Genomic DNA, 54,737 nt, shown 5'->3' on the forward strand with positions numbered 1-54,737 from the left:
GTGCGCGCGCCGCGTTCACCGGGTCCGAAGGCAGCGTGACGGTGGCGCCGTCAGGCACCGCGTCGAGCGACTTGTGGCGCTGCGAATACAGGCCCATGGGCGGCGTCGGCACATGCACGATGGGCACCAGGTCGAAGCCCTGCTGCTTGTTGGTGGCGTTGAGGTACAGCGTGTGCTGGAAGATGTTGGCGTCGATCTGGCCGCGCATGAAGCCCACGCGCAGGTCGGCGGCCTGCGCCGATACGTGGATGAACAGGCCCAGCGCAAGGCTGCCGAGCAGCGAGGCGGACCAGCGTGCCAGCGAGGGCGCGCGCAACGGAAAACGCATGACAGGCAACTCCGGGGAGCAAACAAGAGAGCTGGGCACTCTAGGTCGCGCCGCCCGCCGTGCGAACGAAGATTCGCGCGCTTGGTTATCCGCTGGCCAAATATCCGTCAGCCGGGCTGGCCTTCGCGCTTGAGGAAATCCACGAAGGCCCGCAGCGGCGCGGGCATGTGCGTGCGGCTCGGGTAATACAGGAACGGCCCCGAGAAGCTCTGCCACCAGTCTTCGAGCACCGGCACCAGCGTGCCGCGGTCGATGGAGGGGCGCAGGTATTCGTCGAAGGTGTAGATCAGGCCCAGCCCGGCTTCGGCGGCGTGCAGTTCGAGGTCGGGCATCGACGCGACCAGCGGGCCGGTCGGCGTGATCTTCACCGCCTTGCCTTTGCGCACGAAGCCCCAGGCCGCGAGCACGCCGCTCTGGAAGCGGTGGGCGATGCAGGCGTGCTTCAGCAGGTCGGTCGGGTGCCTGGGCGTGCCGTGCTTCGCCAGGTAGCCGGGCGATGCGGCGGCCACGAAGCGCTGCGTGCGCGGGCCCAGCGGCACGGCGATCATGTCGCGGGCAATGCTCTCGTCATAGCGGATGCCGGCGTCGAAGCCCGCCGCGAGCACGTCGATGAAGGTGTCGTTGGTCGTCACTTCCAGCGTGATGCCTGGGTGCGCGTGCAGGAAGCTGCTGGCCAGCGGCGGCAGCACGCGCTGCGCCACGATGGTCGGTACGTTCAGCCGCAGCGTGCCGGTGGGGCTGTCGCGAAAGCTGTTGAGCGTGTCGAGCGCGCCGGCAATGTCATCGAGCGCGGGCGAGATGCGGTCGAGCAGGCGCTGGCCCGCTTCGGTCGGCGTGACGCTGCGCGTGGTGCGGTTCAGCAGCCGCACGCCGAGCTGCGCTTCCAGCCTGCGCATGGCCTCGCTGAGCGAGGAGGGCGACACGCCGCGCAAGGCCGCGGCACCGCGAAAGCCGCGCGCCCGCGTCACCGCCACGAAGGCGCCCAGGTCCGAGAGATCGGGTTCGGTCATGGCCGGATTGTGCTTTTTTCCGCACAACCCGTGCGGAGGCGGACGGATTATCGAACGGGGCGTTTCCTTCCAGACTACCTCCCATGCCGCTCGCAACCGTGTGCGGCCCCTCTGAAAGGATCGTCACCATGAACACACTCCAACTCGGTGCCACCGGCCCGCAAGTCTCCGCCTTCGGGCTCGGCTGCATGGGCATGTCGGGCATGTACGGCCCGTCCGACCGCGCGGAAAGCATCGCCACCATCCACGCCGCCATGGACGCGGGCATCACGCTGCTGGACACCGGCGACTTCTACGGCAGCGGCCACAACGAGATGCTGATCGGCGAAGCGCTGAAGGGCCTGAAGGGTTCGCAGCGCGACGCGGCGCTGCTGAGCGTGAAGTTCGGCGCCATGCGCGACCCGGCCGGCGGCTGGGTCGGCTACGACGCGCGGCCCGCGGCGGTGAAGAACTTCGCCACCTACTCGCTGCAGCGCCTGGGCGTGGACCACATCGACGTGTACCGCCCCGCGCGGCTCGATGCGAACGTGCCCATCGAAGACACCATCGGTGCCATCGCCGACCTGGTGAAAGCTGGCTACGTGCGCCACATCGGCCTCTCCGAAGTGGGCTCGCAGACGATTCGCAGGGCGGCGGCGGTGCACCCGATCTGCGATTTGCAGATCGAGTACTCGCTGATCTCGCGCGGCATCGAGGACGACATCCTCGCGACCTGCCGCGAGCTGGGCATTGCCATCACCGCCTACGGCGTGCTTTCGCGCGGACTGATCAGCGGGCACTGGACGAAGGACAGCGCGGGCGCGAAGGATTTCCGCGCGCACAGCCCGCGCTTCCAGGGCGAGAACGCGGACCGCAACCTGGCGCTGGTCGATGCGCTGCGCAAGATCGCCGATGCCAAGGGCGTGACGGTGGCGCAGATTGCCATCGCGTGGGTGGCGGCGCAGGGCGATGACATCGTGCCGCTGATCGGCGCGCGGCAGCGCACGCGGCTCGACGAAGCGCTGGGCGCGTCGAGCGTGCGGCTCACGGCCGACGATCTGGCGGCCATCGAGCGCGCGGTGCCCAAGGGTGCGGCCGCCGGCGACCGCTATGCGGCGGCGCAGATGGCAAGCCTGGACAGCGAGCCGCGCCGCGGTTGAGCAGCCGGCTCAGTCCGCCAGGAATTCCTCGATCATCCGCGCCACGCGCTGCGGCTGGTCGTGGTGCAGCATGTGGCCCGCGTCCTCCAGCCGCTCGATGCGAGAGACGGGAACGGACTTCAGCCGCTCATGGAATTCGTCGAGCGTGTAGCGGTTCTTCCACCAGCCGTGCAGGCTGTCGTCGGAGGCCTCGACCATGAGCAGCGGCGCGGTGATGCGGGCGTACAGCGCCAGCGTCTCGTCCACGCGGAAGATGTGCGCGTTGACGATCTTGTGCGCCGCCTCGCCCAGGATCTGCCAGCGCTCGCTGCCGTCAGGCTGCGCATGGTTCACCGACCAGTGGCTGGCGAGCCAGTTGGCCTTGTCGGGCGTGAGGCGCGGGTTGGTCTTCATGAGGCGTCGGGCCACGCCGTCCACCGCCGAATAGCCGGCCAGCGCCATCTCGCCGCGGTGCAGGCGCTTGAGTTCATCGATCCACTGGCCATAGCGCGCGGGCGCTTCCTCTGGCTTGCGCGCGGGCATGCCGAAGCCTTCGAGGTTGACCAGGCGGCGGATGCGCTGCGGCCGCACGCCCGCGTAGTGCATGACGACGTTGCCGCCCATGCTGTGGCCGACGAGGTCGACCTGCCTGGCACTTTCTCCTTCGCCGGCGTAGTGGTCCAGCAGCCATTCGAGGTCTGCCAGGTAGTCGGCGAGCCAGTAGTTGTCGACGCCGCCGCCGTCGGTCAGGCCGAAGCCGCGCCAGTCGGGCGCGATGATGAAGCGGTCTTGCTCCATGGCGTCGACCACGAACTGCCACGACGCCGCCACGTCCATCCAGCCGTGCACCAGCACCAACGGAGGGCGCGCGTCGGAGGGCTGGCCCCACAGGCGCACGTGGTAGCTGAGGTTGCGCACGGGCACGAATTCGCTGCGGGAGGGGCGGAGGGCTTGGTACATGGGCGTCGATGATAAAGAGGCCTTTGTGCTGACGCAGTCCGGCACAGGACAGCGGGCGGGTGCGCAACGCTCGGGTTTTGATGGGGCGGCCAGCAGGCCGTGGGTCGGGGCGGTAGCATCCCGCGCATGAAAAAGATCCAACTCGGTCAAAGCGACCTGCACGTCACCCCGATCTGCCTCGGCACGATGACTTTCGGCGAACAGGTCGACGAACCCACTTCGCACGCCATCCTGAGCCGCTCGCTCGAGCGCGGCGTCGACTTCATCGACACCGCCGAGATGTACTCCGTGCCCACGCGCAAGGAAACCTACAGCGCCACCGAAACCATCATCGGCAACTGGTTCGCCGCCAACCCCGGCGCGCGCGAGAAGCTGGTGGTGGCGACCAAGGTGGCCGGCCCGTCGCGCGGCATGCCCTGGGTGCGCGAAGGCACCGGCATGACGGCCGCGGACATCGAGGCTTCGTGCAACGCGAGCCTGAAGCGCCTGAAGACGGATGTCATCGACCTGTACCAGATCCATTGGCCGGAGCGCCACGTGCCGCTGTTCGGCAACATCTACTACGACCCGGCCAAGGAAAGCTCGAAGACGCCGATCCTCGAGCAGCTCGAAGCGCTGGGCAAGCTGGTGAAGGCCGGCAAGGTGCGCGCCATCGGCCTGTCGAACGAAACGCCCTACGGCGTGCACGAATTCGTGCGGCTGGCCGAGCAGCACGGGCTGCCGCGCGTGGCGACGGTGCAGAACGTGTACAGCCTCATCAGCCGCGGCCACGAGAACGCGCTGGACGAGACCATGCACCGGCTGAATGTGTCGCTGCTGGCTTATTCGCCGCTGGCCTTCGGCCTGCTGACGGGCAAGTACGACCAGAGCGGCATCGAGGGCCCCGACGCGCCCAAGGGCGCGCGCATCTCGAGCTACGAGTCGGTGCGCAAGCAGCGCTGGGGCCGGCCCGATTCGCTGCGCGCGGCCAAGCGCTACAACCAGCTGGCACGCGACAACGGCCTGACGCCGACGCAACTGGCGCTGGCCTTCTGCTACACCAAGTGGCAGGTGGCGAGCACGATCATCGGCGTGACGTCGGTGGCGCAACTGGACGAAGACCTGGACGCGTACGGCACCACGCTGTCGCCCGAGATCCTGGCCGAGATCGACAAGATCCGCTGGGAGATTCGCGACCCCGCGGCCTGACGCTGGGTTCAGCGGCCGCAGTCACCCTGGGCGGCGGCAAGCGCGAGGGCGGGCAGGCTCAAGAGGCCCATGCCGCTGCCCTTGAACTGGCCTTTCATGCAGTCGCCGCGCGCCGAGCCGGCGACGTCCGCGCCCAGCCGGGAATCGAAGGCGGAGCGTGGATTCCCGTTGAGCTCTTGCCCGGCGCGATCGGCGAAGGAGCGCTCGCGGCCGATGTCGCGCAGGGCGCGGCGGGTGCTTTCCGAATGAAGAATCAGCGGCCTGGCTGGTGCGGGGCTCGCGGCTTGGGCTGGCTCATCGGCCATGGCTGGCGTGGCGGGTGCCGTGATGGCATTGCCTCGTGCGGGCTGGGTTGCGCGCCTTGCGATTGCACGAGCTGTCCGAGCCGGGGGCGCGCGGCGCAGCTTCCTTTTGCGGCGCCGGCGGTTCGGCCTTCAAGACGGGCTGCGCGACCTGCACCGCTTCCATCACCACACGCCGTGCCGTCTCGGCCGCGCGCCTGTGCGGCTGCGTTGCGCCCAGCAGCAGCCAGAGCACCGCTGCGTGCATCGCCACCACGGCCAGCACGAGCGCAATCAGGGTGGGGCGGTGCATCAACGCCCGAGACGGAACGAAGCCTTGGGCACCGGGGCTGACGTATGCTGCATGGTTGGACCGGAATTCGATGCGACACGGCAAATTCTTGTCGTGGAACACCAAGTTTTCTGAAGCGATCCTGAACCCGCAATTGCCACCGAGATGGCCAAGAAAAGCACCCATACCTCCGAGACGCCCGCCACCCAGTTGCTGCGCGCGCACAAGATCGCCTTTACCGAGCACCCTTACGAATACGTCGAGCACGGCGGCGCGCAGCGGGGTGCCGAGATGCTCGGGCTCGACCCGTTCACCGTCATCAAGACGCTGGTCATGCAGGACCAGGACGCCAAGCCGCTGATCGTGCTGATGCACGGCAACCGCACGGTGTCGACCAAGAACCTCGCGCGGCAGATCGGCGCCAAGTCGGTCGAGCCCTGCAAGCCCGAGGTGGCGCAGCGGCACAGCGGCTACATGGTGGGCGGCACCTCGCCGTTCGGCACGCGGCGAGCGATGCCGGTGTATGTGGAGGCGGCCATCCTCGAGCTGCCAAGGATCGTGCTCAACGGCGGGCGGCGCGGCTACCTGATCGGCATCGATCCACAGGTGTGCGTGGCGTTGCTGGGCGCGAAGCCCGTGCAATGTGCGCTGGCAGAATAGCCGGCGCCGAACAGAACAACAATCCATCCCCCGCGGAGAGCCGTCTTGAGTTTCAACTTACCTTCCCTCATTGCCATCGTGGCGTCGTATCTCATCGGCTCGCTGTCCTTCGCGGTCATCGTGAGCAAGACGCTCGGCATGGCCGATCCGCGCAGCTACGGCAGCAAGAACCCCGGCGCCACCAACGTGCTGCGCTCGGGCAACAAGGGCGCGGCACTGGCCACGCTGCTGCTGGACGCGCTCAAGGGCTGGGTGCCGGTGTTCCTCATTCACCAGTTCGGCGCGCAATGGGGGCTCGGGGCGGGCGTTGCCGCGCTGGCCGGCCTCGCGGCCTTCCTGGGCCATCTCTACCCGGTGTTCTTCGGCTTCCAGGGCGGCAAGGGCGTGGCCACGGCGGCCGGCGTGCTGATGGGCGTCGCGCCCTGGCTGGGGCTGGCCACCGGCGCCACCTGGCTGATCATTGCGATCTTCTTCCGCTACTCGTCGCTGTCGTCGCTGGTGGCGGCGTTCTTCGCGCCGGCCTACTATCTGATCGGCGGAGGCATTGCCTGGCCGCTCGACCGCACGGTGCTGGTCGCCATCATCGTCATGAGCCTGCTGCTGATCTGGCGGCACCGCGAAAACATCCGCCGGCTCGCGGCCGGCACGGAGTCGAAGCTCGGCTCCGGGAAAAAGAAAGACTGAAAGAAAACCATGGCTTCCATCACCCGCTTCCACGTCGGCCCGCGTCTCTCCGAAACCGCCGTGCACAACGGCACCATCTACCTCGCGGGCCAGGTGCCCGACGACACCACCCAGGACATCCGCGGCCAGACCGCGCAGGTGCTGGGCATGGTCGACCGCCTGCTGGCCGAGGCCGGCAGCGACAAGTCCCGCATTCTCATGACGCAGATCTTCCTGGCCGACATCGGCGACATCACGGCCATGAACGAGGTGTGGGACGCCTGGATTCCGGCCGGCAACACGCCGCCGCGCGCGACCGTGCAGGCCAAGATGGCCAATGCGGCCTACAAGATCGAGATCGTCGTCACCGCCGCGCAAGCCTGATCGGGCCGGGTCTTCTCAAGGGGCCCGCCCCCGGTAGGGGGTTGGCGAAGCGACACAAAGTGCGCGCAGCCTGGGGGCGAGCAATCAGTACCGTTTTTCGAGGACCATCTGGTCCGCGTCGCGCCGCATGGAGAAGCGGTTCATGAAGCTGTTGCCCAGCAGCACGAAGGGCATCGACTGCTGCGAGACCACGGCGTCGATGTCGTACACCTCGACGTCGCCCACGCGCACCGACTGCAGCCGCAGCCGGTAGCCCGAAGTCGTGCCGTTGGCGGTGCCGATCTGCACCGGCTGTCCCTTGCTGTAGTCCAGCCCGATGCGTTGCGCATCGGCCGCCGACATGGCCACGTTGGTCGCGCCCGTGTCGAGCATGAATGTGACGGCCCGCCCGTTGATGGTGCCCTGCGTCATGAAGTGCCCGCGGCTGTCGGCCGACAGCACGACGCGGTTGCCGCCGCCCGAGCCACCGCCGCCGCCGCCGATGCTCACCGGCGTGTCCATGCGCAGGTTGACGCGCTTGCCGTCGAGTTCGACCACCGCCTGCTCGGACTGCAGCGACACGAGCTTCACGCCCTGGAAAGTCTCGCCGACCGCCACGGTCTTGGGCGGGGCGCCGTTCACGATCAGGATCGCGCGGCTGCCGATGGTGCCGGTCAGGGTGACCGAACCGGCGGCGTGCGCCACGGCGGCTGCAATGAACAGCTGCGCTGCAACGACGAGGTTTTTCATACGGGGCTTGCTGCTCCAGCGTCGGTTGTTCGACTTGAATAGACCAGGAATACCGCGGAACCGGCTTTGCCGGGCCGCCGGTATTGCCCCCGGCGAGGGGGGTGGCGGCCACACGAAGTGGGCAAGCCTGGGGGAGTACGTCAGTCCCTGAAGTTGTTGAACGTGAGCGGCATGTCGGGCACGTCCTTCTTGATGAGGGCCATGGCCGCCTGCAGGTCGTCGCGCTTGGCGCCGGTGATGCGCACCGCGTCGCCCTGGATCGCGGCCTGCACCTTGAGCTTGCTGTCCTTGACGATGCGGGTGATCTTCTTGGCCTGCTCGCTCTCGATGCCGCTCTTGACCTTGATGACCTGCTTGACCTTGTCGCCGCCCATCTTCTGGACGTCGCCCTTGTCGAGGAAACGCACGTCGACGCTGCGCTTGGTGAGCTTGCTGCGCAGGATGTCTTCCACCTGCACGAGCTGGAACTCGGCGTCGCCGATCATGGTGATCTCCTTGTCCTTGAGCTCGACCGCGGCGGCCGTGCCCTTGAAGTCGAAGCGCGTCGCGATCTCCTTGGCGGTGTTTTCGACCGCATTCTTCACTTCGGGCAGATTGGGCTCGCAGACGGTATCGAAGGACGGCATTGACTCTCTCCTGAATTCACTGATGCTGGATGCGACAATTCTCCCATGATCGTGGAGTCCAACGTCCCGCTGCAGCCCTACAACAGCTTTGGCATCGTCGCACGCGCGCAGCATCTTGCGCGCATCACCGGCGAGGCCGACCTGGCCGCGCTGCGCGCCGATGCGCAGTGGCGCGACGCGCCCCGTTTCGTGCTGGGCGGCGGCAGCAACATAGTGCTCACGGGCGACGTCAAGCCGCTGGTGCTGAAGGTCGAGATCAAGGGCCTGCGGCTGGTGGAAGAAACCCCGCGCGCCTGGATCGTCGAGGCCGGTGCGGGCGAAATCTGGCACGACGCGGTCGAGTGGATGGTGCGCAGCGGCTACCCGGGGCTCGAGAACCTGGCGCTGATTCCCGGCACCGTGGGCGGCTCGCCGGTGCAGAACATCGGCGCCTATGGCGTCGAATTGCAAGACCGCTTCGAGTCGCTCGATGCCTATGACCTCGAAACCGGCCGCAGCTTCACGCTGGACGCCGCCCAATGCGCCTTCGGCTACCGCGATTCGGTGTTCAAGCATGCGCGCAGCGGCCCCAACGACTTCGGGCTGGCGGGCAGGGCGGTGATCACCCGGGTGCGTTTTCGGCTGCCCAAGCCGTGGAAAGCAGTGGTCGGCTACCTCGACCTGGAGCGCAAGATGGAGGAAGCCGGCAATTTCACGCCGAGCGCGCTCGACATCTTCGAATGGATCTGCGCCATCCGCCGCGCCAAGCTGCCCGACTGGCGCGTGCTGGGCAACGCCGGCAGTTTCTTCAAGAACCCGACCGTCACGCCCGAGCAGTGCGCCGACATCATCGCGCGCGACCCCAAGATCGTTCACTACCCTATGGACGACGGCAGCATCAAGCTGGCGGCCGGCTGGCTCATCGACGCCTGCGGCTGGAAGGGCAAGTCGGTCGGCAATGCCGGCGTGTACGAGAAGCAGGCGCTGGTGCTGGTCAACCGCGGCGGTACCGAGAACCCGGTGACCGGCGGCGAGGTAATGACGCTCGCCAAGGCCATCCAGACCAGCGTGTACGAGCGATTCGGCATCCGGCTGGAGCCGGAGCCGGTGGTGGTCTGAGCCCGCGGGAATGGATCTCGACTTTCTTCAACTGAACTATCGGCGGCGCATTGCCGCGCTGGTGTGGGGCCGCCGGGCGGTGCCGTTCGTGGCGCTGCTCGCGATGTTCCTGGGCTCGCGCCGTTGGGGCTCGGTGGTGGCGGTGATCGTGGTGGCACTGCTGTTCGCGGCGGTGCTCAGGTTCCTCGAAACCAGCCTGCGGCGCCAGTTCATCCGCGAAGCGCGGCTGCCGCCCTTTCTCGTCGGCAAGCTGTGCCAGGCGCATCCGCAGCTCAGCCGGCGCGACGCCGAACTGGTGCTGCGAGGCCTGCGCCAGTTCTTCATGGCGCACCTTCGCAGCGATCGCAAGTTCGTGGCCATGCCTTCGAAGGTGGTCGATACGGCCTGGCACGAGTTCATCCTGCATACGCAGGGCTACCAGAACTGGTGCAACGCGGCCTTCGGCGGCATGCTGCATCACAGCCCGGCCGAGGTGCTGGGACGCGACGCCAAGCGCAACGACGGACTGCGCCGCACCTGGTATTGGGCCTGCAAGGAGGAGAGCATCGATCCGCGCAAGCCGGCGCGGCTGCCGCTGCTGTTTGCGCTGGACGTCAAGTTCGCCATCGACGGTGGTTTCCACTACGTGCCCGACTGCCGGGCGGTCGAGCGGCACATCGGCTCGGATGCCCATTGCGGCACGAGCTTCGGGGAATCGTCCTCGTCGGATGGCGGCAGCTCGGGCGATGCCGACGGCTTCGGCGGCAGCGAGTCGAGCAGCAGCGGCGATGGTGGCTCCAGCGATGGCGGGGGCTCGTCCGACGGCGGCGGGGGCTGTGGCGGCGGCTGCGGTGGAGGTGGCGGCGGGGATTGAATCCCTTGTCCCAATGAAAACGGGCCCCGAGGGGCCCGTCGTCGTTTCTGCCTCCCATCGAGGCGAGGCAGAGATTGGCGATCAGCTCGCGTCGCCGTCGTTGGCCAGCTTCGGCAGCGATGCGCCTTCGTTCGGCGACAGCAGGCCGACCCGCGTGTAGATGCCGAGCTTCTCGCGCGTGTCTGCGATGTCGAGGTTGCGCATCGTCAGCTGGCCGATGCGGTCCAGCGGCGTGAACGCGCCCTCGACCTTTTCCATGCTCAGGCGCTCGGGCTTGTACGTCAGGTTGGCCGACTCGGTGTTCATGATCGAGTAGTCGTTGCCGCGGCGCAGCTCGACGGTCACTTCGCCGGTGATGGCGCGAGCCACCCAGCGCTGTGCCGTCTCGCGCAGCATGATGGCCTGCGGGTCGAACCAGCGGCCCTGGTAGAGCAGGCGGCCCAGCTTGCGGCCGTTGTCGCGGTACTGCTCGATGGTGTCTTCGTTGTGGATGCCGGTGACGAGGCGCTCGTAGGCGATGAACAGCAGCGCCAGGCCGGGAGCCTCGTAGATGCCGCGGCTCTTGGCCTCGATGATGCGGTTCTCGATCTGGTCGCTCATGCCCAGCCCGTGGCGGCCGCCGATGCGGTTGGCTTCGAGGATGAGATCGACCAGGTTCGAATAGCGCACGCCGTTCAGCGCGACGGGCACGCCTTCTTCGAAGCGCACCGAGACGGTCTCGCGCTTGACCTCGACTTCGTCCTTCCAGAAGGCCACGCCCATGATGGGCTGCACGATCTGGATGCCGCTGTTCAGGTGCTCGAGGTCCTTGGCCTCGTGCGTGGCGCCGAGCATGTTGGAGTCGGTCGAGTAGGCCTTCTCGGCCGACATCTTGTAGGCGAAGCCGGCCTTCTGCATGAATGCCGACATTTCGGCGCGGCCGCCCAGCTCGTCGATGAACACCTGGTCGAGCCAGGGCTTGTAGATCTTGAGGTTGGGGTTGGTCAGCAGGCCGTAGCGGTAGAAGCGCTCGATGTCGTTGCCCTTGTAGGTGCTGCCGTCGCCCCAGATATTGACGTCGTCTTCCTTCATGGCCGACACCAGCATCGTGCCGGTGACGGCGCGGCCCAGCGGCGTGGTGTTGAAGTAGGTCACGCCGGCGGTGGTGACGTGGAAGGCGCCGGCCTGCAGGGCGGCGATGCCTTCGTTGGCCAGCTGCACGCGGCAGTCGATCAGGCGGGCGTTCTCGGCGCCGTAGAGCATCGCCTTGCGCGGGATTTCGTCGTAGTCGGGCTCGTCGGGCTGGCCGAGGTTGGCGGTGTAGGCGTAGGGAATGGCGCCCTTGTTGCGCATCCAGTGCAGCGCCGCGCTGGTGTCCAGGCCGCCCGAGAAGGCGATGCCGACCTTCTGGCCGGCGGGTACGTTTTGGAGAATGGTCGACATGTCGGGTCCCGGTTCAGCCGAAATGGCAGATGTAGCTGTAGGGCTCGCCAGTTACGCGGATCTGGAAGCTGGAGTTGCCGGGCACGCTGAACTTCTGGCCGGGGCCCGAGGCAATCCATTCGCTGGTGCCCGTGAGCTGGTATTCGCAGCTTCCGCCGGTGCCTTCCATGATTTCAGGCGCGCCGGTATTGAAGGTGAGGGTGGACGGCAGGATCACGCCGACCGACTTCTTGGTGCCGTCCGCCAGCGTGAGGTTGTGGCTCACGCATTTGCCGTCGAAGTACACATTGGCCTTGGTGGCCACTGCGGCGCTGTTGATTGTGTCGGTAGTCGTCGTCATTGGGTGGCGCCGGCGCGCAAGCGGTCGGCGAATCGAGGACGCACCGCACCAGCGGCGCACCCGTCAAGGGTTGGAAAAGTCCTCGATTTTAGGGGCTCGACGGGCCCCGCCCGCTCAGCGGTGCCAGCCGCCGCGGAAACCGCCCCAGCCGCCGCGGTGGTAGCCGCCGCCCCAGCCGCGCGAATAGCCGAGGTTCAGCGAGATGCCGACCGGCGGGTAGGCGTATGGATAGCCGTAGCCATAGAAGGGGTCGACATACACCGGTGCCGCGTAGACCGGCGCCGGCTGCACATACACGGGCGGCGGGCCGCCCGCGCCCACCACCACGCCGGGTTCGGGCACGACGTTGTCCCAGGGGGAGCCGCCGCTGCCATTGGCCTCGACCGGATAGGTCTGGACCTGCCCCTGAGGAGCCACCGGCGAGGTCACGACGCCATACGAGGACGCCTGGACCGCGATGGTCGCGCCGGGCCGGGTATTCATGCGGGTGGTGTACTGCTGGCCGTTGTACTCGTAGGTAACGTTGTAGCTGACATCGCTACCAGTAGTTTCGCGGATCGGCGTAGCGGAAATCACCCGTGCCTGGACGACCTGGCCTTGCTGTTGCTGGGCGTGCACGAGGCCCGTGCCAGCCGCCAGCGCGCCAGCCATCGAGATGCCGGCAAGGGTGCGAAAAACGTGTCTGTTCATGATGGTCTCTCCTGCGGATGCTGGTTGGACGACCCGCCGCGAGGCGGGTTCCGGCATTTACACGGCCTTCACAGCAGCCCAGGCATCAGCGTCGAAGCCTGTGGTGACGGGCTTTTTCGGGCCCCAGTCGACCACCGGCCGCTTGATGAGGCTGGGGTTGGCCAGCAGCACCGGGCGGGCGGAGGCGGCGTCGGTCACGCCTTCGCGCGTGGCTTCGTCCAGCTTGCGCCAGGTGGTGCCCTTGCGGTTGACCAGGGCCTCCCAGCCCGGCTTCTTCAGCCATTGGTCGAGTTCGGCTTCAGGCACGCCCTGTTTCTTGAAATCGTGGAAGGTGTAGGCCACGCCATGTTCGTCGAGCCAGGCGCGGGCGCGCTTGACGGTGTCGCAGTTCGGAATGCCGTATAGGGTTGTCATGGCCGCGATGATGCCCCGGCACGCGGGTCGGCGACAATCCCGGCCTCCATGGAAACCCTTAACGACTGGCTCGCCCGCGCCGAGCAACTGCATCCCAAGAACATCGAGCTCGGGCTCGAGCGCGCCAAAGAAATGGCGCAGCGCCTCGGCCTGCGCTTCGGTTGCCCCGTCATCACCGTGGCGGGCACCAACGGCAAGGGGTCGACCTGCGCGATGCTCGAGTCGATCCTCACGCACGCGGGTTACCGCACGGCGGTCTTCACATCGCCTCACCTGGTGCGCTTCGAAGAGCGCCTTCGGCTCAAGGGCGAGGCGGTCGATGCTTCCAAACTGATAGCAAGCTTCGAAGTGGTGGAAAAGGTGCGCGGCGACATGCCGCTGACTTACTTCGAGTTCACCACGCTGGGCATCCTGCATTGCATGATCGAGGAAAAGCCCGACGTGGCGATCCTCGAAGTCGGCCTGGGCGGGCGGCTCGACGCGGTCAACATCATCGACACCGACTGCGCGGTCATCACCAGCATCGACCTCGACCACATGGAATACCTCGGCCCCGACCGCGAGAGCATCGGCTTCGAGAAGGCCGGCATCATGCGCGCGGGCAAGCCTGTCATCGTGAGCGACCCGATGCCGCCGCAGAGCGTGATCGACCATGCCAATGCCATCGGTGCAGACCTATGGCGCTTCGGCACCGACTTCAACGTGTCCGGCGACAAGCAGCAGTGGGGCTGGTCGGGCCGCGGCCGGCGCTACAGCGGGCTGGCTTACCCGGCGTTGCGCGGCGCCAACCAGCTCATCAACGCCGCCGGGGTGCTCGCGGCGCTCGAGGCGCTGCGGCCGCAGCTGCCGATCACGGCGCAGGCGGTGCGCAACGGGCTGGCCATGGTCGAGCTGCCGGGCCGTTTCCAGATCGTGCCGGGCGAGCCCGCGCTGGTGCTCGACGTGGCCCACAACGCCCACGCAGTGGCCGCGCTGGCCGAGAACCTCGACGCGATGGGCTTCTATCCCACCACGCACGGCGTGTTCGGTGTCATGGCCGACAAGGACCTGGCGCCGATCCTCGCGCGCATCGGCCCGCTGATCGACCGCTGGTACTTCACTGACCTGCCCACGCCGCGCGCCGCCAAGGCGGCAGATCTTCTCGCTGCCTGGCAGGCGCAGAACACCCGTGCCGACGCCTCTGGCAGCGTGCACGCGGGCCCGATGGACGCGTTGCGCGCAGCCATCGAGCAGGCGGGGCCCGCTGATAGAATCGTCGTCTTCGGATCGTTCTTCACCGTGGGTGGCGTGCTCGAAAACGGCACCCCCCGGCTGCAAGCCAAACACCTGCTGCCAGGCGGCTGATCGCCGGGCTGTACACACACCCATCGGCACCTTCGGGCATCACCTCGCTGCACTCCTCCAGGGATCGAACTTCATGGCGTTTTTCAAGTTCCGCACGCGCGGCCCGCAAGGCAACGAAGGACGCAGCGCCCCCGCGGCCGCGCCGGCGGAAAGTGTCGAAACCATGCGTCGGCGTGCGCGCCACCGGCTGCTCGGCGCGGCAGTGCTGGTGCTGCTCGGCGTCATCGGTTTCCCGCTGCTTTTCGACACGCAGCCGCGGCCGGTGTCGGTAGACATCCCCATCGAGATTCCCGACCGCAACAAGGTCAAGCCGCTGCCCGTGCCCGCCACGCCGGCGCCGGCCGTCAGCACGGCCCCGGCCGCGCCCGACAGCGGCTCGTCGCGCGTTGCTTCGGCTTCTTCGGCCGGCGGCATGATCACCGAGACCGCCGACGGCACCGAAATCGATCCTGGCAAGCCGACCGCCAGCACGCCGCCGCCCGCAGCGGTTCCGGAGCGCAAGCCCGAACCCAAGCCGGAGCCCAAACCTGAACCCAAGCCGGCAGAGCACAAGCCGGAACCCAAACCCGAGCCGAAGCCGAAGCCGGAATCCAAGCCCGAAGCCAAGCCCAAGCCGGCAGCCACCGTCGACGACGGCGCCCGTGCCCGCGCGCTGCTCGAGGGCAAGCCGATCACGGCCGCCGCTGCCGCCACGTCCAAGCCCGCTGCTGCCGACGAGGCCGGTGGCCGCTTCGTGGTGCAGGTCGGCGCGTTCGCCGATGCCGACAAGGCGCGCGAAGTGCGCCAGAAGCTCGAGCGGGCCGGTCTCAAGACCTATGTGCACGTGGCGAAGACGGCCGACGGCGAACGCACGCGTGTGCGTGTCGGTCCCTTCGCCTCGCGTGCCGAGGCCGACCGCGCCGCCGAGAAGGTCAAGGGCTTGTCTTTGTCGGCCGCCATCCTCACGTTGTAAGAATCTTTCCCGGTTGCCGTGGCCTTGTTCGACTGGATCGCCGTTGCGCTCATCGGTGTGTCGATGCTGCTTGGCCTGATGCGCGGGCTGGTGTTCGAGGTGATATCGCTGATCGGCTGGGTGGCCGCCTTCATCGCCGCCCAGTGGCTGGCTTCAGGCGTGGCGGCATGGTTGCCGTTCGGAGACCCGCAGGCCGCCTGGCGCTATCCGCTGGCCTTCGTGCTGGTGTTCGTGGCGGTGGCGTTCGGCGTGGGCCTGGTGGCCTCGCTCACGCGCAAGCTGATCACGGTCGTGGGACTGCGGCCGGTGGACCGTATTTTGGGAGCAGCGTTCGGTGCGGCACGGGGGGTGGTGGCCCTGCTCGTGCTGGCGGTCGTTGTTCATTTGCTGGTGTTGAGCGACAGTGCCTGGTGGCACGAATCGCGCAGCGCCATTGTTCTCGATGCGGCATTGCAGGGCCTCAAGCCCTCGCTGCCTGAAAAGTTGGCAAGCTACCTGCCCTGAGAGGAATCGTTCATGTGTGGAATCGTCGGCGTTGTCAGCAACGCACCCGTCAACCAGTTGCTCTATGACGCACTGCTGCTCCTGCAGCATCGCGGCCAGGACGCGGCAGGCATCGTGACCTTGCTCGAACGCAAGTTCTTCATGCACAAGGCCAAGGGCATGGTGCGCGACGTGTTCCGCACGCGCAACATGCGCGCGCTGCCGGGCAACGTCGGCCTGGGCCAGGTGCGCTATCCGACCGCCGGCAACGCCTACAGCGAGGAAGAGGCCCAGCCCTTCTACGTGAATGCGCCCTTCGGCATCGTGCTGGTGCACAACGGCAACCTGACCAACGCGCACGCGCTGCGTTCGGAGCTGTTCTCCACCGACCACCGCCACACCAACACCGAGAGCGACTCCGAAGTGCTGCTCAACGTGCTGGCCCACGAGATCGAGCGTTCGTCGCGCGGCGTGCCGTTGCACCCGGCCGAAGTGTTCGCCGCGGTCAAGAACATGCACAAGCGCCTGCGTGGCTCGTACGCCGTGGTGTCGCTGATTGCCGGCCACGGCCTGCTCGCCTTTCGCGACCCCTACGGCATCCGCCCGCTGTGCATGGGCCGCAGCGCCGACGGCGCGGTGATGGTGGCCAGCGAATCGGTTGCACTGGAAGGCTCCGGCCATGTATTCGAGCGCGACATCGCGCCCGGCGAGGCCGTGTTCATCGACCTCGAAGGCAACGTGCATTCGATGCAGTGCGCCGAAACGCCCACGCTGAACCCCTGCATCTTCGAATTCGTGTACCTCGCGCGCCCTGACTCGGTGCTCGACGGCATCTCGGTCTACCAGGCTCGCCTGAACCTCGGCGAGACGCTGGCCAAGCGCGTGGTCTCGACCGTGCCGCCGAACCAGATCGACGTGATCATCCCGATCCCCGAATCGAGCCGCCCGAGCGCTACGCAACTCGCGCACCTGCTGGGCGTGCCATACCGCGAAGGCTTCGTGAAGAACCGCTACGTGGGCCGCACCTTCATCATGCCGGGGCAGGGCGTGCGCAAGAAGTCGGTGCGCCAGAAGCTCAACGTGATCGCCAGCGAGTTCAAGGGCCGCAACGTGCTGCTGGTCGACGACTCCATCGTGCGCGGCACCACCAGCCGCGAAATCGTGCAGATGGCCCGCGACGCCGGCGCCCGCAAGGTCTACCTGGCCAGCGCCGCGCCGCCGGTGCGCTACCCCAACGTCTACGGCATCGACATGCCGACCAAGGGCGAACTGGTGGCGCACGACCGCACCGTCGAAGAAATCCGCGAACTCATCGGCTGCGACGCGCTGATCTACCAGGACGTCGACGCCATGAAGCGCGCCATCGGTTCGCTCAACGGCAAGCTCGACGGCTTCGACGCCTCCTGCTTCGACGGCGTGTACGTGACCGGCGACATCGACACCGAAGCCATCTCGCGCATGAACGGCAACCGGCCGCGCATCGAAGAGACCGAAGAAGATTCTTCGCGCCTCGCGCTCCCCAACCACAGCGAATAAGAGTCGACGAAGTGACCGACGAAAGACCACTGCCGCCCGGCCTGCATCCCGACACGCTCGCGCTGCGCACCGGCCTCGCGCCGAGCCAGTACGGCGAGCATTCCGACGCGCTGTTCCTGACCAGCGGCTTCGTGCAGCCCGATGCCGAGACCTCGATGCGCCGCTTTGCGGGCACGGAGCCGGGCTTCACCTATTCGCGCACCTCGAACCCGACGGTGACCAGCTTCGAGCAGCGCATCGCGGCGCTCGAAGGCACCGAGGCGGCAATCGGCGCATCGACCGGCATGGGGGCGATCCTCATGATGTGCATGGGCCTGCTGAAGGCCGGCGACCATGTGATCTGCTCGCGCTCGGTGTTCGGCTCCACGCTGAACCTGTTCGGCAAGGAGTTCGCCAAGTTCGGCGTGGAGACCACCTTCGTCTCGCAGACCGACGTGGCTGAGTGGCGCGCGGCCGTCAAGCCCAGCACGAAGCTGCTGTTCGCCGAAACACCGACCAACCCGCTGACCGAGGTCTGCGACATCCGCGCGCTGGCCGACGTGGCGCACGCGGCAGGCGCGCTGCTGGCGGTCGACAACTGCTTCTGCACGCCGATCCTGCAGCGTCCGGCGGCACTGGGCGCCGACCTCGTCATCCATTCGGGGACCAAGCACCTCGACGGGCAGGGCCGCGTGATGGCGGGCGCGATCTGCGGTCCTTCGAAGCTCATGGTCGACGTGTTCGGTCCCGTGGTGCGCACCGCCGGCATGGCGCTTGCGCCGTTCAATGCGTGGGTCGTGCTCAAGGGCATCGAGACGCTTGGCGTGCGCATGAAGGCGCACTGCGCCAACGCGCTGGACATTGCGCAGTGGCTGGAGAAGCAGCCGGGCATCGCGCGCGTGTACTACCCGGGCCTGCCTTCGCATGCGCAGCATGAACTGGCCATGCGGCAGCAGTCGGGGCAGGGCGGGGCGGTGGTGTCGTTCGACGTGGTCGGCGACACGCCCGAGACCGCGCGCGCCAATGCGTTCCATGTCATCAACAGCACGCGCGTGGTGAGCGTCGCCACCAACCTGGGCGACGTGAAGACCATCATCACGCATCCCGGCACCACCTCGCACGGACGCCTGACCGAGGCGCAGCGCCAGGCTGCCGGCATCGGCCAGGGGCTGATCCGCCTTGCGGTCGGCCTCGAGCATGCCGAGGACATCAAGGCCGACCTCACACGCGGCCTGAGCACACTGAATCCACGATAACCAAATGACCGGCAAAGTACGCACCCGCATCGCACCGTCCCCCACGGGTTTTCTTCACCTGGGCACGGCCCGCACCGCGCTCTATTCGTGGGCCTATGCACGCCACTACGGCGGCGAGTTCGTGCTGCGCATCGAGGACACCGACGTGGCCCGCTCCACGCAGGACTCGACCGACCAGATCCTCGCGTCGATGCACTGGCTCGGCCTCGAATACGACGAAGGCCCGATCTACCAGATGCAGCGCCTGGAGCGCTACCGCGAAGTGATCGCGCAGATGCTTGCGGCCGGCACGGCCTACCACTGCTATTGCACGCCGGCCGAACTCGACGAAATGCGCGAGGCACAGCGCGCACGCGGCGAGAAGACGCTGTACGACCGCCGCTGGCGCCCCGAGCCAGGCAAGGTGCTGCCGCCCGTGCCCGAAGGCGTGCCGCCCGTGGTGCGCTTCTGCAACCCGCCCGAAGGCGACGTGACGTGGAACGACCTCGTCAAGGGCGAGATCACCATCAACAACCGCGAGATCGACGACCTGATCATCCTGCGGCCCGACGGTGTGCCCACCTACAACTTCGCGGTGGTGGTGGACGACTGGGACATGAACATCACGCACGTGTTCCGCGGTGACGAGCACATCAACAACACGCCGTGGCAGATCAACATCTTCCGTGCGCTCGGTGCACCGTTGCCACAGTTCGGCCATGTGCCGGTGATTCTGGGCGACGATGGGCAGAAGCTTTCAAAGCGCCGCGGCGCAGTGAGCGTCACTGCTTACGAAGACAACGGCTACCTGCCCGAGGCAATGCTCAACTACCTCGCGCGCCTCGGCTGGAGCCACGGCGACGACGAGCTCTTCACGCGCGAGCAAATGGTGAGCTGGTTCGACGGCTCGCACTTGTCGAAGAGCCCCGCGCAGTGGGATGCTGCCAAGCTCGCCTGGGTTGACGCTCAATACATCAAGGCCAAGACTGGCGAAGAGCTCGCACCGCTCGTCGCGGCGCAGCTGCAGAAGAAGGGCATCGTTGCCGACGAACGCCTGCCCGCCATCTGCGCTCTCTTCAAAGATCGTTGCGACACCACGGTGGCACTTGCCAACTGGGCTGCTGCCTTTTACACAGACATTTCGGTAACTGAAGAGGACCGTGCACAGCACATCACCGAGGCCGTTAAACCCGCGATTGCAGCACTCGCAGAAAAATTGATAACTGCGACCTGGGATAAGGCCTCAATCTCGGCTATGATCAAGGAAGTGCTCGCAGCACACAGCATGAAAATGCCAGTGTTAGCGATGCCAGTACGTGTGCTTGTGATGGGAACGTCGCAAACACCGTCCCTCGATTCAGTCCTAGAGATTTTTTCCAGAGAAAAAGTTATCGAAAGATTGAGAAAGGCCTAAAAAACGGGCTATAATTCGAGGCTCGACACCCACACGGGGGTATAGCTCAGCTGGGAGAGCGCTTGCATGGCATGCAAGAGGTCATCGGTTCGATCCCGTTTACCTCCACCATTAAGTGTCGAGAGAGTTGAAGATAAGTGCTGATCGCAGCACGGTTCCTAAGGTTTTGACCCTATCGTCTAGAGGCCTAGGACACCACCCTTTCACGGTGGCTACCGGGGTTCGAATCCCCGTAGGGTCGCCAGTTTCACGCAAGTGAAGCAGGCACAAGTGGCAACACTTGGCTCGGTAAAACGAGTGAACGTTGTCTACCAGGAGTGGTAGTTCAGTTGGTTAGAATACCGGCCTGTCACGCCGGGGGTCGCGGGTTCGAGTCCCGTCCACTCCGCCAGTTCCGACGAGGGTTAGCAGATGAGAGTCTGCTAACCCTTTTGTCTTTTCGGAACCTGCACTTCGTTGATCCATGCGATCAGCAACGGGTGCTTCCTCCAATTTCCCAGCAAGCTAATGATGCGCAAGCGCCTCGATCGATTACGTCAGTGGGCGACAAGGCATCGGCTTTCATCCCAACTTTGAATTGCGCCTTAACTCGGCATCGGCTTCGATGGACCGGGTGCGGTGGCGAAGGTGTTCTATCGAGGAGAAAACCCCTCGGGAACGAGGGCTCGTTCCCTCTGAGATGGGCGCTCCGGCACTACTTTATGCGGCTGAGTTACATAGGCCCTCTCGCAGTCGAATAAACTCCGCCCCGCTTGCAGCTTGTATTCGTTGCTGCGCCGCCATAGGCAACATGGCGAAATTAACTTACTAGGAACTCACTTGAACCGCATCGAACTCGTCGAAAAAATCGCTACCGCCCACAACCTCAGCAAGGCGGAAGCCGCGCGCGTCCTCGAGACCATCACCAGCACGATCGTTGCTGCCGTGAAGAAGGATGACGCCGTGCAGATCGTCGGCTTCGGCACTTTCAAGCAAGTGGCGCGCGCCGCACGCTCGGGCTTCAACCCCAGCGCCGGCACCAAGATCAAGATCGCCGCACAGAAGGTGCCGAAGTTCGTGCCGGGCGCCGCCTTCAAGGCCGCCGTGGACCCGAAGGCCGCGAAGCGCAAGGCCGACAGCAAGGCCGTGGCCGCCAAGCCGGCTGCGAAGGCTGCCAAGCCTGCTGCAAAGCCCGCTGCCAAGAAGGCTGCCGCCCCCGCCAAGAAGGCCGTGGCTGCCAAGAAGAAGTAATTGACGCATTGCTGCGGCTTCGCGGCCGCGGATGCAGAACAAGGCCCCTGGCAGTCTGTGTAGACAGCACCGCCAAGTGCCCGAACCGAAATGCCCCGCCCAGCGGGGCATTTTTCGTTGGTGCGAGAGCGAGCCACATGCCTGCGTCTGCGGCGGTTGCCTCCTACATCGCGCGGTACGGTGTGCGCTGTAGCTTGGCTTGTCCGAATTCAAGACAAGGGGATCAGAATGCAAAACATCAAGAACCTCGGTAGCGCCCTCCATGGCCGGCAATCCTTCGATCAAGGCGGTTGCCATGGATGAGATGCTCGAATTTCCACATGCGGGCTGGACCTTCCTGTGCAGCGCGGAAAAGCTTCCCTCCGGTTCCTTTCAGGCCGTGCTCCGCTACAGGGCGCCGCCAGACGACGACATCCGCATGCTGAAGATCGACCCGACCGCGGGGCACAGCGTGCTCGAGGCACTCGAGCGCGCGAAGGCCATGGCTGTCGAATGGGCCGCGAAGCGAGGCGACAACGGTAAAGGTGGCGGCTGAGGCGCCGCACGCACGCTGCCGCAAGGTTAGAGTCGAACTGATGCCAACGACGATCAAACCAGGCCGGCTAGCCCTTCAGGCGCTATTGCTCACGACAGCGGGTGCGTGCGCTGCGGGAACGATCACATGCGTTCCCGGGCCTGCCACTGCATCGGCGCCTTCGCACTGGATTCGCAGGATCGCCATCGACGAGCACTCTCGTACCGTCAACATGGACATCGTGCGTTCCAGGACGAAGGACACGGAGACGATGGGGAAGATGAGGGCCGAACTTCTGAGCATGGAGGAGACCCAGTCCGGCGAACCCGTTTATGTGTTCAACGCCATCCCCAGTGTCGGTACCGAAGTCACACATCTCTTCAGGCTCTTCAAGGCCGGAGAGTGGCGTCTGATTGGCGCTGGCGTGACCTTCGTGGGCAAGGTGCCTGCGCTGCGGGCTGTCGAGCCGGGCGCGGTGTTCGATTGCAAGCGCTCCGACCTGGGTTAGCGTCCGTTCTTCATTCCCCTGAACGAGCTAGGCACAATCGCGCTATGCCAAACATTGCATCCATCCTTAAAGCCGAAATCTCGCGCGTGGCCCGCAAAGAGGTTCGAGCGGAAATCGAGACGCTGAAGAAGGCTTCCGTACACCACAGGGCATTGATCGCCGCTTTGCGCCGCCAGGTGAATGGCTTGGAAAAGGAACTGCGCAACGTCGCCAACGGTTCCGGCAAGCGTGCCGCGGTTCGCGATGCTGACGAGACTGTCGAAGCGGGTCCCAAGCGGCGCTTCAGCCCGGGGCGCCTGGCTTCGCATCGCAGCAAGCTGGGACTGTCTGCAGCCTCGTACGGCAAGCTCGTCGGTGTGTCGGGCCAGACGATCTACCACTGGGAACAAGGCAAGGCCCGGCCGCGCGCAGCTCAACTGGAGCGCTTGGCCTCAGTTCGCGAGTTCGGCAGGCAACAGGTGGCGGAGCGCCTGCAGGCCGACTGACACGCCGGTGCTCGGTCAGGGATTACCCCGCCCACTTATCACGCAAGCGCAAACTATCTTCGGATTGACGAACGACCGGCGGCAGCGCACTCTTCGACAAGGGGAGCGTCCATGACGCGAGGGTCTTGATCAATGCTGAACAGCACTCGTCGTTTGCGCACGTTGGCGCTTTCCCGCCAGTTCGATCTTGCGGCCCTGATGACCATGCTCGCTGCTATCGGGAGCTGGCTGATGTTCTGGTTCGGCGAATGAACCAGATGGCGGCGGACTGATCGGCGAAGGCCGTCAGTTGCACTCGAACAAGACGCCCTGTTCTGCAGGTGCCTTGCCAAGCCAGCGCGGCGACTGCCCCTTGACGTCGCAGTAGTCCGATGCCTGCACGTAAGTCACGGCACGCAGCACGCCGGGGCGCACTTGCGTGACCTCGTTGGGAGGGGTCGAGCAGCCGGCGAGGACCAGGACAAGCGGAAGCAGTGTGCGCCAATTCATCGGGCCATTCTAAGACCCGGCGACAGCTGAGCTGGTGTTGCGATCCAGATGGAGGTGTCAGGAATGGCTGTCGGAGCGGTAGAAGGTTCGATGGTTGCTTCGGCTTCTGGCATGGTCGGCATTTCTCATTGAATGCTGTATTTACATACAGTAAACTGCTGGCATGCCAAACATGCCTGCCGCTCTTCAGATTGCCGCTCGCATGCGTCGGCCTCCACTTTCTCCTTGACGGGTAAACCGTCCCCGCCGGTCAACCTGCGCGGGGCCTTGATGCATGCCAGCAGATAGGCTTTTTCACGCCCAGCCCTCCGGCTGGGTTTTTTTTGCCCGGACCCGGGGCTATAGTCGTCGGCCGCTGCTACATCACAAGAATGCTCGTGTCGGATCCCCTGACCTCCACGCTGACCCGCTACTACGACGCGGTGCCTTATGACTCGCACCCGTTTCCTCAGTCGGCCATGGAGCATCTTGAAGCGCTGGCGTTCCTGTTCGGGCTCGACACCCCGCCGCCCGCCGAAGCCCGCGTGCTCGAGCTGGGCTGCGCTGCCGGCGGCAACCTGATTCCCTTCGCTGCGCGCCATCCGGGCGCGCGTGCGGTCGGCGTGGACCTGTCCACCGTGCAGGTGGCGCAGGGCGCGGCGGCCATCGCCCGGGCAGGGCTGTCGAACATCGAACTCAAGGCCTTCGACATCGCGGAGATCGACGCCTCGTTCGGCCAGTTCGACTACATCGTCTGCCACGGCGTCTACAGCTGGGTGCCGGGCCCGGTGCAGGACGCGATCCTGCGCATCTGCGCCGAGAACCTGGCGCCCAAGGGCGTGGCCTATGTCAGCTACAACGTGTACCCCGGCTGGAAGGCCCGCGAGATCGTGCGCGACGCAATGATCCTGCGCGGCGGCCCGCGCGACACGCCGGACGAAAAGCTCGCCTATGCGCGCGGCATGCTCGAATTCCTCGAAGAGTCGGCCCGCGCCGACAGCGTGCTCAGGAAAACGCTCGAAGAGACGATGCCTATCGTGCGCAGCGCCAACAGCTCTTACCTGCTGCACGAGTTCCTGGAGCCCTGCAACGCGCCATGCTACTTCAAGGAGTTCGTCGCGCGTGCCGAAGCTCGTGGGCTTGCCTATCTGTGCGACGCCGAGCCCTCGACCATGTTCGTGCAGAACTACGGCGACAAGGTGCGCGACCCGCTGCTGCGGGAATGCGGCGGCAGTCAGGTGCTGATGGAGCAGTATCTCGATTTCCTGGTCAACCGCACTTTCAGGCAGACCCTGCTGGTGGGGCAGGCGCGCGCCGGGGACATCCGCTACCGGCTGGACCCCGCGCGAATTCGCACCCTCGAAGTCGCCGGCCTGTTCACCGCCGAAGGCGGCGGCGAGTTCGTGCTCGATGCCGGCGAACAGCCCTGCAACGCGATTCGCGGCCTGAAGGTCACGCTGCGGCTGCCCGTTCACAAGGCCGTCGCCCGCTTGCTCGAGGCGGCGTACCCGGCGTCGATGCCGGTGGAGACGCTGATTGCCGACGCGGCCCGGCTCGTCGGTCAGCCTGCCGCAGCGGTCGATCACGCCGTCATGTCGATGCTCGAGGAACTGCTGATCCTCGGCGCGCTGCGCTTTCGCCTCACGCCGGTGCCTGCTGCTGCCTCGGTGCCCGGCCTGCCGAAGGCATTGCCCGCCGTGCGCAGCGCACCCGGCCTGGCCCCAGCGGCCGGCGCGAACGCCAATGCCTGCAACCAGTGGCATGAGCCCGTTGTGCTCACGCTGCTCGAACGCAGCCTGCTGCCGCTGCTCGACGGCACGAACTCGCACGACGCGCTGGCCGAGCATCTCGAAGCCGAGGTGCGCGGCGACCGCCTTCGCTTCGTCAAGGACGACAAGCCGCTGACCGATCCGTCGGCAGTCAAGGCGTTCGCCCGCCAGCAGGTCGCGCTGGCGCTCGATGCCTTGCGGCGCAAGGCTCTGCTTGCGGCTTGACCGGCACACCACCCCTTTTTTCAACACAGCACTTACAGAGGAGACTCCTACATGCAAAAAATCCACTGGACACCGAAGCTGCGTGCCGCCGTCACGGCGGTGCTCGCGCTGGCGGCTGCCGGCGCGTCGAATGCCGCATCGATGGCGCCTGTCGCGGCCGAGAACGGCATGGTCGTGAGTGCGCAGCACCTGGCAAGCAAGGTCGGCGTCGACGTGCTCAAGCGCGGCGGCAATGCCGTCGACGCGGCAGTGGCCGTGGGCTATGCGCTGGCCGTGGTGTACCCGGCCGCGGGCAATCTTGGCGGCGGCGGCTTCATGACCGTGCAACTGGCAGACGGCCGCAAGACCTTCCTCGACTTCCGCGAGAAGGCGCCGCTGGCCGCGACGCCCAACATGTACCTCGACAAGGACGGCAACGTCATCAAGGGCCTGAGCACCAAGGGCCACCTCGCCGTGGGCGTGCCGGGAAGCGTCTCGGGCATGGAATACGCGCGCGAGAAGTACGGCACCATGAAGCGCGGCGAACTGCTCGCCCCGTCGATCCAGCTGGCCGAGAAGGGCTTCGCGCTGGAGCAGGGCGACATCGACCTGCTCGGCACCGCCACGGCCGACTTCAAGGAAGACCCGGCTTCGGCCGCCATCTTCCTGAACAAGGGCGAGCCCTACAAGGTGGGCGACAAGCTGGTGCAGAAAGACCTGGCCAAGACGCTGCGCGAGATCAGCGCCAAGGGCGCCGACGGCTTCTACAAGGGCTGGGTCGGCAATGCCATCGTGGCGTCCAGCCAGGGCGGCAAGGGCCTGATCACGCAGGCCGACCTCGACCAATACAAGACGCGCGAACTCCCGCCGGTGGAGTGCGACTACCGCGGCTACCACGTCGTGTCGGCGCCCCCGCCGAGTTCGGGCGGCGTGATCATCTGCGAGATGCTCAACATCCTCGAGGGCTATCCGCTCAAGGACCTGGGCTACCACTCGGCACAGGCCGTGCACTACCAGATCGAAGCCATGCGCCACGCCTACGTGGACCGCAACAGCTACCTGGGCGACCCGGACTTCGTGAAGAACCCGCTCGAGCGCCTGCTCGACAAGGGCTACGCCGAGAAGATCCGCGCCGTCATCGACCCCAAGAAGGCCGGCATCTCGAAGGACATCAAGCCCGGGGTCGCGCCTCATGAAGGCAGCAACACCACCCACTACTCGATCGCCGACAAGTGGGGCAACGCGGTCTCGGTGACCTACACGCTGAACGACTGGTTCGGCGCCAAGATCACCGCCGCCAAGACCGGCGTGCTGCTGAACGACGAGATGGACGACTTCACCTCGAAGGTGGGCGTGCCCAACCTGTACGGCCTGGTGCAGGGGGAGGCCAACAAGATCGAGCCGGGCAAGCGCCCGCTGAGCTCGATGAGCCCGACCATCGTGACCAAGGACGGCAAGCCCGTGATGGTGGTCGGCACCCCGGGCGGCAGCCGCATCATCACGGCGGTGATGCTGACCATGATCAACGCCATCGACTACGGCATGACCGTGCAGGAAGCCGTCGATGCCCCGCGCTTCCACCAGCAGTGGCTGCCCGACGTCACCAACGTCGAAACCTATGCGCTGAGCCCCGACACCCGCAAGATCCTGACCGACATGGGCCACAACCTGGGCGTGCCGCAGCCGGCCAACCACCTTGCGGCCATCATCGTCGGCGCACCGTCCCTGGGCGGCAAGCCGGTCGGCAACAACCGCTTCTACGGCGCCAACGACCCCCGCCGCAACACCGGCCTGGCAGCGGGCTACTGATCCTGCGGCACACTTGAAGGCGGTCGCGCCCTTGTCGGCGCGGCCGCTTTTTTCATTTTTCATGCACCTGCAAGACATCCTCTACACCCAGGGCTTCGGCACGCGCCGCGTGTGCGCGGGGCTGGTCCAGCAAGGCCACGTGACCGTCGGCGGCCAGGCGGTGACCGACCCCTTCGCCGATCTCGACCCCGAGGGGCTTCTATACACGGTCCAGGGCACCGCCTGGGCCTACCACGAGAAGGCCTACCTGATGCTGCACAAGCCGGCCGGCACCGAGTGCTCGCAGAAGCCCTCCACCTACCCGAGCATCTACACGCTGCTGCCGTCGCCGCTGCGCCTGCGCCCCAACAAGGGGGCGGTGCAGGGCGTGCAGGCCATCGGCCGCCTCGACCAGGACACCACCGGCTTGCTGCTCCTGACCGACGACGGCCAGTTCATCCACAAGATGGGCTCGCCCAAGCACCACGTGCCCAAGGTCTACGAGGTCACGGCCAAGCATCCCGTGGACGAGGCGCAGATCGCGAAGCTGCTGGCCGGCGTGGTGCTCGACGACGACCCGAAGCCCGTGCGCGCCGCCGCCTGCGAGTCCGACAGCCCGCTGCACCTGCGCCTCACCCTCACCGAGGGCAAGTACCACCAGGTCAAGCGCATGCTGGCCGCGGTCGGCAACCGGGTCGAGGGGCTGCACCGCTCGCGCATCGGCGACCTCGCGCTGCCGGAAGACCTGGCGCCTGGGCAGTGGCGCTGGCTCACCGCCGAGCAGGTCGCCGCGCTGCGCGCGCCGGCCAAGTCCGCCAAACTTTCCAGGTAACAGGCGCGGGCCGCAGGGAGAAAGACGGGCTTCCAGGTCAGCCAGTCTTAATGCTCGACCGTTAAGATCGCCAGCTCTCTCTCGGAACCTTCCCTTGCGACTTCCTGCCCGCCCGAACGGCCGCATCGCGGCCTTCCTGTTTTCCTGCATGACGGCCCTGGCGGCACACACCGCCGCCGCCGCGCCAGCAGAGCCTCCCCCGATCTTCGTGCTCAACTCGCTGGATGCCAGCGTGAGCGTGATCAACCCGGTCGACTGGAGCGAAAAACAACGCATCACCACCGGCAAGGAGCCGCACCACATCTACATGACGCCCGACGAGAAGTCGGTCATCGTGGCCAATTCGGCGGGCGACTCGCTGACCTTCCTCAACCCCCGCACGGCCGAGGTGCAGCGGGTGGTCTACGGCATCATCGATCCGTACCAGCTGCAGTTCTCGCGCGACATGAAGTGGTTCGTCACGGCGGGCAACCGCCTGAACCACGTCGACGTCTACCGCTGGGACGGCAAGGACCTCAAGCTGGCCAAGCGCATCGCCACCGGCAAGACGCCCAGCCACATCTGGATCGACAACACCAGCACCATCGCCTACGTGACGATGCAGGACAGCGACGAGATGATCGCCGTCGACCTGCCCACTCAGGCCATCAAATGGCGCACCACCACCGGCCCGATGCCCGCCGACATCTTCGGCATCCACAACGACAAGACGCTGCTCGTGGGCCTGACCGGCGGCGACGGCGTGCAGGTGTTCGACGTGGAGGGCGCGCAGCCCAAGCTGGTCGGCAAGATCCCCACCGGCAAGGGCGCCCACGCCTTCCGCTCGGCCGGCGACGGCAAGACCGTTTTCGTGAGCAACCGCGTGGCCAACACCATCAGCCGCATCGACCTGGCGACGCTCAAGGTCGTGGCCAGCTATGCCGTGCCCGGCGGCCCCGACTGCATGGACGTGTCGGCCGACGGCAAGACGCTGTACGTGACCTCGCGCTGGGCCAAGAAGCTCACCGTGGTCGACCTCGTCGCCCAGAAGGTCGTGCGGCAGGTCAATGTGGGACGCTCCCCGCACGGCGTCTGGACGCTGGACCATGGCAAACGCACGTAGGCGCGCCAGCGCGGCCGTGCTGCTGGCGCTGGCCTGCGGCACGGTGGTGCCGGGTGCCTGGGCGCAGCAGCAGGCCGCCACTTGCGAAAAGCCGGTCTACCTGACCTTCGACACGGGCCACATGGGTATCGCCCCGCTGGTGGCCGACGTGCTCAAGCGGCAGAACGTGCGCGTCACCTTCTTCGCCGCCGCCGAGCGCACCCAGACCGACGGCGACAGCCTCGACGACCACTGGGCGCCCTGGTGGAAGGCGAGGGCGGCCGAAGGCAACGAATTCGGCTCCCACACCTACGACCACGCCTACTGGCGCGCCGACGTCAAGGGCACGCCGCCGAGCTTCCGCATCAAGCCCTCGGCCGGCCCGCAGAACGGCAAGGAATCGACCTGGAGCGCGGCCGAGTACTGCGCCAACATTCGCAAGTCGTCCGACCGGCTGGCTGCCATCACCGGCAAGAAGCCGCTGCCGCTGTACCGCGCGCCGGGCGGCAAGACCTCGCCCGCGCTGCTGGCGGCAGCCGAGGGCTGCGGCTACAAGTACGTCGGCTGGGCGCCCGCCGGCTTCCTCGGCGACGAACTGCCGAGCGAGAAGTTCAGCAACGCGAAGCTGCTCACGCAGGCGCTCGACACCATCCGCCCCGGCGACATCCTGCTCGCGCACCTGGGCATCTGGTCGCGCAAGGACCCGTGGGCGCCGGCCAACCTCGAGCCGCTGATCGTCGGCCTCAAGGCCAAGGGTTTCTGTTTCCAAACGCTGCGCCAGCATCCGGACTACCGCGCCTGGATCGCATCCCACTCCTGAGTTCGCGCCATGATCGATTGGTTGACTGACGCTTTTTCCGCCCTGCAGGGCTGGTTCTTCGAGGCCGTGGTGCAGCCGCTGGTGTTTGCCGTCGGCCTCGGCGGCTGGACCGAGGACGCTTTCGATGCCACCGGCTGGCTGCTGGTCGGGGTCATCCAGATCCTGGTGCTGATCGCCATCATCGGGCCGCTGCAGCGCTGGCGCTCGGTGGAGCCCGTGGTCGACCGCCACGCCATTCGCATCGACGTGCTGTACACGCTGATCCACCGGCTCGGCCTGTTCCGGCTGGCGATCTTCTTCACGCTGCAGCCTTTCTTCGACGACGCCATGGGCAGCCTGCGCACGGCGGGGTGGGGCACCCTGCACCTCGACGAGGTGTGGCCCGGCGTGACCGACGTGCCGGTGATCGCTTTCGCGATCTACCTCGTGGTGCTCGACTTCGTCGGCTACTGGATCCACCGCGGCCAGCACCAGTTCAACTGGTGGTGGGGCCTGCACTCTCTGCACCACTCGCAGCGCCAGATGACGATGTGGAGCGACGACCGCAACCATTTGCTCGACGACATCGTCCACGACACGCTCATCGTCATCGTGGCGCAACTCATCGGCGTGGCGCCGGGGCAGTTCATCGCCTTCGTGGCCTTCACCCAGCTCAGCGAGAGCCTGCAGCACGCCAACCTGCGGCTGAGCTTCGGCGCCATCGGCGAGCGGCTGTGGATCAGCCCGCGTTTCCACCGGCTGCACCACAGCATCGGGCTGGGCCACGAATCGAACGGCAGGAGCACGCTCGGCGGCCATAACTTCGGCGTACTGCTGCCCTGGTGGGACATGATGTTCGGCACCGCCAACTTCGAGAACCGCTACGACCCCACCGGCATCCGCGACCAGGTGGAGCCCGGCGCCGACGGCCGCGTGCGCGAGTACGGCCGGGGGTTCTGGGCACAGCAGTGGCTCGGCCTGAAGCGAATGGTCGGGCGCGCTTGAGGGTCACCGGCCCCTGACGGCGCCGTCCCAGGCGTTATCCTCGCTGCCTCATGCGCCTGCTCCTCGACTCCTTCTGGCGCGCGGTCGCCTATTGCATGCTGCCGCGCGTGATCGTGCTGTCGCTGCTGCCCCTGGCGTTGATGGTGGTGCTCACCGCGGGGCTCGGCTATTTCTACTGGGAAGCCGCCGTGGCCTGGACGCGCGGCGCGCTCGATGCGTGGCCGCTGCTGGCCGGCTTCTGGGCCTGGATCGGCCGGCTTTTCTCGGGCGACGTGACGGCCATGCTGGCGCCGCTGGTCGTGGTGTTTGCCGCCACGCCGCTGATCGTGGTGGTTTCGCTGCTCATCGTGGCCGGTTTCATGGCCCCCGCGCTGACCCGGCTGGTGGGCGAGCGCCGCTTTCCCTCGCTGGAGCAGAAGAAGGGCGCCTCTTTCTTCGGCAGCGTGGCCCGATCGCTCGCAGTTACCATCCTGGCGCTGGTCGCCCTCGTGGTTTCGATGCCGCTGTGGCTCATTCCACCACTCGTGCTCATCTTGCCGCCGCTCATCTGGGGCTGGCTCACCTACCGCGTCATGAGTTTCGACGCGCTGGCCGAGCATGCCAGCCCCGAGGAGCGCGCCACCCTGCTGCGCACCCACCGGCTGCCGCTGCTGTGCGTGGGCGTGCTGTGCGGCTACCTGGGCGCGGCGCCGAGCATCGTCTGGGCCTCGGGCCTGCTGTTCGCCGCCGCCTTCTTCGTGCTGGTGCCGATCGCCATCTGGATCTACACACTGGTCTTTGCCTTTTCGGCGCTCTGGTTCGCGCACTACTGCCTCGACGCGCTCGCGCAACTGCGTGCCCAGCGCGCGGTGGCCGCGGCGGCATCGGGCGCTGGCGGCGCCCCGGCCCTCGAGGTCGCGGAAGCCAACAGGGCCGCTCTTTCTCAATGGGGTTCACCATGACACGCGCATTCGGTCTCATCGTCGTCGGCGACGAGATCCTCTCCGGCAAGCGGGCCGACAAGCACATGGCCAAGGTCATCGAACTGCTCGCCGCACGCGGCCTGCAGCTCAGCTGGGCCGAATACGTGGGCGACGAGCCCGCGCGCATCACCGCCGCGCTCGAGCGGGCCTTCGCTTCGGGCGACGTCGTCTTCTCGACCGGCGGCATCGGCGCCACGCCCGACGACCACACTCGCCAATGCGCCGCCAAGGCCCTGCGCGTGCCGCTGGCGCTGCACCCCGAGGCCGAGCTGCTGATCCGGGAGCGCATGCAGGACACCGCGCGCGAGCAGGGCGTGCCCTACGAGCCCGACCGCTCCGACAACGTGCATCGGCTCAACATGGGCGTGTTCCCGCAGGGCGCCACGCTCATCCTCAACCCGTACAACAAGATCCCCGGCTTCAGCGTCGGCGACGTGCACTTCGTGCCGGGCTTCCCGGTCATGGCCTGGCCGATGATCGAGTCCGTGCTCGACGCCCGCTATGCCGACCTGTTCACCCGCAACGCGGTCGCCGAGAAGTCGGTGATCGTTTTCGGTGCCATGGAGGCCACCCTGACCCCGCTGATGCAGGCCATCGAAGACACGCATGCCGGCGTCAAGGTGTTCAGCCTGCCCAGCGTCGACCACCCCCAATACGGGCGGCACATCGAGCTGGGCGTGAAGGGCGACCCTGGCCGGCTCGATGCCGCCTACGCCCAGCTGATCGAAGGCCTGCACACCTTTGATGCCAAGCTAGGCCCTGAATTGGTGCGCTAATTCATATTGCACCAATTTGGTGATATTTACTGGCTATTTGTGGTTCGCTTTGGTGAACAAGGCCTCAGCCAGTGAGGTGACAATGGCACAGAAACTGCATCCCTCGTCCCTGTATTCCTAACCACCATCCAACTCAGGAGAAACTGATGGCAAAGACCGTCGCCGATGTACTCAAGCTCGTCAAGGAAAACGAGGTCAAGTTCGTCGACTTCCGCTTCACCGACACCCGCGGCAAAGAGCAGCACGTGACCGTGCCGGTCTCGGCTTTCGATGAAGACAAATTCACCTCGGGCCACGCATTCGACGGCTCGTCCATCGCCGGCTGGAAGGGTATCGAAGCCTCGGACATGCAGCTCATGCCCGACCCCAACACCGCCAACATCGATCCCTTCTTCGAAGAAACGACGCTGATCCTGACCTGCGACGTGATCGACCCCGCCGACGGCAAGGCCTACGAGCGCGATCCGCGTTCGCTCGCCAAGCGCGCCGAGGCGTACATGAAGGCTTCGGGCCTGGGCGACACCGCCTTCTTCGGTCCGGAACCCGAATTCTTCGTGTTCGACGGCGTCCGCTGGAAGAACGACATGTCGGGCTGCTTCGTGAAGATCGAGTCCGAAGAAGCCTCGTGGAACACCGACAAGGAATACGAGCACGGCAACACCGGCCACCGTCCCGCGGTCAAGGGCGGCTACTTCCCGGTTCCCCCGGTCGACAGCTTCCAGGACATGCGCTCGGAAATGTGCCTGGTGCTCGAATCGCTCGGCATCCCGGTCGAAGTGCATCACCATGAAGTGGCCAACGCCGGCCAGATGGAACTCGGCACCAAGTTCAGCACGCTGGTCCAGCGCGCCGACTGGGTCCAGCTGCAGAAGTACGTGATCCACAACGTGGCCCATGCCTACGGCAAGACGGCCACCTTCATGCCCAAGCCCATCGTCGGCGACAACGGCTCCGGCATGCACGTGCACCAGTCGGTCTGGAAGGACGGCAAGAACCTGTTCGCAGGCGATGGCTACGCAGGCCTGTCGGACTTCGCGCTGCACTACATCGGCGGCATCATCAAGCACGCCCGTGCCCTGAACGCCATCACGAACCCCGGCACCAACAGCTACAAGCGCCTGGTGCCCGGCTTCGAAGCCCCGGTCAAGCTGGCCTACTCGGCCAAGAACCGCTCGGCCTCGATCCGCATCCCGTTCGTGGCCAACCCGAAGGGCCGCCGCGTCGAAGCGCGCTTCCCCGATCCGCTGATGAACCCGTACCTGGGCTTCGCCGCGCTGCTGATGGCCGGCCTGGACGGCGTGGAAAACAAGATCCATCCGGGCGAAGCCGCCAGCAAGGACCTGTACCACCTGCCGCCGGAAGAAGACGCGCTGATCCCGACCGTCTGCCACAGCCTCGACCAGGCCCTGGAATACCTGGACAAGGACCGTGCGTTCCTGACCAAGGGCGGCGTGTTCACCGACGCGTACATCGACGCGTACATCGAACTGAAGATGCAGGAAGTCACGCGCTTCCGCATGGCGACGCACCCCGTCGAGTTCGACATGTACTACTCGCTCTGATCGACGAGCAAGCAGCCTTCACAGGCATGTAAGTCAAAAGGACGGCCTCGGCCGTCCTTTTTCCTTGGGGCGGAACATCGGGGCTCCGGGTGCGTCGAATTGCATGAAAATGCGCCTTTGTCGCGCCTCCATAGATACACATGAAGACAGCTTCTCTCTTTTTCCTGGCCGGTTCAGTCCTGATCGCGTTGCCGGCGGTTGCGCAGGAACGCGTCTGGCGCTGCGGCAACGAATACACGAACAACGCGACCGTGGCCCAGCAAAAGGGCTGCAAGGTCCTCGAAGGCGGCAACGTCACGGTGGTGCAGGGCACCCGGGCCTCGGGGGGCGGATCGGCATCGTCGTCGGGCGCTTCCACGGCGGCGCGCGCGCCGGCCGGCAGCCCGCGTGTCGAAGGCGTCGACCAGCGCGCCCGCGACGGCGAGGCCCGCTCCGTGCTCGAGTCCGAGCTAAAGAAGGCCGAGGCCCGCCAGGCCGAGCTGCTGAAGGACTACAACAACGGCGAGCCCGAGAAACAGGGCAGCGAAGGCCGCAACTACCAGAAGTACCTCGACCGCGTGGCCGACATGAAGGCCGAGATCGCGCGCAACGAGAGCGACATCGCAGGCATCCGCCGCGAAATCAACCGGCTGCCGCCCCGGCAGCAATAACCAGCAAGCGCAAGCAAGAAACCTCTATGGCATTCGGGAAGAAGGCGACCGGCGCCAATCCGCGCTTCCAGTCCTTCGACCTGCTGTCCACCCTGATCGCGGTGGTCAACAGCAACGGCTCCGTGCTGTTTGCCAACGCAGGCCTCGAAGACGCACTCGGCACCTCGCGCCGCACGCTGGAAGGCTCGCAGTTCGGCGCGTGCTTTCATGAGCCGCAGGTGCTGCGCACCGCCATCGACGGCGCGAGCAGCAACGACTTTGCAACGCTGCGCTACGAGGCCTTCCTGCGCCGCGTCAACCACGAGCTCATGCCCGTGCAGGTCACGCTCGCGCAGGGCGACAAGAAGGGCGAGCTCATCATCGAGATGTCGCCGCTCGAGCAGCAGGTGCGGCAGGACCGCGAAGAGCGCCTCATCGACCAGGCGCAGGCGAACAAGGAACTCATCCGCAACCTCGCGCATGAGATCAAGAATCCGCTGGGCGGTATTCGCGGCGCGGCGCAGCTGCTGCAGATGGAGGTCGAGTCGCGCGACCTCATCGAATACACCCAGGTCATCATCCACGAGGCCGACCGGCTGCAGACGCTGGTCGACCGCCTGCTGGCGCCGCACCGCCGTCCTCACGTGGTGGGCGACGTCAACATCCACGAAGTGTGCGAGCGCGTGCGCTCCGTCATCCTCGCGGAGTTCCCGCGCGACCTGCACATCGAGCGCGACTTCGACGTTTCCATTCCCGAATTCCGCGGCGACCGCGAGCAGCTCATCCAGGCCACGCTCAACATCGTCCACAACGCCGCACAGGCCCTGGCCGAGCGCCGCGCGGCGGGCGATGCGCAGATCACTTTCAAGACCCGCGTGGCCCGCCAGGTGATCTTCAACAAGCAGTGGTATCGACTGGCACTGGAATTGCATGTAATCGACAATGGACCGGGTGTGCCGGACACGATCAAGGACCGCATCTTCTATCCGCTCGTATCGGGCAGGGAAGGCGGGACCGGGCTGGGATTGACGCTCGCGCAAACTTTTGTGCAACAGCATCACGGCGTGATCGAGTGCGACAGCGTCCCGGGCCGAACCGATTTCAAGATATTGATACCGCTGCCCTAGCGCAGCCACCGGCAACAGAGGAGATGCATGAAGCCGATCTGGATAGTTGATGACGACCAATCGATTCGCTTCGTGCTCGAGAAGGCTCTGCTGCGCGAAGATTTGCCCACGCGCAGTTTCACCAACACGCGCGAGGTGCTCGCCGCACTCGAGCAAGCCGCCGACGACGAACAGCAGGGCCCGCAAGTCCTGGTGAGCGACATCCGCATGCCCGGCGGTTCCGGGCTCGACCTGCTCGACAAGATCAAGGCCAAGCACCCGGGCCTGCCCGTCATCATCATGACGGCGTTCTCCGACCTCGACAGCGCCGTCTCGGCGTTCCAGGGCGGCGCCTTCGAATACCTGCCCAAGCCCTTCGACCTGCCCCGCGCGGTCGAGCTCATCCGCCGTGCCGTCGACGAAAGCCAGCGCGAGGAAGTGGCCGAGGAACGCATGGTCGCCGCGCCCGAAATGCTCGGACAGGCCCCCGCGATGCAGGACGTGTTCCGCGCCATCGGCCGGCTCTCGCAGAGCAACGTCACGGTGCTCATCACCGGCGAATCGGGTTCGGGCAAGGAACTGGTGGCGCGCGCGCTGCACAAGCATTCGCCGCGCGCCAACGGCCCCTTCGTGGCCATCAACACCGCAGCCATTCCCAAGGACCTGCTGGAGAGCGAACTCTTCGGCCACGAGCGCGGCGCCTTCACCGGCGCGCAGACCATGCGCCGCGGCCGCTTCGAGCAGGCCGAGGGCGGCACGCTCTTCCTCGACGAAATCGGCGACATGCCCTTCGACCTGCAGACGCGCCTGCTGCGCGTGCTGAGCGACGGCCATTTCTACCGCGTGGGCGGACACAACTCGGTGAAGGCCAATGTGCGCGTCATCGCCGCAACCCACCAGGACCTGGAGCAGCGCGTCAAGCTCGGCGGCTTCCGCGAAGACTTGTTCCACCGCCTCAACGTGATCCGCCTGCGCCTGCCGGCACTGCGCGAACGCGGAGAAGACGTGCCCGCGCTCACGCGCCACTTCCTGCAGGTGAGCGCGCGTCAGCTCGGCGTGGAGCCCAAGCGCATTTCCGATGCGGCGCTGACCAGGCTCGCGGCGTTCAGCTTCCCCGGCAACGTGCGCCAGCTCGAGAACATCTGCCACTGGCTGACGGTGATGGCGCCTGCCCAGTTGATCGAGGCCAAGGACCTGCCGCCCGAAGTAATGGCGGTGGGCACCGCGGCGGGAGAGGCGCACGCAGCGCCGGAAGCGGCTTTGCAGGCCCCGGCAGTCGCTAGCCCGCTGGCGGCGCCGCCGGTTGTCGGCGATGCGCCCGCTGTCGCGCATGTTCACTCCGAAGCCGTCGAAAGCCCCGCGCTGGTGAGCAACTGGGAAAGCGGCCTCGAGGTCGAGGCCCAGGCCCTGCTGGCTGCCGGCCGTACCGACGTGTGGGACGTGCTCTCGCGCCGCTTCGAGTCGAGGCTCATCCTCACCGCGCTGGCCAACACGCGCGGGCGGCGCATCGAGGCCGCGCAGAAGCTGGGCATCGGCCGCAACACCATCACCCGGAAGATCCAGGAACTCGGTATCGAATGAAGAAGGCCCCTCAGGGCCTTTTTCTTTGCCTCTGCCTGGTCGCCTGTTACCTGCTGCGCTGGCCCAGTGTCAGCGAGTCGATCTGGAACTTGCCGCTCTTGTCCCAGAGCCAGGTGTCGACATAGGTGTGCCCGCCGAGCTTGCCCGGGCTCGGCAGCGGCGATGTCGCCTTGATGAGCTCCGCGATCATCGGCGCCACTTCCGGCGCATGGCTCGGCGTGCGGCTGAAGGTCACGTTGACCACCTTGCCGCTCGCGTCTATGTCGGTCTCGACCACCACCACGGCATACACCAGCGGCGGGATCTTTCCCTTGTAGATGCGGTTGGCGTAGGCCTTGTAGATGTGCTGCGCGCCGATCTTGCGGTAGGCCCGCACGGCTGGCGTCTGCGCGGTGATGAGCCGCACCGTGGGCACGTCGCGGCTGCCGGGCGCGGCCTCGTCGGCGGGCGCCGTCGGCGTGCTCTTGCCGCCTTCTTCGGCCTTGTCCGCCGGCTTGAAGAGCGAGCACGACGCCAGCGCGAAGGCTGCCGCGGCAATGACCAGACAGCGGCAGGCCCGGCCCGCCGCGCTCGCTTCGATTCCCGCGCCCGCGTTCATCGGTTCAGGCGCTCTGGTCGAGGTCCAGCACCACGGGCGCGTGGTCGCTCGGCTTTTCCCATTTGCGCGGCACGCGGTCGACCACGCAGCCCTTCACGCGCGGCACCAGCGGCTCGCTCACCAGGATGTGGTCGATGCGCAGGCCGCGGTTCTTCTGGTAGCCCAGCATGCGGTAGTCCCACCACGAGTAGCTCTTCTCTGGCTGCTCGAACATGCGGAAGCTGTCCGTCAGGCCCAGGTCGAGCAACGCCTTGAAGTGGTTGCGCTCCTCGGTCGTGTGATGGATGGTTTCCTTCAGGCCCACCGGGTCGAAGCTGTCGCGGTCTTCCGGCGTGATGTTGAAGTCGCCCAGCAGCACGAGGTTCGGGTTGGCCACCATCTCCTGGCGCAGCCAGTCGCGCAGCGCGTCGAGCCACTTCATCTTGTATTCGAACTTGTCGCTGCCCGGCGCCTGGCCGTTCACGAAATAGCCGTTGACCACGCGCAGCGGGCCCGAGGGCGTTTCGACCGTGGCCGCGATCACGCGCGACTGGTCGTCGGTGAAGCCACCGATGTTCTTCACCACGTCGCGCGCCGGCGCGAGGCTCAGGATGGCGACGCCGTTGTAGGTTTTCTGGCCGAACACTGCCGCTTCATAGCCGGCCGACTTGAGCACCTCTAGCGGGAACTTGTCGTCGGTCATTTTCAGTTCCTGCAGGCACAGCACGTCGACAGGGTTGGCGATGAGCCAGTCGAGCACGTGCTGAAGGCGCGCGGTGAGGGAGTTGACGTTCCAGGTGGCTATCTTCATAGGGGCTTGCAACTTGTTGCTTTCGAAACAAGTCCTTGGATTTTTGCGATATATCTCGATGGCTGGCCGACCGGACGAGCGGGCGGCAGACCTCACAGCATATCGCGCAAACCCGGCGCCCTCGCGCCTGCGTGGCCTATGCGGCCAGCGCCCGCATCTGCGCAATCAGGTCGGCCTTGCCCTCGAAGCCGATGCCCGGCAGCGGCGGCAGCGTGACATAGCCGTTGTCGACCTTCACGCCATCGGGGAAACCGCCGTAGGGCTGGAACAGGTCCGGGTAGCTCTCGTTGCCGCCGAGGCCGAGGCCCGCCGCGATGGCCAGCGACATCTGGTGGCCGCCGTGTGGAATGCAGCGCGATGCCGACCAGCCGTTCTCCTTCAGCATGTCGAGCGTGCGCAGGTACTCCACCAGCCCGTAGCTCAGCGCGCAGTCGAACTGCAGCCAGTCGCGGTCGGGCCGCATGCCGCCGTGGCGGATCAGGTTGCGCGCGTCCTGCATCGAGAACAGGTTCTCGCCCGTGGCCATGGGGCCGGCATACACCTCGCCGAGCTTGGCCTGCAATTCGTAGTCGAGCGGGTCGCCGGCTTCCTCGTACCAGAACAGCGGGTACCGCGACAGCGCACGGCCGTAGTCGATGGCGGTCTGCAGGTCGAAGCGGCCGTTGGCATCCACCGCCAGTTGCTGGCCGGGGCCGAGGATCTTCAGCACCGACTCGATGCGGTCGCAGTCTTCGGCCAGCGTGGCGCCGCCGATCTTCATCTTCACCACCGAGTAGCCGCGCTCCAGGTAGCTGGTCATCTCGCGCTGCAGGCCTTCCACGCCCTTGCCGGGGTAGTAGTAGCCGCCCGCCGCGTAGACGAACACGCGCGGGTTCGGTGTGCCGGTGCCGTAGCGCTCGGCCAGCAGCTGGTAAAGCGGCTTGCCCGCGATCTTGGCGGTGGCGTCCCACACGGCCATGTCGATGGTGCCCACGGCCACTGAACGTTCGCCGTGGCCGCCGGGCTTCTCGTTGATCATCATGCGGGCCCAGATCTTGTGCGGATCGAGGTTCTCGCCGGTTTCGTCGAGCAGCGACGCGGGCTCGGCCTCGAGCAGGCGCGGCAGGAAGCGTTCGCGGATCAGCCCGCCCTGGCCGTAGCGGCCGTTCGAATTGAAGCCATAGCCGATGACCGGCTTGCCGTCGCGGATCACGTCGGTGACCACGGCCACCAGGCTCAGGGTCATCTTCGAGAAGTCGATGTAGGCGTTGCGGATGTCCGACTTGATGGGACGCGTGGACTCGAGGATGTTGACGATTTTCATGATCGGTCTGGGTGGATGGGAAAAGGAAGAAAGATTCAGCGGTGCAGAGACGAACCGCCGCAGATGGCGACGTCCTGCCCCGTGATGGCCGCCGCCGGCGGCGAAAGAAGAAAGCCCACGAGCGCCGCGATTTCCTCCGGCTGGATCAGCCGGCCGATGGGCGGCATGCGCGGCGCGCTGCCGGCGCGTGCCGGGTCCTGAAGCATCGATGTCTGCGTCGCGCCCGGCGACACCACGTTGACGGTCACGCCCTCTTCGGAAGCTGCCGGCGTGCGAGGCCGGGCTATAGTCTTGGTAGCCATTTTTGTGCGTTCCTTTAGAGGGTGTTGCACGAACTTGGTTAGACGGTCGGGGTGCTAGTTACACCTCGGCCGTCGCCTTTTGACACCTCGCATTTGCATCAGTGCTTCCGCACCGACGACCTGCCGCGAGGCGAGCAGCCTTCAAACATCTGGGTGGTGGGGGTGTGCGCCTTTCTTCTCCCCTTGGCGGGGTGCGGAGTGACAGGGGCATTCACTCTAGGGAAGAACTCCGCGAAATAGCCGATCCGCGCGGTATGAAGTCCCGCCGACCGCCAACAAATCGAGCAAAGCAGCGACGGCGCTCGTTGTGCGCAGGGCGCCGGGTGCTCCCCGCAGCGAAATAAAGGAGGAGGCCGCAGGCCGGGGGACATTCGCGGAGGGGAGTACCCGGTGGCCTGTGCACGCGCCCTGAACAAGCTCCTGAACAAGACCCTCAGTCGTAGTTCGTAAACCGGCCAGGCTGCTGCGTAGACTGGTTCAGCGGCTGATACCCCTGGATGTTCTGCAGCAGCGTGCTCGTCGGGTTCGAGCCGATGTTGCCGAAGCCGTTGAACTGGAGCTGGAACATCAGCCGCGTGTCGGGCGTCGTGCGCCCCGTAACCAGCCGCTCGAGCACGATGCGGCCCACCCAGCAGCATGCGTTGTACTCCGCGCCCACCAGGCTGTCCGACAACGCACGGTCGTGCAGGCTGTAGCTCAACCGGCCCACCGCATACCAGCGCCCCGGGTCTCCGGCCGACCTGCCCCCCATCAGCCCGCCCGTCAGGTCGCTCAGCGGCCACTGCCAGTTGAAGTCGACCGTCTTCGTGCCGTCGCTCGCCGTGGCGGTGCTGTCCGCCTGGTAGCGGAAGGCCGCGGTGAGCGTGTGGTACTGCGCCGGCGTGTAGCGCAGCGTGAGCGCGTCGCGCGTCGACTTGCCCGTGTCCATGTTGTATTGCGCCAGGCCGTCGATGCTCCACTTCGGGTTCCAGTGCACCTGCCCGCCGAAGATGAAGTCACCTGAGTGATCGGTCACGGCCGTACCACCCGGCAGCGTGACGTTCTGGTCGCTGACGCGAAAGCGCTGCGCAATGCCGAAGCGCGCCGACTCCGCGCCGGTGACCGGATCGATCAGCCGCGTGGTGACGCCGGTGGTGAGCGTGTTGGTGTCCGACACGCGGTCGTTGCCCGAGAACGCGTTCTCCGTGTAGAGCGTGGCAAAGCTGATGTCGTTGGCGGCCGTGTCGTACACCGGCAGCTGGCTCTGGTCGCGGTAGGGCGTGTGCACGTAGAACGCGCGGGGCTCGAGCGTCTGGCGCCAGGCGCTGCCGAAGAGGCTGGTGTCGCGCTCGAACACCAGGCCGCTGTCCAGGCTCACCGTCGGCACCACGCTGGTGATGCTGGTGCGGCCATCTGCCAGCGGCGATGCGAGCTGGTAGGAGGCCGTGTGCAGCAGCAGCTTCGGTATCACGTAGCCGCCCGGCGTGACCCATGGCCGGCTGATCTGCAGGTTGCCCACCACGCGCTCGCCGTCGGGCTGCTTGATGCCGTTGAGCGTGGGCGCATAGGCCGGGTCCACCTGGAATCGCGTGTAGTCCAGCGTGCCCGACACGTCCAGCCCGTGCCAGTCGTACCTGGTGTAGTTGGCCGTGACCTGCGGCACGCGGTTGTACGAAGGCGTGATGGGCGAGGCCGCGTACTGCAGCGTCTGGTAGGAGAGGGTGCGCGCCTGCCCGCTCCAGTCGCCCTTGGTCCAGTTGAGGTCGGCCTCGTTCGTGAGCTGGCGCGAAGTCAGCGTGGGTGTGTGCGAGAAGTCGCGCCAGTAGTCGTCGTCGCTCACGCGGTTGATGTTGAACGAGGTGCTCAGCGAATCGAGCCCGAAAGGCTTGGGATCGAACTTCTGGTCGTACTTGCCCCACAGGCCCCAGCGATTGCGGTCGCGCAGGCTGTCTACGGGCATCTCGTCGATGCGGATCTGGCCGCTGTAGTCCTTTTCGAGGAAGCGGAACTCGGTGCCCAGGTTCACGCCGCGGTTGCTCATGATCTCGGGGTAGAGCGTGAGGTCGCGGTTGGGCGCGATGTTCCAGTAGTACGGCTGCAGGTACTCGAAGCCGTTGGTGGTGTCGAAGCCGATCACCGGCGGCAGCAGGCCGCTCTGGCGTGCATTGTTCAGCGGAAAGCTCACCGACGGCAGCGAAGGCGTGGTGAGGCCCAGGAAGCTGATCTGCGCGTCGGTGGCGGTGGCCAGGCCGGTCTGGTTGTCGGTGGTCATGGTCACCGCGCTCAGCATCCATGCCGGCACCCAGCCGGCATAGTTCTCGCGCAGGCAGGTGGTGTAGGTGGCATGCCGCGCCACCGACACGTTCGGATCCACGAAGTCGATACGCTCGGCGTCGCCGTGCGCGCCGGTCTGCAGCAGCGTGTAGCGCACATGATTGAAGAAGCCCTCGAAGCTCTCGACCTTCAGTTGCAGCTCCGGGCCTTCGTACACATTGCCGGCCTGGTTCAGGTGCACGTTGCCGGTGGCCGTGGCCAGGTCGCCGGGCGGCTGGTAGGCAAGCCGGTCGGCGGTGATGCGGATGTCGCCGCGCCGCAGCGAGGCATCGCCTTGCACCACCACCTCGAGGTCGGGCCGACCGGAGATACGGTCGCCGTCCACCAGGCTCGGGCGCATGCCGCGCTCGGCCGGCGGGATGCTTTCGGCCAGCTGCGGCGTGCGTCGCAGCGTCATGGGTGCCTCGACCCAGCTCTCCTGCGCAGTGGCGCTGCGGGCGTGCAGCAAAAGCATGAGCGAAAGCGCCATCGAGGGCAGCGGCCAGCCGCGCCAGCGTGATTTCATGAGCAAGAGCGTTCCAGGAAGCCGGTGTGCGTGGTTCAGGCGTCCTGCCGGGTGCGGGATTCCCATGCGAAGCCGACGCCGTAGACCGAGCGGATCCAGTCGTGCGCCGCCGAGACGGTGGCGAGCTTCTTGCGCAGGTTCTTGATGTGCGTGTCGACCACGCGCTCGTTCACGTCCAGTGCCTCGGGGAAGGCGGCTTCCAGCAGCTTCGAGCGCGTGAGCACGCGCCCCGGCTCCTGCGACAGCGCGCGCAGCAGCAGCGATTCGCGGCGCGTCAGCGGCAGGTAGTGCCCGTCGAGGATCGCGCAGCCGCGCACGGCGCCAAAGGTGATCGGCACCACCGGACGCGTCACGCGCTGGCGCTGCGCATAGCGGCGCAGCACCACGTGGATTCGCACCGCCACCTCGCGCGGCGAAAAAGGCTTGCACACGTAGTCGTCGGCGCCCAGCTCGAAGCCGCGCAGCCGGTCGGCCTCTTCGCTGCGCGCCGTCAGCATGATGATGGGGTGGTCGCTGCGCGCGCGGACCTTCTCCAGTATCTGCAGCCCGCTGACATGCGGCAGCGCCACGTCGAGCAGCGTGAGTGCGGGCGGCTCGGTCAGGATCCGATGCAGCGCGACGGCGCCGTCTTCGATGTGTTCGATCTCATGGCCGGCATGGTGCAGCTCTTCGTGCAGCACCGACGCGGCCTCGCGCCCTTCCTCCACCAGCAAGATGCGGCTCATCGTGTCATTGCAAATTCAGCGCGCCGGGGTGCGCGGGGCGCACGTGCACGCGCGCGCTCTTCTCGCGGCTGTTGCGCATGTGGTCCTCGAGCGTCAGGTCGCCCTGCAGGCCGTCCAGCAGCCGCAGCGTGCGGTCGATCGCGGCATCGTCCAGCAGCGGATAGCCATGGTCGTTGTGCCCGTTGTTGCGCGCCACGCGGGCGATGTACGGCAGGTCTTGCGGCGTGATCACCGCGGTCGGCATCACGCCCTGGAGCTCGACGCCCTCGCAGGGCAGCAGCACGAAGTACTGCACCCGCAGGTCCGGCGGCAGCAGGTTGCGCAGGTGCGTGGTCTTGCGGCCGCACTGCCAGGCGGGGTCTTTCACCTCGCGTGCCAGCGAGTGGTCGTGCTGGCGCAGGAACCAGCGCGGCAGCGCACGCGCCGAGGTCTTGCGGTAGACCACCGCGTTGCGCCAGCCCTTCACCTCGAACAGGTAAATGCCGGCCTCGCAAACCAGCGTCACGTCGAAGCGGGCCGTGGGCACGGCGCTGCCTTCGTACATGGGAATGACGAGGTCCCGCCGCACATGCATGCGGCTGAAAGCGGGCCCGAATGCACCGCCGAGCTGCTGCATGGCCAACATGGTTGCCGTGTTGTTCGCCTGCGCGTCGTCGATGGAAAACGAGCGGCACGCATGCGCGTCGGATTCCGGCTGGGTGTGCCCCCGGGCGGCCAGCGTGAGCAGGGAACGGGTCGGGGCTTTGTGCAAGGCAGTGGTCATGTAAGGCTCCTTCGAACTTCAAGGATTGCGCAACTCCCGGGAGTCGCGGCTTCGGCATGCGCACATCTTTTCAAACGAATTGGGAGAAATTTGAAGGACTCGTGCAAAGCCTTCGCTCATTGCGTCGGCGCATGTCTGACGCGCGCGCACAACACTCGACTCGATGGAGAACGGATCTACCAATTTCCTCCGGATTTGAAAGAAACCATGCGTACAGCCGGTCGATACCGAGCGGCCGCATCAGACTTGAAACTGGAGAACCTGAATGAAGAAAACCCTCACGGCATTCGCTGCCCTGGCCGTCTGTGGCCTGGCCTCTGCCCAATCGTCCGTCACGCTGTTCGGTGTCGTCGACGCCGGCGTGACCTACCAGTCGAACACCGCGCGCGACACCGTCACGGGCCTGTCGAACAAGCAAAGCAAGTGGAGCCTGGGTAACTCCGGCTACAACTCCAGCCGCATCGGCTTTCGCGGCACCGAAGACCTCGGCGGCGGCCTGGCCGCGAGCTTCTGGCTCGAAGCGCCCATCACCAACGACGACGGCGCCACAGGCATCTCGACCTTCAGCCGCCGCTCCACCGTGAGCCTGTCGGGCGGCTTCGGCGAGCTGCGCCTGGGCCGCGACTACACGCCCACCTTCTGGAACGACACCGTGTTCGATCCGTTCGGCACCAACGGTTCGGGCACCAACGTGATCAGCACCGTCAGCGGCAACACCACCATCAACAACGCCAACTACGTGCGCGCCAGCAACTCGGTGGGCTACTTCCTGCCGCCGAACCTGGGCGGCTTCTACGGCCAGGTGCAGTACAGCTTCGCCGAGAACACCAGCACCAGCGCCACCAGCACCACGGCCGCGACCAGCAGCAGCGCCGGGCGCTACGTGGGCGGGCGTTTCGGCTATGCCAACGGTCCGCTGGACGTGGCGCTAGGCGTGGGCCAGAGCATCGCAGTGGACACCACCACGCTGGAGCGCAAGGTGCAGACCATCAACCTGGGTGCTTCGTACGACTTCGGCCCGGTCAAGCTGTTCGGCGAACTGTCGAGCGTGAAGAACAAGTTCGACACCGCGCTGGGCAACACGCACGACAGCTACAACGGCTACCTGATCGGCGCGACGGTGCCGGTGGGCGCTGGCCTGATCCGCGCGTCGTACTCGCAGGTTCGCTACAACGAAGGCACGGCCGGCATCACGGGCGAAGACCCGCTGGCACGCAAGCTGGCGATCGGCTACGTGCACAACCTGTCCAAGCGCACTGCGCTGTATGCGACGGTGGCGCGCGTGAACAACCGCAACGACGTGAACTACACGGGCGGCCTGGTGTCGGCCAGCACCACGGGCTACGGCAGCACCGGCGTGGGCTTCTCGGGCCTGCCGCGCTCGTCGACCGGCTACGACTTCGGCATCCGCCACGCGTTCTGAGGACTGATCCGCACGAAGAAAAAAAGAAGGGAGCGCTGCTCCCTTTTTTTGTGCCGACTCCGGCGTGGACACGTGCGGCGCATGTCGGCCCGGCGCGATCGCGCCGAGGACGCGCAGCATGCGCGGGATGCTCAGGGTGCCGGCTTCGGATGCGCGAGGCGGCCCGCCTTGCGCGCATGCCTGCAGGCGCCGGCATGCCTGCGCGCGGATGCCGTGCTTGTGCCCGGCTCCGTGATGGTCGCGAGGGTCGACCGGGCGTAGCTGCCCGCCTCGTCGTGCTCTTGCGCGGTGCAGGTTTCGCTGCCGGCCACCAGCATGCCCGCGACCAGCGCGCCGAACGCCAGCAGGCCCGCCAGCCGCGGCATCCATGCGCTGCGGTGCCAGCCCTGCCGGGCGGTGCGCGCGGCAGGCGCCCGGTTCCATCGCGCTTGCATCGAGCGCCTCTGTGCCTGGCCGGTCGCGGCTGCGGTGGGCAGCGGGCCGCCGAATCGGAGCGCTTGCGAAGCGCCGTGTGTGTCGCGATGCCAGGGGCTGTTCATGGCTGCCATGTTGGGCTTCAAAACGGGAGAAAAATTGGACGGCCGGCGCATCGGTTTTTCGATGCTTCAGTGGTTGAAGCGGCGCGGCCCATGCGGCCAGTCGCCGTTCAGCAGCAGCCCCAGGCCGGTGGCGCGCAACGCCGCGGCCAGGGGGTCGATGAAGAAGCCGCCGACATAGCTGGCCGATTCGGGAAAGGCCTCGGCGCGCGCGACTGTCGGCGCCGGTGCCTGCGCGACAGGTTCCGGATCGCGCTTCGGATCGCGCTCCGGCTGAGCCACGCTGATCCACGCGCCGGGCGGGTCCGCCGTGACCGTCATGTACTCGGCTCCTTCGAACTCGTAGACCAGTGCGTACTTGCCGCCGGGCAGCCAGGTGCTGGACACCACGCGTGCCTGCGATGCCGCGTGCGCCACGCCGCAGGCCATGCCGATGCAAAGCGCAACGGCTGCCAGAGCCATTCGTTGGAAGAGGAGGTTCATGCGATGTGCCCAGGAATCGAGCTTCGCGCTCAGGCTGAAGGTGCGACGATCTCGGAGAAATTTGGGACGCCGGCCCACGGGCCGCAGCGGCACTTTTGGCGTGTCAGTGCCCGTTGCCAGGCGCCGGGACGAGCTCGCGCTGCTTCAGGAAGTCGTAGAGGCTGACGGCCAGCACCTGCGCAATGGGGATCGGCAGCGTGAGCCGCAGCACTGCGGCGCGATTGACGGAGCAACGGTCGGAACTGTGGTCGACGCGGCTGGCATCCAGAGTGATGTGGACGCAGCCCGCATTGACCCAGTAGCCCGAGACTTCGTCCGCGAACACCTGCGGTGCATGCAGGTCGTCGAAGTAGGTGGCTTTGGGAGGCTGGGACATGGTGGGGCCGGAAATTGGAAGCCCCGATGATCGGCAGGGATCTGGTAGAAAAATGGGCTGTTGCCCGAGCGGTGCCGTGGCTAGAGGTCTTCCGGCGGTTTGGGCTCCGGCCTTCTGATCACCGTGCCGAGGACCGATCCATGCACATTCGTGGTCGCCCCGGTGGGCATGGGAGTGCCCTTGGCCCAGGTAACGATCTTGTCGAACTCCGTCTTGGCGAGTTGGAAGTTCGCGGCGTCGACGGGGGCGGGCAAGCGCCTGTTCGCCAGAAAAGTCTTCTGAGGATGAAGGAACGGCTCTCCCGACTTGCGCAGGGGCTGTTTCAGGACGGGGGCGGGCGTGAATTTTGGCTGCGCCCTGAACGGTCTGCCCAGCCGGAAGCCCTGCACCATGCCGGCCAAATGAGCGCCGTTGTTTACTGCATGAGTGGACACATCGCTGGGTTGGTAGCTCTTGGTACTTTCGTTGAGCCAATAGAGCTGCTGCTTGATGCCGGCCGGCCTCTCGACGACTTGGCGCTCGAATCCGGGCACCTTGCCGATCCACTTGGCCATGCGTTCCGCTTGCTGGTTGTGCTTTTCCTCGAGGTAGAGCGTACGAATGCCGAGCAATGCAGGGACTTCGATCATCCCGCTGCGCATGCCGATGATCGAGAGGCCTCCATGTTCCTCGGCCAACAGGCACCACAGGCCAAGTTGCGCGGAGCGCGGATCGATCTTCACATCGGTCCATATATCGGTCCAGTCGGAATCCTTCCAGAATTCGGCCAGCGTGGGTTGGGTACGCAGTCCGATCTTGTCGCCTGCGGCGACGGGAATCACGGAGGATGAGCGCCCGATTTCTTCGTGCAACAGGCGCCAGGTAAGGATCGAGGTGAAGTGATGTGCCTTCTCGGCGGTTCTTGGCCCTTCTTTTGCGAACAGAAATACATAGGCACGCTTCTGCAGAAAGCCTCGTCCCACCAGGAACTTTCGCAAGGCCGGCCGCTTGTCGACGACGCCAGTGCCTACCTTCTTGGGCACCTTGTCCAGCCGCCACAGGGCACGCGTGCTTTTTTGCGTGCCCTGCTCGTCGTTTTCGAAAGCATCTGCAATGACTCCCGTGCCGAAGGTCGCGGAGCGCATGAAGATCGGCCGCGGGATCATTGTCTTCATGAACAGCGGGAGATTTGCGAAGTCTCTTTTGCTGACTTGCCGATAGACGCCCTTCATGCTTTTTTCGCCAGCCTCGTCGGACGAGTCGGACGAGTCGGACGGATTGATGATGCTGATCAGATTCACCCGGTTCGGGCCCACGATGGATTCGTAGAACTTTTGGAGTTCCGTGCCCTGTGTGCCCAACGAGGGGCACGAGAGGATCAATACCCCGAGCCTCGGCTTCAGCCTGAGAGCCGTCGCGATGGAGTTGCGGTCCCCGCTCATGTGGGCCCCCTGCACCATGACTTCGTCGACGTGGGTCTTGCTGAATGGCATGTCGTACCTTTCGTGTGAGCAGTGTCATGAGGGTGGGACGGCGGCCCTGTCTCTTCAGGCTTCCGGCCTCACGCCGATGATCGAAAAAAAGCGGTTCAAGTCCCCGTCCTCGCGCAGCACTTCCTGCATCAACTGCGGCAGCGGCATGCGCCCCCACGCCACCGCGCGATTCACGAGATACGGCGTCGGGCTGTGTGGCTCCTCGCGCATCAGATAGGCGGCGGCCAGCTCTAGCAGCCGATAGGCCTCGGCGCGGCTGCCGATCTGGCCGCTTGCCGCGGCCTGCGGCAGGGACACGACGGCGGCAAGGGGAGGGGTGAAAGAGGTTTCGCTCATGTGGTTGTCGTCCATCGATGTGGCGGGAAGGGCGGATGCGTCGGCTGCCCAGTCAGCCTGCGAAGCCTCTGCCGCCTCGGCGGCCGGTTCCGGTTCTTCTTCGTCACGCGGGTCGCGCCCCTGCAGCAGGCTGCGCACTGCCTGGCGCAGCTGGGCCAGCATGTCGGTCACCTTGGAAAGGCTGGGTGCGCTGGCACCCAGGCGTTCGTCGAGCAGCGCGGCCAGGCCGTCCCAGGCGTCCCAAGCCAGCGCCAGGCGGTCGTCGAGGAAGGCGAGCGCGTACACGTCATAGCCGGCCCGGTCGAGGATGTCCTGTCGTGATGCGACCGCGCCGGCCGAGCCTTCGTCCTGCTTCGCCGCCTTCGCGCGGGCGGATGCGGTGCCGAATTCGGTCGTGATGGCACGCTGCCATTCGCAAAGGTTGATGAAGGGCGGATTCAACTCGGGCCATGGCACCAGCGGCACGCGCATCAGCAGCACCTGCGCCAGCGTGTCGTTCGCCCACACGAACGCCGCAGCCCGCATGTCGGCATCGCCGTCGTCCCCGATGCGCGGATGCACACCTTCCCAGAACTCGCGCACCAGCCCTTCGAGCAGCCGGGCGCCGGCGATCAGCCCGTCGATGCCGTGCCGGTGCAACCAGGCCTCGGTGAGCCATGCGGCCACCTGCAGGTCCTTGCTGCGCCGTTGCAGCAGTTCGGTGCACAGCATCTCGGCGGCGCGCCAGTCGGCCTTCTTGAGCGGACGGGTCCATTCGCCCATGGGCAGGCTGGCGTCTTCCTCGGTGCGGGCCTCGCGGATGCGGCCGTACACCGGGTCGTAGCGCAGCGACGGCCCGGCAGGGCCTTCCGCGGTGTCCATGTCCAGCGGCGCAAGAAATACGGCGAGGTCGGGCGCGAAGCCGTCGAGGGCGGCCTCGGTGTTCAGTGGGGAGAGCAGGGCGGCCATCAGGGGGTGTTCCATTCGGGCGCGCGTGCCGGGAAGGCGGCGGGCCATATCAGGGCGTTCTTCTTGCCGGCAGGGCTGGCCGCGACGCGCAGGAACACGCGCGCGCGTCCGCCGGCGGGCGTCTGGGCGGTGTCGCCGGCCGACTGGGCCACCAGCGGGAACTCGAACTTCAGCAGTTGCGAGCGGCCGTCGGGGCGCTGCAGCGAATCGCCTTCGCGCTGGCGCTGCGCCAGCGTGAGCAGCGCCCACGGGTCGGCAAAGCGGAAGCTCACGCTCTGGCCGTCGGTCAGCAGCGCGGGCTGCTGCGGATCGGCGCGCGCGACCACGGGCGAGTCCTTCGCGATGCGCAGCACCAGCGCCACCGGCATGCCGTATTCCCAGCGCAGCGTGCGCGGCGCGTCGCGCTGCCTGAGCACCTGGTCGCCGACCTCGAAGGACCAGTCGATGATCTTGTTGCCCTCGATCTCGGCCATGGTGTTGACCCGGAAGTCCACGCTCAGGTCGTAGCCCGGCGCGCCGCCCTCGTCGGTCGGGAACAGCGGCAGCAGGAAGTCGCGCGCACGGCTGAACTGGTCGGCGAAGCGGCGCGCCGCAGCCCCCGGCATGGCCGTGGTGCGCACGGCGCCGTCCACGCGGCTTTCCTTCAGCGCGCGCGCCAGCGGATCGAATGCGCGCGACAGGTCGTTCACGTCCGCCGGGTCTGCCAGGTCGAAGGCGCGCGCTGTGGTGGCCGCGCCGAAAGGATGCCGCCCCGCCAGCGAGCGGTTGAAGCGCGTGGAGAACTGCGTCCACAGCTCCTGCTGGTCGCCGTACTGCAGCTCGTAGCAGCGCGCGAGCAGTGCGCTGTAGATCTGCTGGTGGCGGTCGGCAAAGTAGTCGCCGATGCGCGCCGCCGGCGCCTTGCCGGCCAGCTTGGCGGCGCAGGTCTCGCGGTCGATCTCGGCGCCGGTGGTGCCCAGGAACTGCTCGAGCAGCAGCAGGCTGCTGTTCGGGTTCTTCAGCCGGTAGCGCTCCAGGTCGCGGTTGATGGCCTGCCAGCGCTGCGCGAGCACCGAGCCCGCACCCGCGCCGTCGAGCGCCGCGATGTAGCCGTCGGCCAGCTTGCCCAGCGTTTCGGTGCGGTTGAACTGCTGGCCCAGGTAGGCCGCGAGCGAGCCGGTGTCCGATACGCCGAAGGCCACCAGCATCGGCCCGCGTTCGCCGCGCCAGCCCTGGAAGTCGCGTCCGCGCATGGCGTACAGCTCCGACTGGTTGAACGCCTCGTCCACGGCTTCGAGGCGTTGCAGCGCGTCGCGCGACACCAGCGCGCGCAGGTCTTCGGCGCGCGGGCCGGCACCCAGTTCGTACAGCAGCGCCTGGATCTTGGCGAGCCGCTGGCGCGAGGCTTCGTAGGCGACTGCCTGCGTGTCGGTGGCCATCAGCGCGGTCGACGTAGGGCGCATGCCGTCATTGGCGCCGGTCGCGGCCTCTGCCACCTGGTCGACCACCAGTTGCGCGAAGTGCGCGTTCAGCGCGCTCTCCACGGCCGGGCGCACCGTCGGCGGGAAGGCCGTCATGCCCTCGGCCATGTAGCGCTTGCGGATGTCGCCAACCGCCAGCGCCTGGTCGAGGCGCGGCAGGTCCCATGCGGCCGTTGCACGCAGGCCCGCGCCCGGCAGTTCGCGGTCGCGCGCGGCGGCCATGAAGGGCTGCGCCAGCAGCGCGGTGAGCGCGTCGCGCAGCGCGATGCGTTCGGGCGCCAGCACGAAGCGGCCGTCCTTGTCCTGCCACAGCAGGCCGGGCTGCGCGCCGCCGAAGCGCAGGTTGAACTCGGCGCGGAATTTCTGGAAGGCGTCTTGCGCATGGCCGCGCACCGCATCGGCCGACTCCTGCCCCAGCAGCCGGTTCTGTTCGATGCGCGCGATGGTGCGGTCGTAGGAGGCGCCCAGCACCAGCACCGGCTGGCGCATCCAGCCGCCCTTGCCCGAGGCCACCAGGTCTTCCTGGTCCTTGATGGCGCCGATCACTTCGCGGTAGCTGGCCGTGGTGCGCGCGAAGGTGCCGTTGCCGGCGAGCGAAGGCATCAGCCGCGCCAGCGTCTGTTCGGATACCAACAGTTCGTTGTTCGCGAACAGCCGTGCATCGAGCTGTGCCGTGCCCTTGTCGAGCGCGCAGCGCAGCGCCGACTGCACCGGCACCAGCGGAATCGACAGCGCATTGCCCTCGGCCGCCTGGCGGAAGTAGCGCAGGTTGCGGCTCAGGTCGGCGGGCAGTTCGGCGCCCAGCGCATAGCGCACTGCCACGCGCAGGTCCTCGGGGTTGCCGGTGGACGGCTGGCGCAGTCGTTCCACCGCCTGCAGCGCGGCGTCGAGTTGCTCGGCCGAACCCAGGTAGCGCTGCAGCGCGCCGAACTCGGGCTGGTCTTCCACCAGCAGGCCGTTCTTGCGCGGCGCGTCGCCGATGGTCTTGAAGCTCGGCGGCAGGCCGCAGCTCGCGCCGACGATGAATTCGCCGGTCGCCTCGTCCTGCTCCACGCCGCTCAACTGGCTCACGCGGGCCATCAGCTCGCGCCGCAGCGTGCTCACCGCGATGTCGCCGAACTCGCGCTCGATGCGCTCGATCACCCGCTCGTTCAGGTCGTCGAAGGGCCGCCATGAGCCCGGCATGAAGAACGAGTAAGTGCCGTCGGTGCGCAGCCGCTCGTTCATGGCCAGCAGCGACAGCGCCTTGTTGCGGTACCACGCGGTGGGAATGGCCTCGCCGCGCTGCTGCGCGCGCATGCGGTATTGCGCGTCGTGCTGCAGCTGCGAAAGCGCCGACACCAGCGTGCTGTTGTGACGGTGCAGCTGCCAAGTGGCCACCACCAGGCCGATGCCCCAGCCGCCGAGGAAGATCACCGCCGTCCAGCGCAGCGCGCGGTGCAGCACCGGGCGCGCCAGGGTCTGCGTGCGCGACGGCCGGGTGAGGCCGTATTCGAGAAAGATCTTCTTCTCGAACAGGTCGCGCAGGAATGCCGGCTGGCGCATCAGCTGCGCGATCAGGTCGCCGCCGATGGGCTCCAGGTCCTTGCGGCCGTAGGCGTCGTGCTCGGCGTCGATGGCGGCCACGGCCTGCGCCGATTCGCCGGCGTCGCCGGTCAGGTAGATGCCGCGGAAGAAGAAGGGCTCGTGATAGGCGCTCGGGCGCATCAGCTCGTCGACGTAAAGCTGCAGCTGGCCGCGCAGCGCCTCGATGCGCGAAGGCAGCAGCAACTGCGGGCCGGCGCCCTGCGGCGCCGTGTCGGTGGCGAAGAGTTCGGCCGACACGTCGGACACCGAGCGCACCACCGTGCCCACGGCCTCGTCGACCCAGCCCGGCTGGTAGGTGGTCGACAGGTCGTAGGGCGACGACCAGCCGAGCATGCTCGCGCGCAGCGGCTCGGGCAGCGCGCGCGCGAAGGCGCTGAAGCCTTCGAGCTGCTCCGCGCCGGTGATCAGCACATACACCGCGAAGCGCATCGCGAAGCGGTTCTGCGCGAGCCACAGGCGGCGGTGCGCGAGCTTGGCGCGCTTGGAGAGCTCGAGCCGCCCGTCGGTGCTGTCGTCCAGCAGCAGCGCCGCCGGAATGGTGATGACCACCGAGTCGAACGGCCGCTGCGGCCGGTAGGCCCGGCACATGCCCAGGAACTCGTCCCAGGGCTTCTCGGAGGCATCGTCGTCGTCGGGTGAGCCGAGGTAGGCGCCCTGGATGTCGATGACCACGCCGCGGTCGAAGAAGTGCCACGAGATGCCCTGCGTGGCCGCGGCCGAGGCCGACTCGGTGCTCAGCGCGCTGGCCACGCCCGACTGCTCGATGGGCAGCTGGCGGTGGTCGTCACCCTCGTTGAGCAGCATGATCCACGGAATGCCGTAGCGGTCGGCGCGCGAGGCGATGTTGCCTTCGATCAGCTCCACCGCCTGGCGGAATGAACTGCGCAGCGAGTCGAAGCGGATGCGCGCGACCTTCGGGTCGCTCGACGGCTTGGCGTGCGAACGCCGCGCGGCAAAGTACAGCACCATGCCGAGCACGAGCAGCACCACCAGAGTCAGCACCGCGATGGAAATGAGAAAGAGCTGGTCCGTCAGCATGGCGACGACCTCCGGGGGCTCGTGGATGGGCGCATGTCGTTCATCGCTGCCAGGCCCCCGATGCATCGACCGCGCCCGGCTGCAGCACCTGCCGCACCGGCCACGACTGCCACAGCCACAGCAGCTCCGACACCGCCAGCAGCGTGGCGGCGCTCAGCAGGAACAGCACCGTCCAGCGGCTGAGCGTGGGCAGCTTGCGCGGCGCGATGTGCGAGAGCGTGCTGGCATAGGCCCGCTCCGACACCACGCGGTCGCGGCCCGAGAAATCGGCCGGCCGCTGGTAGACGAACTGGAACAGCTCCTCGCGGTAGCCGAGCAGCCGCGCTTCCTCGCTGCCGCCGCGGTATTTGCCCTGGAAGCCCAGCGCCAGCGCAAAGAGATACAGCCGCGCGATGTCTCGCTTGGAGGGCTCGCGGCCCGACAGCAGTTCTTCGATGCGGCTGAACACCAGGTCGCCCGCGATGTTGGTGCGGAAGAGGGA

Annotated in this window: 55 protein-coding genes, 3 tRNA genes and 1 pseudogene (2 of these 59 cut by a window edge); 33 read left to right on the plus strand and 26 right to left on the minus strand. The window is 66.6% G+C overall.

All coding sequences use genetic code 11. From position 1 onward, the window contains the following. Together ACQY8B_RS04620 and ACQY8B_RS04625 are read right to left on the minus strand one after the other, a co-directional pair. Positions 1-328 carry the 5' portion of a MetQ/NlpA family ABC transporter substrate-binding protein gene (locus tag ACQY8B_RS04620; RefSeq protein ID WP_422085616.1) on the minus strand. The gene continues 182 nt to the left of window position 1, outside the view, so only the first 328 of its 510 coding nucleotides appear in the window; its start codon is at positions 326-328; the stop codon falls past the left edge of the window. Between the two features lie 107 nt (positions 329-435). Then, positions 436-1,338, minus strand: a complete 903-nt coding sequence (locus ACQY8B_RS04625) for a LysR family transcriptional regulator (RefSeq protein WP_422085617.1) — start codon at positions 1,336-1,338, stop codon at positions 436-438. 128 nt (positions 1,339-1,466) lie between these two features. Between ACQY8B_RS04625 and ACQY8B_RS04630 the strand changes: the two genes are divergently transcribed. Continuing rightward, positions 1,467-2,477: an aldo/keto reductase gene (locus ACQY8B_RS04630; RefSeq protein WP_422085618.1), complete on the plus strand. Its 1,011-nt coding sequence runs from the start codon at positions 1,467-1,469 to the stop codon at positions 2,475-2,477. Between the two features lie 9 nt (positions 2,478-2,486). On the opposite strand, the gene ACQY8B_RS04635 is transcribed toward ACQY8B_RS04630, so the two are convergent. Continuing rightward, positions 2,487-3,416, minus strand: a complete 930-nt coding sequence (locus tag ACQY8B_RS04635) for an alpha/beta fold hydrolase (RefSeq protein WP_422085619.1) — start codon at positions 3,414-3,416, stop codon at positions 2,487-2,489. Between the two features lie 126 nt (positions 3,417-3,542). On the opposite strand from ACQY8B_RS04635, the gene ACQY8B_RS04640 reads away from it, so the two are divergent. Beyond that, a complete protein-coding gene (locus tag ACQY8B_RS04640) occupies positions 3,543-4,604 on the plus strand; it encodes an aldo/keto reductase (RefSeq protein ID WP_422085620.1) in 1,062 nt (353 codons plus the stop codon). 8 nt (positions 4,605-4,612) lie between these two features. Here ACQY8B_RS04640 and ACQY8B_RS04645 read toward each other — a convergent pair whose 3' ends face one another. Together ACQY8B_RS04645 and ACQY8B_RS04650 are read right to left on the minus strand one after the other, a co-directional pair. Continuing rightward, the gene (locus ACQY8B_RS04645; protein ID WP_422085622.1) at positions 4,613-4,909 is read right to left on the minus strand and encodes a hypothetical protein; all 297 of its coding nucleotides are present in this window, start codon (positions 4,907-4,909) and stop codon (positions 4,613-4,615) included. Continuing rightward, complete coding sequence (locus ACQY8B_RS04650) at positions 4,899-5,198, minus strand: hypothetical protein (RefSeq protein ID WP_428745003.1); 300 nt, start codon at positions 5,196-5,198, stop codon at positions 4,899-4,901. Before ACQY8B_RS04650 ends, ACQY8B_RS04645 begins: the two co-directional genes overlap by 11 nt. A 144-nt stretch (positions 5,199-5,342) precedes the next feature. Here ACQY8B_RS04650 and ACQY8B_RS04655 point away from each other — a divergent pair, with 144 nt between their 5' ends. From ACQY8B_RS04655 to ACQY8B_RS04665, 3 genes are read left to right on the plus strand one after another with little or no spacing between them, the layout of a single operon-like run. Next, positions 5,343-5,837 (plus strand): aminoacyl-tRNA deacylase, encoded by a 495-nt coding sequence (locus tag ACQY8B_RS04655; protein WP_422085624.1) that lies wholly within the window; start codon positions 5,343-5,345, stop codon positions 5,835-5,837. A 45-nt stretch (positions 5,838-5,882) separates the two neighbouring features. Further along, on the plus strand, positions 5,883-6,521 hold the full coding sequence (gene plsY / locus ACQY8B_RS04660; RefSeq protein WP_422085625.1) for a glycerol-3-phosphate 1-O-acyltransferase PlsY: 639 nt from the start codon (positions 5,883-5,885) through the stop codon (positions 6,519-6,521). Positions 6,522-6,530: 9 nt separating this feature from the next. Next, positions 6,531-6,884 (plus strand): RidA family protein, encoded by a 354-nt coding sequence (locus ACQY8B_RS04665; protein WP_422085626.1) that lies wholly within the window; start codon positions 6,531-6,533, stop codon positions 6,882-6,884. A gap of 84 nt (positions 6,885-6,968) precedes the next feature. Here the strand turns inward: ACQY8B_RS04665 and ACQY8B_RS04670 are convergent, their stop codons facing one another. Further along, the gene (locus ACQY8B_RS04670) at positions 6,969-7,613 is read right to left on the minus strand and encodes a retropepsin-like aspartic protease family protein (protein ID WP_422085627.1); all 645 of its coding nucleotides are present in this window, start codon (positions 7,611-7,613) and stop codon (positions 6,969-6,971) included. Between the two features lie 140 nt (positions 7,614-7,753). After that, complete coding sequence (locus ACQY8B_RS04675; RefSeq protein WP_237675446.1) at positions 7,754-8,239, minus strand: YajQ family cyclic di-GMP-binding protein; 486 nt, start codon at positions 8,237-8,239, stop codon at positions 7,754-7,756. Positions 8,240-8,284: 45 nt separating this feature from the next. On the opposite strand from ACQY8B_RS04675, the gene murB reads away from it, so the two are divergent. Beyond that, entirely contained in the window at positions 8,285-9,337 is a 1,053-nt protein-coding gene (gene murB, locus ACQY8B_RS04680) for a UDP-N-acetylmuramate dehydrogenase (RefSeq protein ID WP_422085628.1), read from the plus strand. Between the two features lie 10 nt (positions 9,338-9,347). Next, complete coding sequence (locus ACQY8B_RS04685; RefSeq protein ID WP_422085630.1) at positions 9,348-10,190, plus strand: glycine-rich domain-containing protein; 843 nt, start codon at positions 9,348-9,350, stop codon at positions 10,188-10,190. 81 nt (positions 10,191-10,271) lie between these two features. Here ACQY8B_RS04685 and argG read toward each other — a convergent pair whose 3' ends face one another. From argG to ACQY8B_RS04705, 4 genes are all read right to left on the minus strand, one after another. Continuing rightward, entirely contained in the window at positions 10,272-11,612 is a 1,341-nt protein-coding gene (gene argG, locus ACQY8B_RS04690) for an argininosuccinate synthase (RefSeq protein ID WP_422085631.1), read from the minus strand. 13 nt (positions 11,613-11,625) lie between these two features. After that, entirely contained in the window at positions 11,626-11,952 is a 327-nt protein-coding gene (locus ACQY8B_RS04695) for a pyrimidine/purine nucleoside phosphorylase (RefSeq protein ID WP_422085632.1), read from the minus strand. 114 nt (positions 11,953-12,066) lie between these two features. Next, a complete protein-coding gene (locus ACQY8B_RS04700) occupies positions 12,067-12,642 on the minus strand; it encodes a hypothetical protein (protein ID WP_422085633.1) in 576 nt (191 codons plus the stop codon). Between the two features lie 57 nt (positions 12,643-12,699). Further along, a complete protein-coding gene (locus tag ACQY8B_RS04705) occupies positions 12,700-13,056 on the minus strand; it encodes an ArsC family reductase (protein WP_422085634.1) in 357 nt (118 codons plus the stop codon). Positions 13,057-13,092: 36 nt separating this feature from the next. Here ACQY8B_RS04705 and folC point away from each other — a divergent pair, with 36 nt between their 5' ends. From folC to ACQY8B_RS04770, 13 genes are all read left to right on the plus strand, one after another. Next, on the plus strand, positions 13,093-14,400 hold the full coding sequence (gene folC / locus ACQY8B_RS04710) for a bifunctional tetrahydrofolate synthase/dihydrofolate synthase (protein WP_422089151.1): 1,308 nt from the start codon (positions 13,093-13,095) through the stop codon (positions 14,398-14,400). 73 nt (positions 14,401-14,473) lie between these two features. Then, positions 14,474-15,352, plus strand: a complete 879-nt coding sequence (locus tag ACQY8B_RS04715) for an SPOR domain-containing protein (RefSeq protein WP_422085635.1) — start codon at positions 14,474-14,476, stop codon at positions 15,350-15,352. Positions 15,353-15,370: 18 nt separating this feature from the next. After that, positions 15,371-15,856 carry a CvpA family protein gene (locus ACQY8B_RS04720; RefSeq protein ID WP_422085636.1) on the plus strand — a complete coding sequence of 162 codons (486 nt, stop codon included), beginning with the start codon at positions 15,371-15,373 and terminating at the stop codon, positions 15,854-15,856. Positions 15,857-15,868: 12 nt separating this feature from the next. Continuing rightward, entirely contained in the window at positions 15,869-17,371 is a 1,503-nt protein-coding gene (gene purF, locus ACQY8B_RS04725) for an amidophosphoribosyltransferase (RefSeq protein ID WP_422085637.1), read from the plus strand. 11 nt (positions 17,372-17,382) lie between these two features. Then, positions 17,383-18,606: an O-succinylhomoserine sulfhydrylase gene (locus ACQY8B_RS04730; protein WP_422085638.1), complete on the plus strand. Its 1,224-nt coding sequence runs from the start codon at positions 17,383-17,385 to the stop codon at positions 18,604-18,606. A gap of 4 nt (positions 18,607-18,610) precedes the next feature. Then, complete coding sequence (gltX, locus tag ACQY8B_RS04735) at positions 18,611-19,999, plus strand: glutamate--tRNA ligase (protein ID WP_422085639.1); 1,389 nt, start codon at positions 18,611-18,613, stop codon at positions 19,997-19,999. 35 nt (positions 20,000-20,034) lie between these two features. Next, positions 20,035-20,110, plus strand: a tRNA-Ala gene (locus ACQY8B_RS04740). A 57-nt stretch (positions 20,111-20,167) separates the two neighbouring features. Continuing rightward, positions 20,168-20,243: transfer RNA gene (locus ACQY8B_RS04745), tRNA-Glu, on the plus strand. A gap of 70 nt (positions 20,244-20,313) precedes the next feature. Beyond that, positions 20,314-20,390, plus strand: a tRNA-Asp gene (locus ACQY8B_RS04750). Between the two features lie 428 nt (positions 20,391-20,818). Then, positions 20,819-21,229 (plus strand): HU family DNA-binding protein, encoded by a 411-nt coding sequence (locus tag ACQY8B_RS04755; protein ID WP_081271299.1) that lies wholly within the window; start codon positions 20,819-20,821, stop codon positions 21,227-21,229. Between the two features lie 262 nt (positions 21,230-21,491). After that, complete coding sequence (locus ACQY8B_RS04760; RefSeq protein WP_422085640.1) at positions 21,492-21,764, plus strand: hypothetical protein; 273 nt, start codon at positions 21,492-21,494, stop codon at positions 21,762-21,764. A gap of 211 nt (positions 21,765-21,975) precedes the next feature. Further along, a complete protein-coding gene (locus ACQY8B_RS04765; protein ID WP_422085641.1) occupies positions 21,976-22,251 on the plus strand; it encodes a hypothetical protein in 276 nt (91 codons plus the stop codon). Positions 22,252-22,295: 44 nt separating this feature from the next. Further along, entirely contained in the window at positions 22,296-22,736 is a 441-nt protein-coding gene (locus ACQY8B_RS04770) for a helix-turn-helix domain-containing protein (protein ID WP_422085642.1), read from the plus strand. Between the two features lie 285 nt (positions 22,737-23,021). Here the strand turns inward: ACQY8B_RS04770 and ACQY8B_RS04775 are convergent, their stop codons facing one another. Next, on the minus strand, positions 23,022-23,225 hold the full coding sequence (locus ACQY8B_RS04775; protein ID WP_422085643.1) for a hypothetical protein: 204 nt from the start codon (positions 23,223-23,225) through the stop codon (positions 23,022-23,024). A 371-nt stretch (positions 23,226-23,596) separates the two neighbouring features. Between ACQY8B_RS04775 and ACQY8B_RS04780 the strand changes: the two genes are divergently transcribed. The 12 genes from ACQY8B_RS04780 to ntrC all read left to right on the plus strand — a co-directional run bounded on the left by ACQY8B_RS04780 (position 23,597) and on the right by ntrC (position 37,298). Next, complete coding sequence (locus tag ACQY8B_RS04780) at positions 23,597-25,198, plus strand: methyltransferase regulatory domain-containing protein (RefSeq protein ID WP_422085644.1); 1,602 nt, start codon at positions 23,597-23,599, stop codon at positions 25,196-25,198. A 51-nt stretch (positions 25,199-25,249) separates the two neighbouring features. After that, positions 25,250-26,986, plus strand: coding sequence for a gamma-glutamyltransferase (gene ggt / locus ACQY8B_RS04785; RefSeq protein WP_422085645.1), 1,737 nt, complete (start codon positions 25,250-25,252; stop codon positions 26,984-26,986). 61 nt (positions 26,987-27,047) lie between these two features. Continuing rightward, positions 27,048-27,797: a pseudouridine synthase gene (locus ACQY8B_RS04790; RefSeq protein WP_422085646.1), complete on the plus strand. Its 750-nt coding sequence runs from the start codon at positions 27,048-27,050 to the stop codon at positions 27,795-27,797. A gap of 94 nt (positions 27,798-27,891) precedes the next feature. Beyond that, positions 27,892-28,899, plus strand: coding sequence for a YncE family protein (locus ACQY8B_RS04795; RefSeq protein ID WP_422085647.1), 1,008 nt, complete (start codon positions 27,892-27,894; stop codon positions 28,897-28,899). After that, positions 28,883-29,698, plus strand: a complete 816-nt coding sequence (locus tag ACQY8B_RS04800) for a polysaccharide deacetylase family protein (RefSeq protein ID WP_422085648.1) — start codon at positions 28,883-28,885, stop codon at positions 29,696-29,698. Before ACQY8B_RS04795 ends, ACQY8B_RS04800 begins: the two co-directional genes overlap by 17 nt. 9 nt (positions 29,699-29,707) lie before the next feature. After that, a complete protein-coding gene (locus tag ACQY8B_RS04805; RefSeq protein ID WP_422085649.1) occupies positions 29,708-30,682 on the plus strand; it encodes a sterol desaturase family protein in 975 nt (324 codons plus the stop codon). Positions 30,683-30,732: 50 nt separating this feature from the next. Further along, positions 30,733-31,623 (plus strand): EI24 domain-containing protein, encoded by an 891-nt coding sequence (locus ACQY8B_RS04810; protein WP_422085650.1) that lies wholly within the window; start codon positions 30,733-30,735, stop codon positions 31,621-31,623. Continuing rightward, positions 31,620-32,420, plus strand: a complete 801-nt coding sequence (locus ACQY8B_RS04815) for a competence/damage-inducible protein A (RefSeq protein ID WP_422085651.1) — start codon at positions 31,620-31,622, stop codon at positions 32,418-32,420. The genes ACQY8B_RS04810 and ACQY8B_RS04815 overlap by 4 nt, the downstream gene beginning before the upstream one ends. A gap of 146 nt (positions 32,421-32,566) precedes the next feature. Further along, positions 32,567-33,982: a type I glutamate--ammonia ligase gene (gene glnA / locus ACQY8B_RS04820; protein ID WP_081271312.1), complete on the plus strand. Its 1,416-nt coding sequence runs from the start codon at positions 32,567-32,569 to the stop codon at positions 33,980-33,982. A gap of 140 nt (positions 33,983-34,122) precedes the next feature. Next, positions 34,123-34,632 carry a hypothetical protein gene (locus tag ACQY8B_RS04825; protein WP_422085652.1) on the plus strand — a complete coding sequence of 170 codons (510 nt, stop codon included), beginning with the start codon at positions 34,123-34,125 and terminating at the stop codon, positions 34,630-34,632. 26 nt (positions 34,633-34,658) lie between these two features. Further along, positions 34,659-35,738, plus strand: coding sequence for a nitrogen regulation protein NR(II) (gene glnL / locus ACQY8B_RS04830; protein WP_422085653.1), 1,080 nt, complete (start codon positions 34,659-34,661; stop codon positions 35,736-35,738). Positions 35,739-35,765: 27 nt separating this feature from the next. After that, positions 35,766-37,298, plus strand: a complete 1,533-nt coding sequence (gene ntrC, locus ACQY8B_RS04835) for a nitrogen regulation protein NR(I) (protein ID WP_422085654.1) — start codon at positions 35,766-35,768, stop codon at positions 37,296-37,298. Positions 37,299-37,344: 46 nt separating this feature from the next. Here ntrC and ACQY8B_RS04840 read toward each other — a convergent pair whose 3' ends face one another. The 7 genes and pseudogenes from ACQY8B_RS04840 to ACQY8B_RS04870 all read right to left on the minus strand — a co-directional run bounded on the left by ACQY8B_RS04840 (position 37,345) and on the right by ACQY8B_RS04870 (position 44,597). After that, on the minus strand, positions 37,345-37,896 hold the full coding sequence (locus tag ACQY8B_RS04840) for a hypothetical protein (protein WP_422085655.1): 552 nt from the start codon (positions 37,894-37,896) through the stop codon (positions 37,345-37,347). 4 nt (positions 37,897-37,900) lie between these two features. Next, entirely contained in the window at positions 37,901-38,686 is a 786-nt protein-coding gene (xth, locus tag ACQY8B_RS04845) for an exodeoxyribonuclease III (RefSeq protein ID WP_422085656.1), read from the minus strand. Between the two features lie 136 nt (positions 38,687-38,822). Further along, on the minus strand, positions 38,823-39,989 hold the full coding sequence (locus ACQY8B_RS04850) for a mandelate racemase/muconate lactonizing enzyme family protein (RefSeq protein ID WP_422085657.1): 1,167 nt from the start codon (positions 39,987-39,989) through the stop codon (positions 38,823-38,825). A 35-nt stretch (positions 39,990-40,024) separates the two neighbouring features. Then, positions 40,025-40,243 (minus strand): annotated as a pseudogene (locus ACQY8B_RS04855) (SDR family oxidoreductase); the annotation flags it as partial. Between the two features lie 481 nt (positions 40,244-40,724). Continuing rightward, entirely contained in the window at positions 40,725-43,109 is a 2,385-nt protein-coding gene (locus ACQY8B_RS04860; protein ID WP_422085658.1) for an LPS-assembly protein LptD, read from the minus strand. Between the two features lie 35 nt (positions 43,110-43,144). Continuing rightward, positions 43,145-43,834: a response regulator gene (locus ACQY8B_RS04865; RefSeq protein ID WP_422085659.1), complete on the minus strand. Its 690-nt coding sequence runs from the start codon at positions 43,832-43,834 to the stop codon at positions 43,145-43,147. Positions 43,835-43,838: 4 nt separating this feature from the next. After that, positions 43,839-44,597, minus strand: coding sequence for a nuclease-related domain-containing protein (locus ACQY8B_RS04870; RefSeq protein ID WP_422085660.1), 759 nt, complete (start codon positions 44,595-44,597; stop codon positions 43,839-43,841). A gap of 265 nt (positions 44,598-44,862) precedes the next feature. Between ACQY8B_RS04870 and ACQY8B_RS04875 the strand changes: the two genes are divergently transcribed. Further along, complete coding sequence (locus tag ACQY8B_RS04875; protein ID WP_422085661.1) at positions 44,863-46,020, plus strand: porin; 1,158 nt, start codon at positions 44,863-44,865, stop codon at positions 46,018-46,020. Positions 46,021-46,151: 131 nt separating this feature from the next. Here ACQY8B_RS04875 and ACQY8B_RS04880 read toward each other — a convergent pair whose 3' ends face one another. The 7 genes from ACQY8B_RS04880 to ACQY8B_RS04910 form a co-directional block, all read right to left on the minus strand. Next, positions 46,152-46,559 carry a hypothetical protein gene (locus ACQY8B_RS04880; RefSeq protein ID WP_422085662.1) on the minus strand — a complete coding sequence of 136 codons (408 nt, stop codon included), beginning with the start codon at positions 46,557-46,559 and terminating at the stop codon, positions 46,152-46,154. A gap of 66 nt (positions 46,560-46,625) precedes the next feature. Beyond that, positions 46,626-47,018 (minus strand): hypothetical protein, encoded by a 393-nt coding sequence (locus ACQY8B_RS04885; protein ID WP_422085663.1) that lies wholly within the window; start codon positions 47,016-47,018, stop codon positions 46,626-46,628. 124 nt (positions 47,019-47,142) lie between these two features. Then, the gene (locus tag ACQY8B_RS04890; RefSeq protein ID WP_081271728.1) at positions 47,143-47,415 is read right to left on the minus strand and encodes a hypothetical protein; all 273 of its coding nucleotides are present in this window, start codon (positions 47,413-47,415) and stop codon (positions 47,143-47,145) included. 80 nt (positions 47,416-47,495) lie between these two features. Beyond that, positions 47,496-48,887, minus strand: coding sequence for a hypothetical protein (locus tag ACQY8B_RS04895; RefSeq protein ID WP_422085664.1), 1,392 nt, complete (start codon positions 48,885-48,887; stop codon positions 47,496-47,498). Positions 48,888-48,941: 54 nt separating this feature from the next. Further along, positions 48,942-50,171 carry a type VI secretion system protein TssA gene (tssA, locus tag ACQY8B_RS04900; RefSeq protein WP_428745004.1) on the minus strand — a complete coding sequence of 410 codons (1,230 nt, stop codon included), beginning with the start codon at positions 50,169-50,171 and terminating at the stop codon, positions 48,942-48,944. Further along, positions 50,171-54,256: a type VI secretion system protein gene (locus ACQY8B_RS04905; RefSeq protein WP_422085666.1), complete on the minus strand. Its 4,086-nt coding sequence runs from the start codon at positions 54,254-54,256 to the stop codon at positions 50,171-50,173. Before ACQY8B_RS04905 ends, tssA begins: the two co-directional genes overlap by 1 nt. 40 nt (positions 54,257-54,296) lie before the next feature. Beyond that, positions 54,297-54,737 carry the 3' portion of a DotU family type IV/VI secretion system protein gene (locus tag ACQY8B_RS04910; protein ID WP_422085667.1) on the minus strand. 321 nt of this gene lie beyond the right edge of the window, so the window shows 441 of its 762 coding nt (coding positions 322-762); its start codon lies off the right edge, out of view — the gene reads right to left on this strand; the stop codon is at positions 54,297-54,299.

It is taken from the genome of Variovorax sp. (genome assembly GCF_965279555.1).
In the GTDB taxonomy this organism is placed as follows: domain Bacteria; phylum Pseudomonadota; class Gammaproteobacteria; order Burkholderiales; family Burkholderiaceae_C; genus Variovorax.

What these genes read in the sequence shown, in the direction of transcription:
- ACQY8B_RS04695 (WP_422085632.1), bottom strand. Translation starts at nt 11,952, where the DNA reads ATGACGACGACTACCGACACAATCAACAGCGCCGCAGTGGCCACCAAG.
- xth (WP_422085656.1), bottom strand. Translation starts at nt 38,686, where the DNA reads ATGAAGATAGCCACCTGGAACGTCAACTCCCTCACCGCGCGCCTTCAG.
- ACQY8B_RS04675 (WP_237675446.1), bottom strand. Translation starts at nt 8,239, where the DNA reads ATGCCGTCCTTCGATACCGTCTGCGAGCCCAATCTGCCCGAAGTGAAG.
- ACQY8B_RS04850 (WP_422085657.1), bottom strand. Translation starts at nt 39,989, where the DNA reads ATGAAAATCGTCAACATCCTCGAGTCCACGCGTCCCATCAAGTCGGAC.
- ggt (WP_422085645.1), top strand. Translation starts at nt 25,250, where the DNA reads ATGCAAAAAATCCACTGGACACCGAAGCTGCGTGCCGCCGTCACGGCG.
- ACQY8B_RS04780 (WP_422085644.1), top strand. Translation starts at nt 23,597, where the DNA reads ATGCTCGTGTCGGATCCCCTGACCTCCACGCTGACCCGCTACTACGAC.
- ACQY8B_RS04685 (WP_422085630.1), top strand. Translation starts at nt 9,348, where the DNA reads ATGGATCTCGACTTTCTTCAACTGAACTATCGGCGGCGCATTGCCGCG.
- ACQY8B_RS04640 (WP_422085620.1), top strand. Translation starts at nt 3,543, where the DNA reads ATGAAAAAGATCCAACTCGGTCAAAGCGACCTGCACGTCACCCCGATC.
- ACQY8B_RS04790 (WP_422085646.1), top strand. Translation starts at nt 27,048, where the DNA reads ATGCACCTGCAAGACATCCTCTACACCCAGGGCTTCGGCACGCGCCGC.
- ACQY8B_RS04805 (WP_422085649.1), top strand. Translation starts at nt 29,708, where the DNA reads ATGATCGATTGGTTGACTGACGCTTTTTCCGCCCTGCAGGGCTGGTTC.
- ACQY8B_RS04870 (WP_422085660.1), bottom strand. Translation starts at nt 44,597, where the DNA reads ATGACCACTGCCTTGCACAAAGCCCCGACCCGTTCCCTGCTCACGCTG.
- ACQY8B_RS04810 (WP_422085650.1), top strand. Translation starts at nt 30,733, where the DNA reads ATGCGCCTGCTCCTCGACTCCTTCTGGCGCGCGGTCGCCTATTGCATG.
- ACQY8B_RS04775 (WP_422085643.1), bottom strand. Translation starts at nt 23,225, where the DNA reads ATGAATTGGCGCACACTGCTTCCGCTTGTCCTGGTCCTCGCCGGCTGC.
- ACQY8B_RS04815 (WP_422085651.1), top strand. Translation starts at nt 31,620, where the DNA reads ATGACACGCGCATTCGGTCTCATCGTCGTCGGCGACGAGATCCTCTCC.
- ACQY8B_RS04650 (WP_428745003.1), bottom strand. Translation starts at nt 5,198, where the DNA reads ATGCACCGCCCCACCCTGATTGCGCTCGTGCTGGCCGTGGTGGCGATG.
- gltX (WP_422085639.1), top strand. Translation starts at nt 18,611, where the DNA reads ATGACCGGCAAAGTACGCACCCGCATCGCACCGTCCCCCACGGGTTTT.
- ACQY8B_RS04645 (WP_422085622.1), bottom strand. Translation starts at nt 4,909, where the DNA reads ATGGCCGATGAGCCAGCCCAAGCCGCGAGCCCCGCACCAGCCAGGCCG.
- ACQY8B_RS04700 (WP_422085633.1), bottom strand. Translation starts at nt 12,642, where the DNA reads ATGAACAGACACGTTTTTCGCACCCTTGCCGGCATCTCGATGGCTGGC.
- ACQY8B_RS04625 (WP_422085617.1), bottom strand. Translation starts at nt 1,338, where the DNA reads ATGACCGAACCCGATCTCTCGGACCTGGGCGCCTTCGTGGCGGTGACG.
- ACQY8B_RS04800 (WP_422085648.1), top strand. Translation starts at nt 28,883, where the DNA reads ATGGCAAACGCACGTAGGCGCGCCAGCGCGGCCGTGCTGCTGGCGCTG.
- ACQY8B_RS04885 (WP_422085663.1), bottom strand. Translation starts at nt 47,018, where the DNA reads ATGGCTCTGGCAGCCGTTGCGCTTTGCATCGGCATGGCCTGCGGCGTG.
- ACQY8B_RS04665 (WP_422085626.1), top strand. Translation starts at nt 6,531, where the DNA reads ATGGCTTCCATCACCCGCTTCCACGTCGGCCCGCGTCTCTCCGAAACC.
- ACQY8B_RS04895 (WP_422085664.1), bottom strand. Translation starts at nt 48,887, where the DNA reads ATGCCATTCAGCAAGACCCACGTCGACGAAGTCATGGTGCAGGGGGCC.
- ACQY8B_RS04705 (WP_422085634.1), bottom strand. Translation starts at nt 13,056, where the DNA reads ATGACAACCCTATACGGCATTCCGAACTGCGACACCGTCAAGCGCGCC.
- ntrC (WP_422085654.1), top strand. Translation starts at nt 35,766, where the DNA reads ATGAAGCCGATCTGGATAGTTGATGACGACCAATCGATTCGCTTCGTG.
- ACQY8B_RS04825 (WP_422085652.1), top strand. Translation starts at nt 34,123, where the DNA reads ATGAAGACAGCTTCTCTCTTTTTCCTGGCCGGTTCAGTCCTGATCGCG.
- murB (WP_422085628.1), top strand. Translation starts at nt 8,285, where the DNA reads ATGATCGTGGAGTCCAACGTCCCGCTGCAGCCCTACAACAGCTTTGGC.
- ACQY8B_RS04905 (WP_422085666.1), bottom strand. Translation starts at nt 54,256, where the DNA reads ATGCTGACGGACCAGCTCTTTCTCATTTCCATCGCGGTGCTGACTCTG.
- ACQY8B_RS04890 (WP_081271728.1), bottom strand. Translation starts at nt 47,415, where the DNA reads ATGTCCCAGCCTCCCAAAGCCACCTACTTCGACGACCTGCATGCACCG.
- ACQY8B_RS04875 (WP_422085661.1), top strand. Translation starts at nt 44,863, where the DNA reads ATGAAGAAAACCCTCACGGCATTCGCTGCCCTGGCCGTCTGTGGCCTG.
- ACQY8B_RS04655 (WP_422085624.1), top strand. Translation starts at nt 5,343, where the DNA reads ATGGCCAAGAAAAGCACCCATACCTCCGAGACGCCCGCCACCCAGTTG.
- purF (WP_422085637.1), top strand. Translation starts at nt 15,869, where the DNA reads ATGTGTGGAATCGTCGGCGTTGTCAGCAACGCACCCGTCAACCAGTTG.
- ACQY8B_RS04630 (WP_422085618.1), top strand. Translation starts at nt 1,467, where the DNA reads ATGAACACACTCCAACTCGGTGCCACCGGCCCGCAAGTCTCCGCCTTC.
- ACQY8B_RS04770 (WP_422085642.1), top strand. Translation starts at nt 22,296, where the DNA reads ATGCCAAACATTGCATCCATCCTTAAAGCCGAAATCTCGCGCGTGGCC.
- ACQY8B_RS04635 (WP_422085619.1), bottom strand. Translation starts at nt 3,416, where the DNA reads ATGTACCAAGCCCTCCGCCCCTCCCGCAGCGAATTCGTGCCCGTGCGC.
- ACQY8B_RS04840 (WP_422085655.1), bottom strand. Translation starts at nt 37,896, where the DNA reads ATGAACGCGGGCGCGGGAATCGAAGCGAGCGCGGCGGGCCGGGCCTGC.
- ACQY8B_RS04715 (WP_422085635.1), top strand. Translation starts at nt 14,474, where the DNA reads ATGGCGTTTTTCAAGTTCCGCACGCGCGGCCCGCAAGGCAACGAAGGA.
- ACQY8B_RS04860 (WP_422085658.1), bottom strand. Translation starts at nt 43,109, where the DNA reads ATGAAATCACGCTGGCGCGGCTGGCCGCTGCCCTCGATGGCGCTTTCG.
- tssA (WP_428745004.1), bottom strand. Translation starts at nt 50,171, where the DNA reads ATGGCCGCCCTGCTCTCCCCACTGAACACCGAGGCCGCCCTCGACGGC.
- ACQY8B_RS04670 (WP_422085627.1), bottom strand. Translation starts at nt 7,613, where the DNA reads ATGAAAAACCTCGTCGTTGCAGCGCAGCTGTTCATTGCAGCCGCCGTG.
- ACQY8B_RS04765 (WP_422085641.1), top strand. Translation starts at nt 21,976, where the DNA reads ATGGACATCGTGCGTTCCAGGACGAAGGACACGGAGACGATGGGGAAG.
- argG (WP_422085631.1), bottom strand. Translation starts at nt 11,612, where the DNA reads ATGTCGACCATTCTCCAAAACGTACCCGCCGGCCAGAAGGTCGGCATC.
- glnL (WP_422085653.1), top strand. Translation starts at nt 34,659, where the DNA reads ATGGCATTCGGGAAGAAGGCGACCGGCGCCAATCCGCGCTTCCAGTCC.
- ACQY8B_RS04865 (WP_422085659.1), bottom strand. Translation starts at nt 43,834, where the DNA reads ATGAGCCGCATCTTGCTGGTGGAGGAAGGGCGCGAGGCCGCGTCGGTG.
- glnA (WP_081271312.1), top strand. Translation starts at nt 32,567, where the DNA reads ATGGCAAAGACCGTCGCCGATGTACTCAAGCTCGTCAAGGAAAACGAG.
- ACQY8B_RS04760 (WP_422085640.1), top strand. Translation starts at nt 21,492, where the DNA reads ATGGCCGGCAATCCTTCGATCAAGGCGGTTGCCATGGATGAGATGCTC.
- ACQY8B_RS04880 (WP_422085662.1), bottom strand. Translation starts at nt 46,559, where the DNA reads ATGAACAGCCCCTGGCATCGCGACACACACGGCGCTTCGCAAGCGCTC.